This window comes from Streptomyces sp. NPDC046203 (assembly GCF_040646255.1).
GTDB lineage: Bacteria > Actinomycetota > Actinomycetes > Streptomycetales > Streptomycetaceae > Streptomyces.
Genome location: NZ_JBEYZX010000029.1, coordinates 1 through 57,671, shown reverse-complemented (window position 1 = coordinate 57,671; position 57,671 = coordinate 1). Strand labels below are relative to the sequence as shown.

Below are 57,671 nucleotides of genomic sequence, written 5' to 3'. Positions count from 1 at the left end.
CGGGTCCTGGAAGACCATCTGGATGTTGCGGCGTACGGCCTTCAGGGCGCGCGGCGAGAGGCGGGTGATGTCGTCGCCCTTGTAGGTGATGGAGCCGGCGGTCGGGCGTTCCAGGTTGACGAGCATCTTCGCGACGGTCGACTTGCCGCAGCCGGACTCGCCGACGATGCCGAGGGTCTCACCGGCGGCGAGGTCGAAGTCGACGCCGTCGACCGCGCGGACGGCGCCGATCTGCTTCTTGATGAGGATGCCCCGGGTCAGCGGGTAGTGCTTGACGAGGCCGCGCACCTGGAGAAGGGGCTCCTGAAGGGGTTCCTGGGCGAGGGGCACCCGGGGAGCGGGGTGACGCGGCGGGGGCTCAGCGCTGGCCTCGGCCATGGAGGCACTCCTTCCAGAAGTGGCAGGCGCTGGCGCGCGGCACGGGCGATTCGGTGACGGGGTGGAGCGGCGGTTCGTCGGTCCGGCACACGTCCTGGGCGAGCGGGCAGCGCGGGTTGAAGGCGCAGCCGGGCGGGATGTGGAGCAGGTTGGGTGGCAGGCCCTTGATGGCGTAGAGCTCCTGGCCCTTCTGGTCGAGGCGCGGGATCGAGTCGAGCAGACCCCGGGTGTACGGGTGGGCCGGACGCTTGTACAGCTCGTGCACCGGCGCCTGTTCGACGATCCGGCCCGCGTACATCACCGCGATCTTGTCGGCGACGTCGGCGACGACCCCGAGGTCGTGGGTGATGAGGATGAGGCCCATGTTGTATTCGCGCTGGAGCTCCGCGAGCAGGTTCATGATCTGGGCCTGGACGGTGACGTCGAGGGCGGTGGTGGGCTCGTCGGCGATGATCAGGTCGGGCTCCAGGGCCAGCGCCATGGCGATCATGATGCGCTGGCGCATCCCGCCGGAGAACTGGTGCGGGTACTGGCCGACGCGCTCCTTGGCGGCCGGGATGCGGACCCGGTCCATCAGCTCGACGGCCTTGGCGCGGGCGTCTTTTCGGGACAGTCCGCGGTGGACGCGGAACATCTCGCCGAGCTGTTCGCCGACGGTGAGCACCGGATTCAGGGAGGACAGGGCGTCCTGGAAGATCATGGCCATCTTCGCGCCGCGGATCTTGCGCCGTTCGTCCTCCTTCAGTTTCAGCAGGTCCTGGCCCTGGAAGCGGATCTCGCCGCCGGTGATGCGGCCGGGCGGCATGTCGAGGATGCCCATGATCGCCTGGGCGGTCACGGACTTTCCGGAGCCGGACTCGCCGAGCACGGCGAGGGTCTCGCCCGCGTCGACCGAGTAGTTCACGCCGTTGACGGCCTTGGCCACCCCGTCGCGGGTGTGGAACTCCACGTGCAGGTCGCGTACTTCGAGCAGCATGGCGTGCCTCACCTCAGCTTGGGGTCGAGGGCGTCGCGCACGGCGTCGCCGAGCATGATGAAGGCGAGCACCGTGACGGCGAGCGCGCCGGCCGGCCAGAGCATCATGTGCGGGGCGTTGCGGATGTAGGCGGAGGCCGAGGAGATGTCGATGCCCCAGGAGACGGTGGGCGGCTTCAGACCGACACCGAGAAACGACAGGGTGGCTTCCAGGGCGATGTAGGTGCCGAGCGCGATGGTGGCGACGACGATCACGGGGGCGACGGCGTTGGGCGCGATGTGGCGCAGCAGTATGCGGGAGTTGGAGGCGCCCAGCGAGCGGGCGGCCTGGACGTAGTCGTTCTGTTTGGCGGTGATGACGGAACTGCGGGCGATCCGGGAGATCTGCGGCCAGCCGAGCAGCACCATGAAGCCGATCACCGGCCAGACGGTGTCGCCGGTGACGACGGACAGCAGCACCAGGCCGCCGAGAACGACGGGGATGGCGAAGAAGACGTCGGTGATCCGGGACAGCAGTCCGTCCCAGGTGCCGCCGAAGAAGCCGGCGAGACCGCCGAGGACGCTGCCGAGGAGCGCGACGCCGAGGGTGGCGAGGACGCCGACGGTGACGGAGGTGCGGGCGCCGTAGACCGTCCGCGTGTAGACGTCGCAGCCCTGGCCGTCGAAGCCGAAGGGGTGGCCGGGCTGGGAGCTCTGCTGTGCCTTGGCGAGGTCGCAGCTCAGCGGGTCGCCGGAGGCGATGAGCGAGGGCCACAGGGAGATGGCGATCAGAAAGACGATGACCAGGCCGGAGACGATGAAGACCGGGTTGCGGATCAGGTCGTGCCAGGCGTCCGACCACAGGGAACGGGGCTTCTTGTCGGCGCCGGTGCCGCCCGGGCCGCCCGGGGCGCCCTCCACGGGCTCGGCCTCGGCCATCGCCAGGTCGGCCGCGCCGCCGGTGCCGGTGGCGGCGATGGACCGGCCTTCCTCGAACGGTTCCAGCTCAGGCATAGCGGATCCTCGGGTCAAGGACGGCGTAGAGGAGGTCGACCACCAGATTGGCCACCAGGAAGACCAGCACGAGCACGGTGACGAAGCCGACGACGGTCTGGGTGTTCTGACGGACGATGCCCTGGTAGAGCTGGTAGCCGACGCCGTGGATGTTGAAGATCCGTTCGGTGACGATGGCGCCGCCCATGAGGGCGCCGATGTCGGAGCCGATGTGGGTGACCACCGGGATGAGGCTGTTGCGCAGCAGGTGGCGGGTGACGACCCGGTGGCGCGGCAGACCCTTGGCGGTGGCGGTACGGACGTAGTCGGCGCGTTTGTTCTCGGCGATGGAGGTACGGGTGAGCCGGGTGACGTAGGCGAGCGAGACGGAGGCGAGGACCAGGCCGGGGACGATCAGTTCGTAGACGGGCGCCTCGGGTGAGACGGCCGGTTTGATCAAGCCCCACTTCACCCCGAGCAGCAGCTGGAGCAGCAGGCCGGTGACGAAGGTGGGGACGGAGAGCACGACGAGGGTGAGGAGCAGGACGGCGGTGTCGACGGGCCGGCCGCGGCGCAGGCCGGTGATCACGCCGAGGGTGATGCCGATGACGATCTCGAAGACGATCGCGACGACGGTGAGCCGGATGGTGACCGGGAAGGCACTGGCCATCAGCTCGGTGACGGGCTGGCCGTTGAAGGCGGTGCCGAAGTCGCCGGTGAAGACGTTGCCCATGTAGGTCAGGTATTGCTCCCAGACCGGCTTGTCGAGGCCGAACTCCGACTTGAGCTGGGCGACGGTGGCCGGGTCGCAGGTACGCTCGCCGCACAGTCCGGCGATCGGGTCGCCCATCACGTTCACCATCAGGAAGATCAGCAGGGTGGCGCCGAAGAAGACCGGGATCATCTGCAGCAGCCGCCGGATCACGTAACGACCCATGGGCAGGCTCCAAGGGTTGGTTCCGGGTTGGCGGGCGTACGGGGCGCCCTGCTCGGGCGCCCCGATGCGTCACTTGACCTTGATCTGGTCGTAGACCGGGACGCTGAAAGGGTTCAGGGAGACGTTCCCGATCCGGTCCGAGTAGCCGGCGCTGCCGTTCTGGTACCAGAGCGGGATCGCGCCCATGTCATCCCGGAGCACCTTCTCGGCCTCGATGAAGGTGTCGACGGCCTTGGTCCGGTCGGTCTGCGCGTTGGCCTCGTCGACGAGCTTGTCGAACTTCGGGTTCGAGTAAGTGCCGTCGTTGGAGGAGGCGTTGGTGTAGTACAGCGGCTGGAGGAAGTTCTGGATGAGCGGGTAGTCCATCTGCCAGCCCGCCCGGAAGGGGCCGCTGAGCTTGTGCTGGGTGACCTGGTTGCGGAAGTCGGCGAAGGTGCCGACCGGGTTGCCGACACAGGCCCGGTTGTTGCCCAGCGCGCGGTTGATGGAGTTGCAGACGGCGTCCACCCAGACCTTGTGGGAGCCGGTGTCGGCGTTGTACGTGATCTTCATGGTGCCGCCGGGGATGCCGCCCGCCTCGGCGACCAGCTTCTTGGCCTCGGTGGGGTTGTACGTACAGGCGGCGCCGCACAGATCGCCGCGGAAGCCGCCCTGCGCGCCGAGCACCGGCGAGGTCCAGTCCTGGGCGGGCGTCCGGGTGTTCTGGAAGATCGTCTCGGTGATCTGCTTGCGGTCGATGGCCATGGACAGGCCGGTGCGCAGCTTCTCCTGACCGGGCTTGCGCCAGGCGGGGTCGTAGAAGGGGAAGGAGAGGGTCTGGAGGATGCCGGCCGGGGTGTTGATGTAGCGGCCGGAGAGGTCGGACGAGACGTTCTTGAGCTGGGCGGCGGGGATGTCGTCGACGAGGTCGAGGTTGCCCGCGGTCAGGTCGGTGTAGGCGGTGTTGTTGTCGGTGTAGACCTTGAGCGTGATGCCGCCGTTCTGCGCCTTGTCCGGCCCGGGGTAGGCGTCCCACCTCTTGAGGGCCATCTGCGAGCCCTTGGTGTACGAGTCCACGGTGTACGGACCGTTGCCGACGGGCTTGGAGAGCCAGGCCGCGTGGCTGTCGTAGAAGGCGCGGGGCAGCGGGACGAAGGCCACGTAGCCGAGAGTGTCGGGGAAGGTGGAGAACTTCTGCGACAGCTTGACGGTGAAGGTCCGGTCATTGACGACCTTGAGGCCGGACAGGGTGGTGGCGGTCGGTTGGCCGGTGTCCGGGTGCACCTTGTCGTAGCCGTCGATGTAGCCGAAGAAGTAGGCGTTCTTCTGGTTGTTCTTGAGGTCGGCGCCGTAGTTCCAGGCGTCGACGAAGGACTTGGCGGTGATCTTCTCGCCGTTGGAGAAGGTCCAGCCGGCCTTGACGGTGATGGTGAAGTTCTGCGAGTCCGTCGTCTCGATCTTCTCGGCGAGCATGTTCTTGGCCTCGCCGGTCTTCGGGTCGTACCGCTTCAGACCCCGGAAGATCATGTCGAGGACCTTGCCGCCCTGGACCTCGTTGGTGTTCCCGGGCTCCAGCGGGTTCTGCGGATCCCCCCAGGAGGAGGAGACGATGCCGTTCGCTCCGTTGCCGTCACTGCTTCCGCCGCCGCCGCCACCGCAGGCGGTCGCGGCGAGGGCGACGACGGTGGCCAGAGCGGCCCACCGGACATGCATGGTTCCGCGCATGGAGTGCCTCCGTTCATCACGAATCCTCCGAATGAACCGAATGAATCGAATGTACGAACTCCCGTACAGGACGACCAGGCCGCAATATCACCCGTTATCAGATTGAGTGTGCTTCCGTGACGTCCTGATGAACGGAGCCCGGCCCTCCCCAGGGGAACCGGTGCAGACGGTCGGCACGGGACTGCGAGCGCAAGACCGCGCACGCCGAAGCGATGACCAAGGTCGCCACGACACTTTCCGAGCCGATGGACGAGAAGCGGCGCCGCTTCTTGTCAGAGCTCGGTTCGGGACCCCCGCCGTGCCACGACCGGGCCCAGGAGGAGGGTCACCGCAAGCAGGGCCGGGACGCCGATCACCAGGGCGGTGCTGCCGCCGACGAGTGTCGTGAGGTTCTCCAGGATGAGCACGAAGAAGGCCGCCAGTCCGGCCAGTCCCAGCGCCGGTGCGACGGTGTTCGGCCAGACGGCCGTGCGGTGTTCGGGGTGCCGGGCGAAGAAGACCACCACCGCCGTGCTGGTGATCGCGTACAGCAGCACCACGCCGACCGAGGCGAAGCTCGTCAGCCAGGCGTAGACCTGGGTGATCGGGTCGAGGCCGATGACCACCGAGAGCGTCAGCAGGGCCGCGACGACGGCGGCGGTGGCGATCGAGGCGCGGTGCGGGGAACGGAAGCGCGGGTGCGCGACACCGAGCCATGCGGGCAGGGCGCCCTGGCCCGCCAGCGCGAAGACGTACCGGGCGACGATGTTGTGGAACGACAGGATGGCGGCGAACAGGCTGGTCACGAAGAGGACTTCGACGAGGTGCCCGCCGACCGCGCCGAGGTAGCGGCGGGTGGCGTCGGCGAGCATCGTGCCGCTGTGGCCGGTGGCGGTCCCGACCGCGTGCGCGTCGCCGACGGCGGTGATCAGCGCCCAGCTGGAGACGGCGTAGAAGACGCAGACCAGAGCCAGTGACAGATAGGTCGCCCGGCGGACGGTGCGCTCGGGGTCGCGTGCCTCGTCGCGGAAGACGGCCGCCGCCTCGAACCCGATGAAGCTGAGGATGGCGAAGAGGATGCCGATCCCGGGCGCGCCGGACACGATGTGCCGGGGGCTGACGATGCCGGAGGACAGACCACTGTCGCCGCCCTTGAAGGTGACGACGGCGTCGAACGCGACGACGACGAGCACCTCGGAGAGCAGCCCGACGGCGAGCACTTTGCCGGACAGGTCGACCTGGCGGTAGCCGAGGAAGGTCACCAGAGCGAACGTCGCGGCGGCGTACACCCACCAGGGCGCGCCGGGCAGGTACGGGCCGGGCAGCAGGGCGCCGATGCCCGGCCCGATCAGTCCGTAGATGCCGGCTTCCAGGGTGAGGTACGCGAGCAGTGCCGCGAAGCCCGTGCCGAGTCCGGTGCCGCGCCCGAGACCTCGCTCGACATAGGAGGCGAAGGTCCCGGTGGTCCGCACATGGGGCGTCATGGCGAGGAATCCGATGGCGAAGAGCAGCAGGACGACGCCGGCGACGACGTAGGTCGCCGGGAAGCCCGTCCCGTTGCCGTCGGCGATGCCCAGCGGGACGGGGCCGCCGATGACACCGAGCGGGGAGGCGGCGGCGGTGACCATGAAGACGATGCTCGCGACGCCGAGGTCGCCGCGCAGCCGCTCTCCCGGTGCGGGGCCCGTGCCGTTGCCTAACGGTGCCGCCGTGGCGACGGAGGAGCTCGGCCGTTGGATGTCCGTGGGCATGCTGTCTTCTCCTGGGGTGATGAAGTGCGTGCGTGTCCTTGGGCGGTGAGAGGCGCGAATCCTTGTGATGGGGCAGGGGCAGGGCGTGGGCAGGGCGTGGGCGTTGGCCGGGGGCGATGGTGCGGGAGGTGCGGAGCCCCCTGCGGAGTGCGGGGCAGGGGGCGGCAGTACGCGAAGTGCCGTTCCGGCGGGGCCCTTTCGGGTACGCGCGACGGTGCGGCCGGGTGCGCCGCGCACCGCGTGTCCCCGCCCCCGCCGGGACCCGCCGGACAGAACCTAGGCGAGCGCGGCGGCCAGGTCCATGGCGCCCAGATGGCGGGGCGCCACCACGCGCGAGCCGGGCCCGGCCGCCGCCGTCAGTTCCCGTACGGCCGAGTCGGCGCTGGAGGCGGCCAGAAGACCCGGCGACGCGGTCAACGGCGTGACCATGTCGTCATGGTGACAGGGAATCAGCAACGGCGGATGTCCCGTGATGTCGAGGAGTCGTTCGGGGTAGCGGTGGACCGCCGAGGTCGTGGTCATCGGCACGGCGGCCACGTCCGGGCGGATCCCGGTCATCGCCCGCTCGGCGACATCGCTCGCCCCCATGAGCAGGACCGACGGCCCCCCCTCCACGGACACTTGGTAGGCGAGGGTGTCCCCTTCGACGAAGTCGCCGAGGGTCGAGGGCCGGGGTGGCGGGGCCAGCCGGTGGCCGGGGGCGAAGTAGCCGTGGTCGGGGCGCCTGCTGTGCAGGCTGCGGAAGACCTCGATCGTGTACCCGTCGAACTGGAGGTACTCCCCACCCTTGACCAGGACGGCGTCCGCGAGCCGCCGATCCGGGGTGCCCATGGCCGCGAGCAGATGGGACACCGTCTCGTGGCAGAGCACTTTGATCCGCGACCGCCGCCAGGCAGGCCGCGCGAGGAGCTGCGGGACGTCCGCCATGTGGTCGAAGTGCCCATGGCTCACCAGGATCAGCTCGGGAGCGCCGATCAGATGCCGTGCCGCGACCGTCTCGACGGCCTCGTGATCGAGACGCAGCGGGATGCCGGGCTCCGTGACGCCCTCGGCGTTCGTGAAGGGCATCCGGCTCAGATAGGGGTCGAACAGGATGCTCCGCCTGCGGTGCCCCCGGCCGAACGCGATCTCCCACCCGCTGACGCCGAGCCAGCGCAGCCGCACGTCGACGGAGAAGGGGCCTCGCCGTCGGCCCGCCGGTGCGAACGCGACTGTGCCCGCTCCGGTGGCGGCGGCCCGCGCCGCCACTCGTGGGTCCTTGAGGGCCGTACGCCGTTCCGTCATCTTCTCCCCAGAAATGTCGTACACCAGGAGTCGTGGGAACGTTACCGTCCGCGACGGCGCGGGGTCGATTCGTGCTTGCCCCGGGCATATCCGTCGCAGGCTGTGAGGGCTGGGCGGGAGCGAAGGGGACGAAGGGGTCCGAAAGGCGCGGAAGGCGGAGCGCGCGCTGCCGAACTGCCTTCGGCCACAGCCGAGTTGCCGATATGCCGGGAAGAGTGGGGGAAGAGCCGCCGCGGGAACAGTGCCCGGAAACCGCCCGGCCGCCGGGAGGCGGCCCGCCCGCCGACGACGTGCCGAAGCCTGGAGGAGACGTCCCGTCGTGGAGCGCATCGCCCTGCCCGCGCGCTCCCCCGCGCGGCCCCCCACCTTCATGCGGCTGCCGCTCGACCGGGAACCGGCCGCCCGGGACCTCGTGGTGCTCGGCGTGCCCTACGAGGAATCGGTGCGAAGTCCCGGAACACGCCTGGGCCCAGGGGCTGTTCGGGACGTCTCCGTGCTCGCGTGCGCGCCCGGCGCGGATCGCGGCCCGGGCACCTTCGACCTGGTCGACTGTGTCGACGGCGGGGACGTCGAGCTGCCGCCGGGGGAGCGCGACGCGGCGCCCGGGCTGCTGCGTGAGCGGCTGGCCCGGCTGCTCGCCGGCAACGCCGCCGTACTGCTGCTCGGCGGTGGCCGCCCGCTGACCGTGGCGGCGCTGCGCGCGGTGGCCGAGCGGCACGGCCCGGTCGCCCTTCTCCGCCTGGCCGCCGACCCGTTGGGCTCGGACCCCCGGGGCGACATCGTGGGCCAGGCGGTCGAGGAGCGGCTCGTCGACCCGTCGGCGGTGGTCCGGATCGGACTGCGGGGGCCCGGTGTCCGAGGCCGTCCCCAGGGAGGGGTGATGCTGGACGCCGGCGGGTTCGGCCGGCTGGGCGTCCGGGGTGCCTCGGGGGTCGTCCGGCAGCGGATCGGCCGCCGGCCGGTCTACGTCTCCGTCTGCGTCGACGTCGCCGACCCCGCCTTCGCCCCGGGGGTCGGCACCCGGGTCCCGGGCGGGCTCACCTCGCGGGAAATCCTCGGACTGCTCCGCTGCGTCGGGGACTTGAGCCCGGTCGGCTTCGAGGTGACGGGTGTGTCCCCGCCCCACGACCGGTCCGGCATCACCGCCGGACTGGCCGCGGAGATCGGCGGCGAACTGATCCACCAGTACGCCAGGGCCCAGCGCATCCCGATGTGACCACCGCCGCGTAGGCCCCGGCGCGGGCCGCCCTCGTCAGCGGGCGGCGGCGATCGTCTCGCCCAGCGCCACGAGAGAGTCGGCGAGTTGGTCCATCCAGTCCGAGACGGGCCTGTCGCCGTCGGACTGCAGCGCGACGAACGCGCCGTCGTAGCCGGCCATCCCGAAGGGGGCCAGGACCGTCGCGATCCGGTCGGCGGTCTCCGGTCCGGCCGTGTCGGCGAAGGACGAGCGGATCATGTGCGCCATGTAGGCGCGCCCCTTGTCGCGGACGGTGGTCACGGTGTCGAGGGCCTCGGGGGCCTCCGCCGCCTCACGGCTCATCACCAGGACGAGCAGCAGACGCAGGAACTCCTCCCCGTTCTCCATGACGTCACCGGTCCGGCGCAGGTACCAGCGGAGCCGCTCGTGCGGGGTGCCCCCTTGCGGCGGGTTCCGGTGGGCTTCGCGCATGGCCTCGAAGAAGGCCTGCGCGCCCTGTTCCATGACGGCCGAAAGCAGTCCCGCCTTGGACTCGAAGTGATGGTAGAAGGCGCTCTTCGGCAGGCCGGTCTCCTTGGCGAGGGCCGACATCGACGTCCCCGCGTATCCGCGTACGGACATCACGCGGGCGGCCGCGTCCAGGATGTCCTGCCGGGACCGGCGGCCGCGTCGGTTGGTGCGTGTCTCCTGCGCGGGCGACTCGATCGTATCCACCGTCCGATTTTAGGGCCTGCGCGACGGGGCCGAGTCCCCGGCTCCGGTCCGCCGCCGGGGCACTTCGGGGCGGCGTACGGCCCTCGGTCCCGGTTCGCCGCCGGGGCTCTTCGAGGTGCCCCGGTGGCACCGGAACAGGCCGCTCCGGGGGCCCCGCAGCGTGACTCGTACACGCCAACAGCCCTGTGGATACGGAAAGTCCGCGTCCGCGAGCCCTTGACGAGTCGTGAAGAGGCGACGCTTAATGTACCGACCGATCGGTCCAAAACTTCCCCTTCCTTGCGTGCGAGCCTGATCAACGGAGCCAGCGCATGAAACAGCGATTTGACGCGGATGTCGCGATTGTCGGCTACGGTCCGACGGGTGTGATCGCCGCCCTCACCCTCGCCCGGTACGGCGTCTCCGCCGTCGCCTTCGAACGCGACCGGGACATCCACCCCCGGGCGCGCGCCGTGACGGTGAACGACTGGACGATGCGGATCTTCCAGGATCTCGGCGTCGACGAGCGGGTCGAGAAGGTGATCGACCCTCAGCGGGCCCTCCGCTGGATGACCTACGACCGCACCGAGATCATGCGGATCGAGCATCCGCCGTCCACCCTGGGCCGGGTCCCGCGGTTCTACAACATCTACCAGCCGACGATGGAGGCCGAACTGCGCGCCGCCGTCCGGGAGCGGTACGACGACCTGGTCACCGTCCACTACGGCGACGAGGTCACCGGAGTCGAGCAGGACGCGGACGGGGTCACCCTCACCTCGACCGCGGACGGCGCGACCCGTACCACCCGGGCCCGGTACGCGATCTGCGCCGACGGCGGCAGCAGCGCCAGCCGGGGCCGGGTCGGCTGCACCCTGAGCGGCGACACCGACGACGTCACCTGGGTGGTCGTCGACTGCCACGTCAAACGCTGGTGGCCGGACCGCGACTTCCTCACCTTCTGGTCCGACCGGGAGCGTCCGGTCGTCGACATCGCCCTGTCCGCGGGCAACCACCGCTGGGAGATCCCGCTCAAGCCCGACGAGACCCCGGCGGACTACCCGACCAGCGCCGAGATCTGGCCGCTGCTCAAGGCGCTCGGCGTGTCCGAGGACGACGTCGACATCCACCAGCACGCCTTCTACCGCCACCACGTCCGGATGGCCGACACCTTCCGCAAGGGCCGGGTGTTCCTCGCCGGGGACGCGGCCCACCTGATGCCGCCCTGGGCCGGCGCCGGCATGCAGACCGGCATGCGCGACGCCCACGACCTGGGCTGGAAGCTCGCCGGTGTGCTGAAGGGGTCGCTTCCGGAGAACTGGCTGGACACCTACGAGGCCGAACGCCGCCCGAACGCCGTCTTCTACACCGACCTCGCGGTCGGCCTCGGCCGGGTGATCAAGCAGGAGGCATCCGAGGCGGAGCGGGCCGCGATGAACGCGGCGCCCGCGCACTCGGTCACCCCCTACGAGCCGCCGCTCACGCGTCCTCCCGTGCTGGCGGCCGGCTGGCTCCGGGGCGAGAGGGCGGACGCCAGCGTCATCGGCCGCATGATCCCGCAGCCGGTCACCGGCGACACCGCCGGCCGGATGGCCCGCCTCGACGACCACCTCGGCCACCACTTCGTCCTGCTCGGCGACGACGTCGACCCGGCGTCCCTCCTCTCGGCCGAGGAGAAGGCCGGCTGGGACGCGCTCGGGGCCCACTACCGCGTGGTGCGCCCGAAGACCGCGCACACCGAGGGCCAGGACGAACTGGTCGACCTGGACGAGGTGATCCTGCCCTGGATGCGCCGGTACGGGGCCCGGGTCGTCGCGGTCCGCCCCGACCGCTTCGTCGCCGCCGCCGACACCCACGGCCTCGCCGTCCCCACCGTCCTCGCCGTCCCCACCGTCCCCGCCATCTGAAACCGGATCGGAACCCCCCACCGCCGGGCCGCGAGGCCCGCGAAGAAGGAGAAGAGACTTGTCTGGTGTCAAGGAACTCGGTTACGTCGTCTACGAGGTGAGCGACCTCGCCGGCTGGGAACGCTTCGGCGTGGACCTGCTCGGCATGCGGCTCGGCGAGCGGACCGGGAACGGCTTCACCCTGCGGACCGACGAGAAGGCCCACCGCTGGGTCGTCACCGAGGGCCCCGCCGACGACCTGGTGGCCGCCGGTTACGAAGTCGGGGACACGGCCGCGCTCGACGCGCTGGTCGAGCGGCTCCGGGCGGCCGGGATCGAGGTCGCCGAGGGCGACGCGGCGCTCGCCGCCGCCCGCCGGGTGGACCGGATCTTCGTCACCGCCGACCCGATGGGCAACCGGATCGAGCTGGTCGAGCAACTGGCCGACGCCCCCGCGCCGTTCTCGTCCCCGGCGCTGCTCGGCGGCTTCGTGACCGGCGCCGGCGGCGCGGGCCACCAGGTCCTGCTGGCCCATGGTGTCTCCCGCGAGGAGTACCTGGCCTTCTACACCGGCCTGCTCGGCTTCAAGGTCAGCGACGTCATCGTCGAGGAACTCGCCCCGGGCGTCGTCGCCGACCTGATCTTCCTGCACTGCAACGGCCGCCACCACACCGTCGCCTTCGGCGATCTGCCCTCGCCGAAGAGGACCCACCACTTCATGGTCGAGGTCACCGACATCCGCGACGTCGGGCTCGCCTACGACCGGTGCATGGACGCCGGTCAGCCGTTCGAGATGACGCTCGGCATGCACCCGAACGACCGGATGTTCAGCTTCTACGTCCGCACCCCGTCCGGCTTCAGCGTCGAGTACGGCTGGGGCGGACTGATCATCGACGACGCGACCTGGGAGGTGAAGACGCTCGACCGGCTGCACAGCTGGGGCCACCGTCCGCCGGGCGTCGTCGCCGAGCTGCTCGCCGCCGCCAACCCCCTGGAGGAGAACCACTGATGAGCCTCGACCCGCGAGACCTCGCCCGTACCGCCGAAACCGCCGACTGGAAGCTCCGTTACTACGAGGCGGGTTCCGGCCACCCGGTCGTCCTGCTGCACGGCAGTGGCCCCGGCGCCACCGGCTGGAGCAACTTCGCCGGCAACATCGAGGCCCTGGCCGAGCACTTCCACGTGTACGCGGTCGACATGCCCGGCTGGGGCGAGTCGGACGCCGCGACCGTCGACCGGCTGGACCACGTCGAGGCCGTGATTCAGTTCATGGACACCCTCGGCATCGACAAGGCCGCCTTCGTCGGCAACTCGATGGGCGGCCAGACCTCGCTCCGGCTCGCCACCGAGCACCCCGAACGGATCTCCCACCTGGTCACCATGGGCCCGCCGGTCGGCCGGATACCCACCCTCTTCGGCGCCGGCGACGGCCCGTCCGAGGGCCTCAAGGTCCTCATCGAGGCCTACCGGGACGCCAGTCCGGAGAACATGCGCCGGCTCGTCGAGATCATGGTCTACGACAAGGCCCGGTTCGCCACCCCCGAGCTGTGCCAGGCCCGTTCGGACGCCGCGCTCGCCCGCCCGGAGCACCTGCGCAACTACGTGGACGGGCTGCCCCAGGGCGCCCCGCTGCCCAAGTGGGTCAAGCCGGAGCTGCTGCCCGCGATCCAGGTGCCGACCCTGCTGATCCACGGCCGCGACGACCGCGTGGTCTCCTACGAGACCTCGCTGTTCCTGCTGGCGAACATCCCCGACAGCCGCCTGGTGGTGCTCAACCACTGCGGCCACTGGGCGATGATCGAGCACGCCGACGAGTTCAACCGGCTGGTCACCGACTTCATCACGCACAACTGACCTACGGGGCAACGGGATTAAGGGGCCCGCCCCGGACCGGCTCGCCGGATCCGCCGGACCTACGGGATCCGCCGAGCCCACGGGTCCCGCGGGACCCACGGGATCCGCAAGTCCGGCCACCCGGCCGTCCTTTCGCAGGGCCGTCCCTACGCAGGGCCCGTACGGCGCCGCCACGAAGGCGGCGCCGTACGGGCCCTGTCCGCCGTCACGGGTCCTGCCGCGCGAGGTCCTGCTCCACGCGCCGGGCCGCCGCCTCCAGGGTGGCGACCAGGGACCGCAGCCGATGCGGGTCGTACCGCGTGCTGGGCAGCGACACCGAGAGGCCGGCCAGCGCGCTGCCGTCCCGGTCGCGCACCGCCACCCCGACGGCGGCGAGCCCGCGTTCGGACCGCCCCCGGTTGACGGCGAACCCGTTGCGCCGCAGCCGCCGCAGCTCGGTCCGCAGCCGGTCGGGATCCGGCCGGTCGGCCGGGCGTTCCCGGTACCGCTCGGCGGCGTACACCTCGTCCAGCTCCTCGTCGGACAGCTCGGCGAGCAACAGCAGTCCCGCCGTGGTGCGGTGGGCCGGGAACACCATGCCCTCCCGGGAGCCGACCCGCAGGGCCTGCCCGCATTCGACGCTGGCGATGAACCGCACCGTGTCCCCGGTGCGCACGATCAGATTCGCGGTCTCGTCCAGCAGCTCCACGACCCGGTGCAGATGGGGGAGGGCCGTGGCACGCAGCCGGGAGACCAGGGACTGGGAGTGCGAGGCGAGTTCGAGCACCGGGCCCGCGCGGTAGACGCGGTCGTCGTCGCGTACGGCGAAGTCCCGGTAGACCAGCATCGCCAGGATCCGGTGCGCGGTCGACCGCGCGACCCCCAGCCGCTCGGCGATCCGCGACACGCTCGCCCCGCCCTCCAGCTGGAGAATGGCCGCCGCCCGCAGCGCGTGGTCCACGCTCGCGATGGGGTAGGGCGGCGGGTTCTTGAGCGGCTTGTCCATCGCGTACGCACTCCCGGGAACGGATGCCTGGCTGTTCTGCTGTGCAGAATCTATCCGTTCCTCAGGACGGAACAGAAGAGTCTGTGGCCTGTGACTCACTCTTCCCTCGCCCATGACATCGCCTCGGACTTCCCGGTGCGGCTGACGGCCGTCGCCGCGGAGGGACAGCCCGAGGTCACCCCGGCGCTCGAAGAGCTGTACCGGGGTTTCGAGAACGAGCTGCTCGTCCCGCTGTGGACCGAGATCGGCGATCTGATGCCGGCCCACCCGCGCTCGCGGGCCGCCGCGCACCTGTGGCGCTGGGACCGGCTGCGGGAGCTGGCCGCCCGGGCCGGCGACCTCGTCCCGGTCGGACGCGGCGGCGAACGCCGCGCCATCGCGCTGGCCAACCCCTCCCTCGGCGGGCGGCCGTTCGCCACCCCGACGCTGTGGGCGGCCATCCAGTACCTGATGCCCGGCGAGGACGCCCCCGAGCACCGTCACACCCAGCACGCCTTCCGCTTCGTCGTCGAGGGCTCGGGCGTCTGGACGGTGGTCGGCGGCGACCCCGTACCGATGAACCGAGGCGACTTCCTCCCGCAGGCCGGCTGGAACTGGCACGCCCACCACAACGCCACCTCCGAGCCGATGGCCTGGATCGACGGCCTGGACATCCCCTTCCAGTACGTCGCCGAGACCCAGTTCTTCGAGTTCGGCCGCGACGAGATCACCGACGCCGAACGCGCCACCCCGCGCCGCTCGCGCTCCGAGCGGCTGTGGGCCCACCCGGGCCTGCGCCCGCTCGCGGCCACCCCCGCCACCCCGGGCAGCCCGCTGCTCTCCTACAAGTGGGAGTACACCGACGCCGCCCTGCGCGACCAGCTGCTCCTGGAGCAGGAGGGGTACGGCGGCACGGTCGAGCCCGGCCACGCGGCGGTGCGCTACAGCAACCCGCACGACGGATCCGACGTCCTGCCCACCCTGCGCGCCGAGTTCCACCGGGTCGCCCGAGGCGCCGAGACCGCGCCCGTACGCGAGACCGGCTCCTCCGTCTACCAGGTCTTCGACGGCTCCGGAGTGGTGACCGTCGGCCAGACCTCCTGGACGGTCGGCCGGGGCGATCTGTTCGTCGTGCCGTCCTGGGAGCCGTTCTCCGCCCGGTCCGAGGCCGGCCGGACCGACTCGGACTCCGGCGCCCTCGACCTCTTCCGCTTCTCCGACGCGCCCGTCTTCGAGGCGCTCAAGCTCGACCGCACCCGGCACGACGACCCCCGGCATGACGACCTCCGGTCCGGCGCCGCCCGGCTCGACACCGCCCGGTCCCGCGGCACCCTGCTCGACCCCACCCAGAAGGACGTCTGATCATGAAGCTCGCCACCCTCCGCACCGCCACCGGAACCCGGGCGGTCCGCCTCGACGGCGACGTCCACGTCGACCTCGGCTGCGCCGACCTGGGCGAGCTGTTCGCCCAGACCGACTGGCAGGACCGGGCGGCCACCGCGACGGGCACCACGTACCCCGTCGAGGGCGCCGACTTCGCACCCGTCGTCCCCCACCCCTCCAAGGTCGTCTGCGTCGGCCACAACTACACCAACCACATCAAGGAGATGGGCCGGGACCTCCCCGACTACCCCACCCTCTTCCCGAAGTTCGCCGACACCCTGCTGGGCGCGCACGACGACATCGTCAAGCCGGCCGAGACCGACGCCCTCGACTGGGAGGTCGAACTGGCCGTCGTCATCGGCAGGCACGTGCGCCGCGCCGACGAGCGACAGGCCGCCGACGCCATCGCCGGCTTCACCGTCATGAACGACATCTCGCTGCGCGACTGGCAGTTCCGCACCATCGAATGGACCCAGGGCAAGATCTGGGAGTCCACCACTCCCGTCGGCCCGTACGTCGTCACCCCCGACGAGGTCGGCGGCGTCCGCCCCGCCCTCGCGGTCACGACCGTCGTCGACGGCGAGGTCCGGCAGCAGGACGACACCGGCACACTCCTCTTCGACCCGGTCTTCCTGGTGGAGTACATCTCCACGATCACCACCCTGCACCCGGGCGACATCATCGCCACCGGCACCCCGGCCGGCGTCGGCAACGCCCGCGACCCCAAGGTCTTCCTGCGCCCCGGACAGACCGTGGTCACCGGGATCGAGGGCCTCGGCACCTGCGTCAACCAGGTGATCGAGGGATGACGGAGCCCCGCCGCACCCTCACCGACGCCCGCCGCTGGACCGCGATCGGCACCGATCTGGTCCTGGAGGCCGTGGCCTCGCTGGGCCGCACCGGCTACCTCGTGCCCAGTACCCTGCCGGGCTGGACCCGCGCCCATGTCACCGCGCACCTCGCCGCCAACGCCGAGGCCCTCGGCAACCTCGTCCACTGGGCCGCCACCGGCGAACCCACCCCGATGTACGCCTCGCCCGAGGAGCGCACCGCCGGCATCGAACGCGGCTGTGCCCTCCCCGCCGCGCGGCTGACCAGCCGGCTGCGCCACTCCTGCGACGCCCTGGAAGAGAGGATGGACCGGCTCACCGAAGCCCAGTGGCGGCGCGAGGTCGTCACCGCCCAGGGCCGGACCGTCCCCGCCACCGAACTGCCCTGGATGCGCGCGCGGGAGGTGTGCGTCCACGCCGTCGACCTGGCGACCGGCCTCTCCTTCGCCGACCTGCCGGCCGACTTCCTCGCCGCCCTGTGCGACGACGTCGCCGCCAAACGCGCCGCCGCCGACGGTCCGGCCGTGCTCCTGCGGGCCTCGGACACCGGCGCCGAATGGCGGCTGCCGGGCACCGGAGAGCCGACCCTGCTCACCGCGCCTCTGCCCGAACTCGCGGCCTACCTCACCGGACGGGACCCCGGCCCGCGTACCGCGGACGGCTCGCCCGCCCCCGCCCTCGCCGCCTGGCTCTGACCCGACCGGGCGCCGCCCGCCCCGCCCTACGCAAGGAACCGCACATGAACCCTGAACCCACCCCTGCCGGGCAGCCCGACGTCCTGGTCGTCGGCGGCGGCATCGGCGGCCTCGGCGCCGCCTTCGCGCTGTCCCGCCAGGGACTGCGGGTACGCGTCCTGGAACAGGCACCGGAGTACGGCGAGGTCGGCGCCGGCCTGCAGATCGCCCCCAACTGCACCCGCATCCTGGCCGAGTACGGTCTGCTCGACGAGGCCAGGTCGCTGGGCGTGGTCCCGGAGAACATGGTGATGCGGGACGCGCTCGACTCCCGCGTGCTGACCCGGCTCGACCTCGGCGACCTCGAACGCCGTTACGGATTCCCGTACATGGTCATCCACCGCAGCGATCTGCACGGCATCTTTCTGCGGGCCTGCGAGCGCGCCGGGGTCGAACTCCTCAACGACCAGGTCGTGGTGGACTACGAGAACACCGAAGACGGCGCCCGGGTCCTGCTCGCCGACGGCCGGACCGAAACCGCGCCCCTGGTCGTCGCGGCCGACGGACTGCACTCCGCGGCCCGCCGCCGGCTGATCGGCGACGACGTGGTCAGCTCCTCCTACGTCGCCTACCGCGCCGCCGTCCCCATCGACGAGGTCCGGGACAACGGCGTCGCGGAGAAGGACGTCACCGTCTACGTCGGCCCCGGCCGTCACTTCGTCCAGTACGCCCTGCGCGGCGGCGACATGTTCAACCAGGTCGCCGTCTTCGAGTCGCCCAAGGCTCTGGCCGGCCAGGACGACTGGGGCACCCCCGACGAGCTGGACGCCGCCTTCGAGGGCAGCTGCGACACCGTCCGCAAGGGCATTCCGCTGATGTGGCGGGACCGTTGGTGGCGGATGTTCGACCGGGACCCGATCGAGACCTGGGTGCACGGCCGGATCGCGCTGCTCGGCGACGCCGCGCACCCGCCGCTCCAGTACATGGCCCAGGGCGCGATCATGGCGATCGAGGACGGCTGGGTGCTGGCCCGCCACTACGCCCGGCTGGCCGAGGCCGCCCCGGCGGGCGCCGCGCCGGACTGGGACGGGGCGCTGGCCGCGTACGAGGCGGTCCGGGTGGAGCACTGCCGCCGGATCCAGACGACGGCCCGCGCCTGGGGCGAACTGTGGCATCTCGACGGGGAGTCGCGGCTCCGGCGCAACGCGATCATGCGGGCGCGGGACACCTACGACTACTCCTTCACCGAGTGGGTCTACGGTCCGACGGCGCTGACGCCGGACGAGGAGCCCGAGATGTTCACCCCGATCCCGCTGTCCTCGGCGCTCGTCGGGGCCGAGGAGCGGGCGGCCTGACCGCCGGAGTGAACCCGGACCCCTACGCAAGATTGGACGACATGCCCCAGAACCATGCCACTGCCACTGCCACTGCCACTGCCACCGCCACCGCCGGCCGCAGCGTCGCCGACCGCATCGCCGCCGCGGCGGGCCGGCTTCGTACCGCCGCCGCCACCGGCGTCCCCGCCGCCCCGGTGCGCGACCTGATCGGCCGCGAGGACGTCCTCGCCGCGTACGCCGTACAGCAGCGGCTCACCGCCGAACGGATCGCCGCCGGTGCCACCGTCACCGGCCGGAAGGTCGGCCTGACCTCCGAGGCCGTCCAGCGTCAACTCGGCGTAGAACAGCCCGACTTCGGTGTCCTCTTCGACGACATGGAGTACGCCGAAGGCTCGGTCGTCCCGGCGGACGCGATCCTCCAGCCGCGTATCGAAGCCGAGATCGCCTTCGTCCTGGGCGCCGACCTCGCCGAGGGGCCGCTCGACGACGCCCAGGTGCGCGCGGCCGTCGACCACGCGGTCGCCGCCATCGAGATCTGCGGCAGCCGGGTGGCGGACTGGGACATCAGCTTCGGCGACACCGTCGCCGACAACGCCTCGGCCGGCGGCTACGTCCTCGGCACGCACCGCGTCCCGCTCGACGGCTTCGACCCCGTCGCGGCCGAGATGACCCTGACCGTCGACGGCGAGACCGTCTCCACCGGCAGCGGCGCCGCCTGCCTCGGCGACCCGGTGAACGCCCTCGTCTGGCTCGCCCGCCAGGCCCGCGAGCTGGGCGAACCGCTCCGCGCCGGGCAAATCGTCCTCTCCGGGGCGCTCGGCCCGATGCGTCCCGTCACCCCGGGCACCGCCGTCCACGCCACCGTCACCGGCCTCGGCACGGTGTCGGTCGCCTTCTCCGCGTAAGGAACGACGATGAGCAAGACCAAGGTCGCCGTCATCGGCTCGGGCAATATCGGCACCGACCTGATGATCAAGATCATGCGCACCGCGCACCACCTCGACATGGGGATCATGGTCGGCATCGACCCGGCGTCCGACGGGCTGGCCCGCGCCGCCCGCCTCGGATTCGAGACCACCGCCGACGGCGTGGACGGACTCCTGAAGTCGCCGCTGATCGACGAGATCGGCATCGTCTTCGACGCGACCTCGGCCGGCGCGCACCACGAGAACGACGCGAAGCTGCGCCCGCTCGGCATCCGCGTCATCGATCTGACCCCCGCCGCGATCGGCCCGTACGTCGTGCCGGCGGTCAACCTCGACGAGCATCTCGACGCGCCGAACGTCAACATGGTCACCTGCGGCGGCCAGGCCACGATCCCGATCGTGGCGGCGATCAGCCGGGTCGTCCCGGTGGCGTACGCCGAGATCGTCGCCTCGATCGCCTCGAAGTCGGCCGGCCCCGGCACCCGCGCCAACATCGACGAGTTCACCGAGACGACCTCCTCGGCCATCGTGGAGGTCGGCGGCGCCCGGCGCGGCAAGGCCGTCATCATCCTCAACCCGGCCGAGCCGCCGCTGATGATGCGCGACACAGTCTTCGCCCTGGTCGCTCTGGGCGAGGGCGCGGAAGGGGAGGCCGCTAAGGCCGAACTCGTCGCATCGGTACGGAAGATGGCCGACGAGGTCGCGGCGTACGTCCCCGGCTACCGGATGGTCCAGGACGTCCAGATCACCCGGATCCCGGCGGACCAGCCCGTCGGGACGCTGCTCGCCCCCGGCGACGGCCAGCGGCCGACCCATCAGGTGTCGGTCTTCCTCGAGGTCGAGGGTGCGGGCATGTACCTCCCGGCGTACGCCGGGAACCTCGACATCATGACCTCGGCCGCCGTACGCGTGGCCGAGCGTATCGCCGCCGCGAAGGAGGCCGGGCAGTGAGCACCCCCAGCAGCACCCCGAACACCCGCGGCACCCGCGACGCTACCGGTGTTTCGAGCGCGCAGGGCATACAGGGCACGCGGGGCCCGTCGGTCTTCGTCCAGGACGTCACCCTTCGCGACGGGATGCACGCCGTCCGGCACCGCGTCACGCCCGAGGACGTCCGGCGGATCGTCACGGCCCTGGACGAGGCGGGCGTCGACGCCATCGAGGTCGCCCACGGGGACGGCCTCGCCGGCGGCTCGGTCATCTACGGCCCCGGCTCGCACACCGACTGGGAGTGGATCGAGGCCGCCGCCTCGGCCTTGAAGCGGGCCCGCCTCACCACCCTGCTGCTGCCGGGCGTGGGCACCCTCCACGAGCTGAAGCGCGCCCACGACCTCGGTGTCCGCTCGGTGCGGGTGGCCACCCACTGCACCGAGGCCGACATCTCGGCACAGCACATCGCCGCCGCCCGGGAGTTGGGCATGGACGTCTCCGGCTTCCTGATGCTCTCCCACATGGCCGAGCCGGAACAGCTGGCGCGGCAGGCGAAGCTGATGGAGTCGTACGGCGCCCAGTGCGTGTACGTCACGGACTCCGGCGGCCGGCTGACGATGAACGACGTCGCCGCCCGGGTGCGCGCCTACCGCGACGTCCTCGACCCGGCGACCGAGATCGGCATCCACGCCCACGAGAACCTCTCGCTGTCCGTGGCCAATTCGGTGGTCGCCGTCGAGAACGGCGCGTACCGCGTCGACGCCTCGCTCGCCGGACACGGGGCCGGAGCGGGCAACTGCCCGCTGGAGGCATTCGTCGCCGTCGCCGACCTGTCCGGCTTCCGGCACGGCTGCGACCTCTTCCGGATCCAGGACGCCGCCGACGACATCGTCCGCCCCTTGCAGGACCGACCGGTCCGGGTCGACCGCGAGACCCTCACCCTGGGCTACGCGGGTGTCTACTCCAGCTTCCTGCGGCACGCGGAGACCGCCGCGCGGCGGTACGGGGTCGACGTGCGCGACATCCTGATGGAGTGCGGCCGGCGGCGACTGGTCGGCGGACAGGAGGACATGATCGTGGACATCGCGCTCGGCCTGGCCGCCGCGAGCTGACCCACGACGCCCCCGGTACCGGGCATCGACACTGACACGGACACGACGGCGCCGCCGACCCCCTTCCCCAGGGGCCGGCGGCGCCGTCGTGCCGCTCCCGGGGGCTCCACGCGCGACCTTCGAACGACCGCGCGCATCGACCTCGGCCGGTCATCTGAAAGTGCGTCAACTGCACGTAACGGAACGGCACTCGGACTCGTTTATCTCCCCGTGACATGGGTCGGGACCGGGGCATGAGGGTGCGACGGAGGAGGACTTCGTCATTCCGCCACGATCTTGGTCAAAGCAGCTCTAAGATCCCCAGTGAGGCGGTTCTCCGCATCTCTGTGTACTCCCTTACGAGCAGGGCCATGGGCCCTTCGAACGCTGAGAGCAGGGGATGACATTCACGAATGAACGAACCAAGGGAGCCGCGCCCGAGCCGCGCCGGCGACGATCGACTGTGATCGGTCGCCGTACCGTCGGCTCCGCCGCGGTGCTCGCCCTGGGAATCGGCGGCGGAGCCCTGGCGACGGCGCCGATGGCGCACTCGCAGGGCGAGGAAGGGTCGGTGACGGTCCGGGTGATCCGGGCCGTGGACGACAGCGGAGTGTGGACGCCCGCGCTGGAGCCGGGCATGGCGGGGGTCAAGGTGACCCTCACCGACTTCGACGGGAAGGGCATCGAGGGGGTCACGGCCGCCGACGGCACCGTGACGCTGACCCCGACGGCGGGCGAGGGCGGCAGCACCAAGTTCCGGGTCCAGGTGGAGAATCCGAAACCGGGCGTGCTGTTCCCGGCCTTCGCCTCGCGCCAGGGACTGGGCGGCGCGCCCGACCAGCTGAGCAGCAACGAGGAGTTCGTCGACCTCTCCGCAGGCAAGAAGGTGGAGTTCACCACCGGACTGTGGAGCCCGGGCGAGTACTGCCAGAAGAACGCACCCCTGGTGACGACTTGCCAGCCCGCCACGCGCGAGGGCGAGACACAGCGCACGCTGGTCTCCTTCCCGTACAGCGCGCGCGGCCAGGACGGTGTCGACGTCAACGTCACCACTATCGCCACCCATGCCGAGACCGGCACCCTGTACGGCATCGCGTGGAACAAGGCCGACAAGCGGGTGTTCTCCTCGGCGGTGGCCAAGCGCACCACGGACTACGGTCCGGGCGGCGCCGGCGGCATCTACGTGACCGACCGCGATCAGAAGAAGACCACCCTGTTCACCGTCGTCCCCGACGCGGGGACGACCAAGCACGGTGCGGGCACCGATGACGCCTTCCTCGCCGCCCCCGGCAGGGAGAGCCTCGGCGGCATCAAGATCACCGACGACGGACGGGATCTGTTCGTCGTCAACCTCAACAACCGCAAGCTGTACCGGTACGACGCCACGGCGCCGACCGCGACGGCACCGAAGTCCGCCGTGGCCATCCCCGATCCGGGCTGCCCCGCGGCGGGCGACTGGCGTCCGTTCGGCCTCGGTCTGCACGACGGCTCCGGCTACGTCGGCGGAGTCTGCTCCGGTGAGTCCACCGGGAAGGCGTCCGACCTGCGGGCCGTGGTCATGCCCTTCGACCTAGGCAGCGGAGAGTTCGGCAAGCCGGTCCTCGACCAGCCGCTGGACTACCCTCGCGAGTCGACGATCGGCGCACCTCCGTGCGACGGGCCGGGCTGGTTCCCCTGGACCGACACCTTCCCGACCTCCCAGAACGGGCAGGCGTGCGGCAACTATCTGGCCCAGCCGGAACCGGAGTTGGGCGAGGTCGACTTCGAGACCGACGGCTCCATGCTGCTGGCCTTCCGCGACCGCTTCGGCGACCGCGCGCCGGCCGGTCCGACCCCGGGCTCGGTCGGCCGGGTCCTGTCCGGCGGCGACCTGGACAAGGCATGTCTCGCCGACGGCACGTACGTGATGGACACCAACAACGGCTGTGGGCTGTCCCCCCGGGGCACCCGCTTCTTCGACACCAGCCGGATGGGCTCCCACCACAACGCGTCCTTCGCGGGCATGGCGTTCTCGAAGGTCGAGGACACCATCGCGACCTCAGGGTTCGACCCCAACAGCACGGCCTTCGGGTACGGAACCACCTTCAACAAGCGGGACGGCAAGCAGGACCCGAAGTCCGGTCTGCGGCTCAACCCGGCCGGTACGGCGGCCCCGTTCGGCAAGGGTGCCTCCATGGGCGACCTGGAAGTGCTCTGCGACCAGGCCCCGCTCCAGATCGGCAACCGGGTCTGGTACGACCCCGAGCGCAAGGGCGTCCAGAGCCCGGAACAGCGTCCCGTCCCGGGCGCGACCGTCGATCTGTACGACGAGTCGGGCAAGCTCGTGGGGACGACGAAGACGACGGAACGCGGCGAGTACTACTTCGACGACTCCAATGTCTCCGGCGGCCTGAAGCCGAGGACCAAGTACACGATCCGGCTCGACAACCCGGCCGACTACGCCAAGGACGGACCGCTCTACCAATGGGTCCCGACGGACGCGGACGTGGGCGACAACCACTTCGTCGACTCCAAGGGCGTCGTTCCCGAAGGCGGGAAGTTCCCCGAGCGGGCACTGACCACCGGCGGGCCGGGCGAGAACGACCACACGTACGACTTCGGCTTCCGGCAGCAGGAAGGCGAGCTGCACCTGATCAAGCACGACCAGGACGGCAAACCGCTGGCCGGAGCCACATTCCAGCTGTGGAAGGAGACCAACGGCACCGACGACCTGCAAATCTCCGGCGACACGCCGGACACCCGGGTCGGCGAGCCCTGCGAGACCAAGGCCGACGGCCTCTGCGGGGGCAACGGCACCCTGGGCACGTACTACTGGCAGGAGGTCAGCCCGCCGGAGGGCTACGCCGTACCCGACAAGACGGTGTTCGGACCGCTGGTGCTCACCTCCGACAACCTCGACGAAGGGGTCTCGGTGACCGCCGTCAACCAGCGGCTGCCCGACCCCACGCCGACGCCCACCCCGTCACCGGAGCCGACGTCCCCGGAGCCGACGGCACCGCCGGCGCCGGGTGAGCCCGGGACTCCGGGAGCGCCCGGAGCGCCTGGAGCACCGGGGCACGACGGTTCCTCCGGCTCCGGCTCCAGCTCCGGCCTGGGGGGCCTCGCGTCCACCGGCTTGGGCCGGATGGGTCCGCTGGCGGCGGGCTGCGCCGCGCTCACCGTCCTCGGCGGGGCGCTGGTCGTCCTGATGCGCCGCAGGCGAAGGGCGCAGCATCACTAGGGCCTGATCCGTAAGACAGGCTTTGCTCCTCAGTGGAGCGACCGGACCCGGTGATCCGCCGGGCCGGCTCGGGCGGGTTCGTGGACCGGTGGTCCGCGAACCCGCCCTCCTGTGCGACCGACCGACGAGAGAAGGCGAGTGCATGGCCCGGATGGCGCGAACGCCCCGGAAGGCCCCGAAGAGCCGCACGGACGCGACGACTCCGACGACGCCAAAGGCTCCGACGACGACTCCCCAGGGGAAGACCGGCGACCGGACACGGCGCCGGACCCTCTGGACGCGGACCCTGGCCGCGCTCGCGGTGTGCGGAGCGGCGGGCGGCGGCCTGGTGGCCTGGCGGGTGCTCTCGGACGACACCCCCGCCGAGCGGCCGGTCACCACGGAAGAGGCGTCCCGGCTGGCGCTGTCCCGGCTGAACCTGTTCGAGGCCAGCCCGGTGGCGGTCACCCTCACCGCGACCGAGGGCGGCGGAGTGGTGGTACGGGTCGAGGGGGTCGTGGACTACCGGACCCACCGGGGCGTGGGGAGCTACGAGGTCACCGGCGCCTCAGGGGCCACGGGAGCCACAGAAGCCACGGGAGCCGCGGGGGCATCCGGGAAGAGCGCCCGGACCCCCGGGCCCGGCGCGGCGGAGCGGTTCGACCGAGGTCTGATCGTCTGGGACACCGGCGGTCTCGGCCTCGCACCCGCGCCGAAGACCGGAGGCATCGGCGGCAGCGGTGGCACCGGTGGCACCGGTGGCACCGGTGGCAGCGGTGGCGGCCCGCCCTGGCAGCAGGCCGAGCACATCCCGCGCTCCGGTTGGTCCGCCCGCGCCTACACCGCCGATCCGCTGGACTCGGGACTCCAGCTGCTGATCGGGCTGGGCGCGGACCGCCCCGACAACCCGCTGCTGCTCGCCCAGTCCGGCGCCCGCCGGCTGGCGCGCGAGGACATCGACGGCCGCCCCTACGACCGCTTCTCGGGACCGCGCGCCCAGGGCACCACCCCTGGCGCGGGGGCCGGCGCGGGCCGGTCGCCGCTGACCTACTGGGTCGACGAGGACGGCGGCCTGCGCCGGGTGTCGATGCAGATGCCGGGCCTCGGCACCCCCACCACCCTGTACTTCTCCGGGCACGACGGCCACGCGAAACTCCCCGAGGCGCCGTGGGTCACCCGCTGACCCCGCCGTGCCCGGTTCCCGTACGCCTCCCGCTTCCGTACGCCTCCCGCCCCCGTGTACCCGACGCGCCCTGGGGACCGGCGTCCTCAGTGCGCCCGCGGTACGGCGTTCGCGTCCTTCGGCAGCGGATAGGCGTTCGGATCGACGGCGCCCGGCAGCCCGGTCGCGGGCTTGCCCGGGGCCGTCGGGTCGGGCAGGGACGGCTGGGCGGGCGGGGCCGGCACCTTGCTGAACGGGATGCCGGGCGGTGCCTGCACCGGAGTGGTCCGCCCGTCGGGCAGGGCCTTCCCGCGGCGGGTGGCGCAGCCCGCGCGGGTCTCCAGACGGTCCGGGCTCTGGGTGCCGGGCCGGTTGCCCGTGAAGCAGTTCGCCGGGTCGGCGGAGGCGAGGACGAGGTCGGTGCCGTTGCCGGTGACCCGGTTGTCCTCGACGCGGTTGCCGCTCGCGGGATGCCCCGCCGGGTCGGTGACGATCACCCCGGCCGCGCGGTTGCCCCGGACCAGGTTGCGCTGGACGCGGTTGTCGGTGCCGCCGCCGATGCCGATCCCGATGCCGAAGCCCCCGTCCGCCTGCTCGGGGGTGTCGGCCGCGTTGTTGTCGACGACCGCGTTGCCCGCGATCACCGCGCCCCGCTGCGGGGCGAGGGCCTCCAGATCATTGGAATTGACCGTGATCCCGACCCGGTTGCGGGCGACTCGGTTGCCGAGGATGGACAAGTGGTCCGAGGCGTTGGTGAGTTCGATGCCGACCGCGTTGCGTTCCACGGTGTTCCCGCGGACGACGGTGGAACAGGGCTTGCACTGGCCGACGTAGATGCCGGAGTCGGCGTGCCCGGAGGCGTAGGACTCCTCGATCACACCGTCGCGCGCGTCGAACGCGTAGATGCCGTACAGGCCGTTGTCGTACGCCGTCACCCGGGTCGCGCGGAAGCCGCGGACGGCGGGGAAGCGGGTGGTGTCCAGCGGATCGTACGCGGAGCCGCCGGCGCCCCGCTGCTGGAGCTTCTCGTCCGTGACGCCGGTGAACAGCACGCCGTTGGCGAGATACCCGTGCACGGTGAGGTTCTCGACCACCGAGCCCGCGCCGGTCACCGTGATGCCGTTGGCCAGCCGGACCCCGCCGTCGAAGACCACCTTGTTCCGGTCCGTTCCCCGCAGGATCAGCCGGGGAGTGGTGACGTGCACACTCTCCTTGTACACACCCGGGCCGACCAGCACCGTCTCGCCCTCACGGGCGACGTCCACCGCCTGCTGCACCGTACGGAAGTCCTGCGGAACGCGCAGCACGCTCCCCGCCGGATGCCGGGCGTCGTCCGACGACGGTTCCTGGCCGGAACACCCGGTGGCCGCCAGTGCGACCGAGACGACGAGGGCCGACAGGACGAGCGCCTTTCGGACGCCCGTCGAGGGGCGGGGAGAATGGGTCAACAGGCCCTCTGTGGGCAGGATTTGCATGGATGTTGTTCTATCGTCTCCAATAGGCCCATGCCCACCGAACAGGGAAATGAGCGGGATTCACTCCCGGCCGAGGCCACCCGTTCCTTCGGGCGGCGCCGGGCTCTGCTCGCCGGCGGAGCGGTCCTCGCGGCCGGCGTCGGCGTGGCGGCCGACGAAGCGGCGCGGCGAGACCACGCGGACGGTGCCGCCGGGGCGCCTTCGGCCACGACCGCGCTCCCCTTCCACGGCGCCCGGCAGGCCGGCGTCACGGCACCCCAGCAGCCGGCCACACAGCTGCTCGCCTTCGACCTGCCCCGGTCTACGGCCGCCAGGGAGCGCACGACCCTGCGCGCCGTCCTCGGCGCGCTGACCGGCACACTCGCCGGCGCGGCCTCCGAACAGCCGAGGGACCCCCGCCTCCAGGGCGGTGGTACGACCCGGCTCACCTCTCTGGTCGGCATCGGCTCCGCGACCGCCGCCCGCCTCCGGCTCGACGTCCCCGCCTCTCTCGCCGCGCTGCCGGCCTTCCCCGGCGACCGGCTCGACCCGCGCCGCAGCGATGGCGACGTCCTGGTCCAGCTGTGCGCGGCCGACCGCTGGACGCTCACGGTCGTCGCGGAACTCGTCGCCACCGCCGTGCGCGCCGCCGGCGCCCAACCCCGCTGGCACCAGTCGGGATTCCTCGCCCCCACGCCACCGGGCACCACGCCGCGCAATCTGTTCGGCTCCCTGGACGGCACCGCCAACCCCGGTCGCGAGGCGGCCGAACAGTGGGTCTGGGGGGAGTCGGTAGCCCACCGGGACGGCACCGTTCTGGTCTACCGCAGGATCCGCATGGACGTCGAAGGCTTCGCGGCCCTGTCCGAGGAGCGGCGCGACCGGGCGGTGGGCCGCCGCACCCGCGACGGCGCCCCGCTCAGCGGGACCGCCGAGCACGACGAGCCGGACATCTACGCCAAGAACCCCGACGGGTCGTACGTCATCCCGGCCACCGCCCATGTACGCCTCGCCAGCCCGCGCTTCGACCGAGGCGCCCGGATGCTCCGCCGGAGCTACAGCTACGACGACGGTCCCGACGACCGAGGTCTGCTGTTCTGCGCCTTCATGCGCGACCCGGCGCAATTCGTCCGCGTCCAGGAGCGCCTCGCGGCCCGCGACGCGCTCAACCCCTTCGTCCAGCACCGGGCTTCGGCCGTGGCCTACGTACTGCCCGGTGCGACGGAGTCCGGGACCCTCGGGGACCGGCTCTGGGCCTGAGCCCCCGGGCGCCCTCGGCCGGCCGGGACGGCGCCGAGGGTGGTGTTGGTACCGAGGGTGGTGAATGCGGTGGCGGCAGCGGGAGTGGGGACGGTAGTGCCGGGCCCGACGGCCGTCAGAGCGGCAGCAGTTCGGGGCGCTTCGGTTCCTGCGTGGCGTGGGTGTCCTTGCCCATCAGATGCTGCCCGAGCCAGGGCAGGAAGTGCTCCTTGGCCCACTTCAGGTCCGCGAGCCGCTCCGCCTGCCGGTTGGCCGGCCCCCGCCGCGCGCCCGCCGCGGACGTGTCCCGTTCCGGCGCGAGCCCCAGGACCTCGGCGGCCCGCAGCGCCACCTGCCGGTGCCCCTCGGACGACAGATGCAGCCGGTCGTCGCTCCAGGCGAGCGGCTGCTGGATGGACGCCATGGACCACAGATCGACGACCGGACAGCCGTGCCGCTCCGCGATGGCGTGGATGTGCGCCGTGTACGTGGCGATCTTTCCCCGCAGATGACGCAGCACGGGGGTGCCGCGCGGGTCGAACCCGGTGAAGACCAGCACCGTCCCCGCCGCCGCGCTCAGCTCGGTGACGGCCTCCTCGAAGCGGTCGGTGATGCGGTCCACCGAACTCCCGAGCCGCAGGATGTCGTTGCCGCCGGCGCACAGGCTCACCAGATCCGGCGCCAACTCGACGGCGCGGGGTATCTGTTCGTCGATGATCTCGTCGATGAGCCGGCCGCGCACGGCGAGATTGGCGTAGTGCAGCGGTCCGGGGGAGTGGTGGGCGAGCCGGTCGGCGAGGCGGTCGGCCCAGCCGACGAGCTCGCCCTCGGAGGTTTCGTCGCCCAGCCCCTCCGTGAAGCTGTCCCCGAGTGCGACGAAGGAACCGATCGGGGCTCCGTCGAGCTGGTTCTGTGTGTCGGACATCCTGCGTGCCTCCCGTTCCGTCACCTCAGTGCCCCAGCACCCTGCCGTACTCTTTTGGATGAATCAAATAAATATTCGGGACAATGTCATCTCCGGCGTGGCGAGCCAGTGTCGGTGTGTGGCCGGGTGAACGACATTGCGCAGGTGGGGACTTGGGTGGGGGCGGGCCGGGCCGGACCGTGCGGGCGGTGTCAGGTCTCGGCTCGTGAGTCGGTGGGGAGGATCGGGAGCCGGTCCGGATGTATCGGTTCCTTGGAATGATCCGGACGAAGGGGATTGCCGCGCCGCTCTCGCTGAGCGGGGGCGCAGTTCTTCGGGGGCGAGTGTGTGTACGTCGAGCGCCAGGGGGCTGCCGACCCCCGGGTGGTGAGGTGTTCCCGCAGGGCAGCGGTCTCGGATGTCCGAGAGGCAATCGGCTGGGGCACACGGTGATCCGGCTCCGGCCTCTGTCGGGCGGGAGGCCGGCGTGGATCCGTCGGCCGTGGGACTGCCGGGGCCCGTCGCGCGCCGCGCCGAGCACCGCCGGCGGGCTGGGTGCGGCATGCAGAAAACCGCCGCCCGTGTGGGCGACGGCGCGGTGGTGTTCCTGGGTCTCGGTGCGGCCGTGCCGTGGCGGGGTGGACCGGCCACCGTGTCCGCGGCGCCGCCGATTCCATTCACCCGCTCGCCTCGGTCCAGTCGGGAGGCGTCAGCGGGACGAGCAACACCCCGCCGGTCGCGCGGCCCGCCTGCCGGCCTGGCGGTGGAAGGCGAGGACTGCATGTTCGTCGGCGGGCGCGTACCCGGACGGGCCGATACGAAGGCGTCCGTGCACGGTCCGTACCCAGGGACGGGACGGCACGGCACGGACGGGGGCGCCACCGGCAGCGGGACCGGCGTGCCGGGCCGGGGCAACCGCCTCCGTTCGGCCGGTCGATCATGCCGAACGGAGGCAAGTGTCCTGCTAGGACGCCGAGTTGCGGCGCTCGCCGCCGCCTCGGCCGGAACCCCGGGCGGGCTTGCCGGCGGCGGAGCCGGACGGGCGACCGCCCCTGGCCCGCTGATCGGCACCGCGTCCGCCCGAGCCGGCGGCACCGGCTCCGGTCTTCCTGGCGCCCGCGTTCCTGGCGCCGGGAACGGAGCCATTCCCGGCTCCGGACGCGGCCCCGGCTCGGCCGGCGCCACCGCGCCTGCCGCCGCCCGCAGTGGAGGGCTTGTCGGAGGCAGTCGTCCCGGTGGCCGCGGCACGCCGCTTCGGGCCCTGGTTCCGCGTACCCGCTTCGGAGGAGGTACCCGTCGCCGCGCCGCCACCGGCCCTGCGCGAGCGGCTGGGCCGCCGGCCGGGCTCGCCGTCGGACTTCCGGCCGCGGCGCGGGGCCGCCGGGGGAGTCGGCTGGGCCGTCTCGAGCACGACGGGAACGCCCGAGGGCTCGCGGGCACCGGTGAGGGTGGCCAGAGCCGGGTCGCTGGAGGTGATGCGCGCCGTGCGGGGGCGGATGGCGGCGTCCGACATCAGCCGGGTCATGTCCCGCTTCTGCTCCGGCAGCACCAGGGTGACCACACTGCCCGTGCTGCCGGCGCGCGCGGTACGGCCGCCCCGGTGGAGGTAGTCCTTGTGGTCGGTGGGCGGGTCGACGTTCACGACGAGGTCGAGGTCGTCGATGTGAATGCCCCGGGCCGCGACGTTCGTCGCCACCAGCGCCGTGACCTGGCCGTTCTTGAACTGCTCCAGGGTCCGGGTGCGCTGCGGCTGGCTGCGGCCGCCGTGCAGCGCGGCTGCCCGGACACCGACCGACAGCAGTCGCTTGGCGAGCCGGTCGGCGGACCGCTTGGTGTCGAGGAAGAGGATGACCCGGCCGTCACGGGCCGCGATCCGCGTGGTGACGGCCTTCTTGTCGGTCTCGTCCAGGACGTGGAGCACATGGTGCTCCATGGTGGTCACCGCACCGGCGGACGGGTCCACCGAATGCACGACGGGATCGGTCAGGAACCGCTGCACCAGACGGTCGATGTTGCCGTCGAGGGTGGCCGAGAAGAGCAGCCGCTGCCCGTCGGGCCGCACCTGCAGCATCAGCTTGGTGATCTGCGGCAGGAAGCCCAGATCGGTCATCTGGTCGGCCTCGTCGAGGACCGTGATCCGCACCTGGTCGAGCACGCACTCGCCGCGCTCCACCAGGTCGTTGAGCCGGCCGGGAGTCGCGACGAGGACCTCGGCGCCGCGGCGCAGCGCACCGGCCTGCTTGGTGATCGAAAGGCCGCCGACCACCGTGGTCAGCCGGAGGTTCACGGCCGTCGCGTACGGGGTCAGTGCGTCCGTCACCTGCTGGGCGAGCTCACGGGTGGGCACGAGCACGAGCGCGAGGGGCGCCTTGGACTCGGCGCGCAGTCCGGCCGTACGGCCGAGCAGCGCGAGCCCGAACGCCAGCGTCTTGCCGGAGCCGGTGCGTCCCCGGCCCAGGAGGTCACGGCCGGCGAGCGAGTTCGGCAGGGTGGCGGCCTGGATCGGGAAGGGGGTGGTCACGCCTTGTGCGACGAGGGTCTTCAGCAGCCCCGCGGGCATGTCCAGCTCGTCGAATTTCTCGACAGCGGGGAGTGCGGGCGTCGTGTTTTCCGGCAGCCGGAATTCCTTGGGAGACGACGCGGAGGACGCGGGGGAAGAGGCGCGCCGGCCTGACTTCTGGGGCCTGCGGGGCATGCGATGGTTTTCCTTCCTGGAAACAGCGCAAACCGGGGTTCGCACCCAGAAGGTGCGAACCCCGGTTTGCGGTGACGTCGCCGACGATCAGGCGGGGACGATGTTCTCCGCCTGCGGGCCCTTCTGGCCCTGCGTGACGTCGAAGGAAACCCGCTGGCCCTCGAGGAGCTCACGGAAGCCCTGGGTGGCGATGTTCGAGTAGTGGGCGAAGACGTCCGGGCCGCCGCCGTCCTGCTCGATGAAGCCGAAGCCCTTTTCCGAGTTGAACCACTTCACGGTTCCCTGTGCCATGATTTTCTCCTTCTGTAGGCAGAGGCCCCATCCGGAGATGCCGGAAAACAAGAAATGCGCCAGAAAGGAATATTCCCGCCGGGCGCACATAAGTTCATGGGTACCACAACTGCAACAGCGCCAGCGTAACACGTTTTGGCGGAGCGTGGGGGCGGGGGCCGGTGGCCCGCTTCCGGGTCCGGTGAATCCGCCGGCGTCTTTCGCCTGCGGGGGAGCGCCGGATTACGGCCGCCCGCACGCGGGTCGCACCCGTACGCTCCGGCCCCGGGACGGATATCCGAGGGCCTCGGCGGACCGGGCCGCCGGCCGGCGACGGCGGGACATGACGGCGATCCGCCTCCGCGGGGGCCGGTGCGTCGCTTGGTGACCAGTGGCTGCCTGGTCGCCCTCTGCCTTCTTCTGTGTGTCTCCTTCTGGGGCTGCCTGGGGTACGCGGACCGCCGAGCCGAGCGGGCGACGCGGGAGAGCTGGGATCGGGCGGTCGCGGCCCTAGCCGACAGGGCGACAGGGCGAACGGGTGCGGGGCGAGACGCTTCGCGCGACGCCTGCGGGAACGCCCGGACGTCGGCGACCAGGCGGAAATCTTCGCCGGCTCCTGCCTGCCTGGCCGGTCCGGACCCGCCACCGAACGGCGTGTGCCAGGCGTTGACCAGCGGGAATGCGAAGGCCGCGAGGGGAACAACCAGAGGCGTGACGGTCAGGAGCGTGACGGGCGAGCGCGGCAGCGTACGGGCGGCGGCGCCGGCCTGCGGTACGGGCGGGGGCGTCGGGCAGTGCTACCGCTTCACACGGCCTCTCGCCGGGGCGTCCTCCGCTGCGACGGAAGCCGCCACGAAGGCCGTAACCCTGCCGTCCTGCTGATGTGACCGCGTCCGGCCGGGCCGGCAGAAGCGCTGAGGGCCCGGGCGCGTGGCGCCGGACCCCCGGCTACAGCCCCTGCCGGATCACGGCATCGGTCCGCCGGGCCCCTCCGTCGCGGGGCCGAGAATCCGTACGGCCTCGGCCATCGGCACCAGCGCCTCCGGCGCCAGCAGGGGGAGTAGCGGGATCGCCCCTCCCCACCCCTCCTGGTCCGCCAGCAGCTCCAGGACGATCGCCCGGGCGGCCGCCATATCCGGGGCCGTGCCGTCCCCGGCGGCATGGGCGAGCGCCAGACAGAGCCGCGTGACCACGTCGGCGGAGCGGCGCTCCGGGGCGAGCGTCGTCGGTACCCCCGCCAGATACGCGGCGACGGCGGCCAGAGTCGAGGCACGCCCGTCGGGTGACGGCGCCGCCTCCGCCAGCTGCCGGGCCATGGCGAGGTCACTTTCCACGGTGCACAGGACGGCCAGCTCGGTGGTGGGGAAAAGAGATGTCGCCGCTGTCCGCAGCCGCAGGACGTCGGTGCCCGTGTCCAGGAGCGAGGGCGCCCCCGTCTCGATACCGAGCCGTTCGAGCAGGGCGAGAAGCACCACGGTCCGGTGCGGCACGCTCTGCCGCGCCAGACACACCTCCGTGGCGACCTCCCGGAGAGCCTCGTGGAGAAGGGGGTCGGGTCTGCGCACATCAGGGCCGGCGAGCAGCAGCTCGGCGACCCGCGTCAGCGGATCGGCCAGAGACCCCTCCCGCAGACGCGTCCCCAGCAAGCCGATCACTGGTGCGGCCAGCTCCGCCGCGGCCTTCGGGTGCGGGGAGACAAGCCCGGCGGCCACGGCCGGACGGGCCTCGGCGGGGGCCAGCCGGGCGGCGTCCGGCGCCTCCCCGGCGTACGCGAGAGCCTGGGCGACCACGGCCTGTGTGCCGCGATCACGACGGTCCGCCACCAACTGCGCTGCCTCCTGCGCCGCCCGACTCGCCGCCTCCGTGAATCCGCCCTGAGAACACCCCAGGGACAGGGCCGACAGGTACCGGGCCCGGTGTGTGGGGTCGGAATCGGTATCGAGCAGGGCGTATGCCTGATCGCTTTCCCCGATCACCCCGAGCGCGTGGACGAGGGGGTGCACCCAGGGCAGGGGGGTCCCGGGCGTGGCGGACGGGCGTGTCCGTACGACGGGGGCGAGGGCGGAGAGCATCCGCTCGCGTGCGAGGAAGGGGTTGCCAGTGTCGAGGGCGGCAGTGGCACGGTCGAGCAGGGCCAGGTGCGGCAGCCGGTCGGAGCTGTCGTCGTGGGGCTCGGGCGCGGTGACCGACGGAATACGTCCTCGGGGAGCTTGCTGGCGACTCTGCTTGCCCTGGGGCGAGCGGGACGACCGCCCCGGCTCCTCCCCTTCTCTCCTTCTTTCTCTCTGCTCTCGCTTTCGGCTCCGTACCTCCCGATCGCGCGCGACACTCCTTGCCTGGCGGATGCCCATCGCCACGTCGAGGTTTGCCGACCCTCTTTCTGCGAGATTGTCGCCCAATGCTCCTTCGGCCAGAGCTTGCTCGGCCAGTAGCTCCTGGAACGGCCCGTGGGCAAGCCACCCGATTTCGGCATCTTTCATGGCGTGGCCGAGGCGGTTCAGGGTGGGTGCGACATCCCTGCGCAGATACGCGCGATCGGCCTCGGACAGTTTGCCGGGATCGCGCAGCGCGGCCAGCAGCCTTTCCACGGCCGTCTTCACAAGCCGGGGGGCCACCGACGTGCGGCGAATGAGTGCCAAGGCACCGACGGCGAGAACCTCCATGAACGCCAACTCGTCTTCGGCTTCCGCCTCTTGGCAGAGTTCGATGATGCAGTTCTGGGCCTCGCCCCTGTGCTCTTCGTGCTCTTCGTCGACCTCGGCGATGGCTGCCCAGATACCGACCGCTGCGGCCCGGGCCCGGGGGCCGCCCATGCTCAGGTCGCGCGCCCGATCCTTAAGGGCTTCGAGCCGGCTCTTTCGGTCCTCTTCGGGCAGCAGACTCGTCCCCGCGACCGTGGTCTCGATGCCGCCCGCGCCGCCCGCGTTCGCTGCTTGGAACAGGATGTGCGCGGCCTCGGTCTGCTCGGCGTCGCGGAGTTCGTGTGCTGCGGCGGAGAGTGCGGCGGACGTGTCCCAGCCCGGGCCGGGGCCATGAGCGGCCCGAGTGGCGCGCCCTGCCCAGAGCGCCGCCTCCGTCGCGACCTGAACCGCTTCTCCTCCTCCCGCGCGTCCGATCTCCATGGAGAGCGCTGCCAGGCGGCTTGCTCTCGCCGAGGGGTCGGGGCCCGAACGCGCGAGGGTGAGGGCACGTTCCGTGTCTCCGAGGCGGACACAGAGGGCGATGGCCTCCGGTGGCACGTGGTGGGTCCAGCCCGTCAACAGCGCGGCGGTGGCGGCCTGACGCGCGGCTGTCGCGACTTGTGGTTCGGCGAGATCGGCATGTGCCGCCGCGTCCACCTGGGCGAGCGCGACATCCGCCCCGGTGTCGGAGGCGAGCCGCAACAGTCGGTGTGCATCCAGCACGTACTCCGCACGCGCGGCCGGATCCTCCAGCAGCCGCGCGTGGCCGGTCAGCAGATAGGGCGAGGTGCCCTCGGGCCAGGCGGCGCGGCGCAGCCGGTCGTCAGCCCAGGTGCGAAGCGTCGTGGTGTGGTGCGCCGACTCCTCTGGGGTGAACTGCCGGCGGAGTGAGGCGAGGAGCCTGGGATGGCTCAGGGAGTACGTGGCGGCCGATGGACCGTCCAGGACGACGCACTGCCCGTCCGGGCCATGGACGATCCCACCCACCTGCTCGGGAGACGACTCGGTCAACTCCGCCAGGTCGGCCATCCGCAGCCCTCCACCCGATACCGCGAGCAGACCGAGGACCCGGCGGCCCAAAGGGTGCGCGAGCAGCCTCTCGGCCGCTTCCGACGCGGCTTGCTCGATGTCGGCGGCCCGTGCACCGGGACCGAGTGGTCGGAAGCAGTCTTGCTGCCGAAGGGGATGCTCGGCAGGCACATCGGCGGGCATCCCCACCGGGCGCCGGACCGAGACGATGATCCTCAGATTGGGGCCGGGGTCGATGGGGAGCAGTGCCGCGATGCTGCCGGGCTCACCCCGCCCTTGTCTCTTGACGCTTTCCTCCGCTCCATCGGTGACATCCCAGGCCGTGTCTTCGTCGAGCCCATCGATGACAAGTAGGAACCTGCGTTTCTTCCCTTCACTCCTCTCTGCGGCCAGATTGAGGTATTCACCCCATTTCCCCCAGTCGTCTACCTCCTTGCCCGTGGGTTCCTTGAGGGCTTGGGCGACTTCTCTTGAGCCTGGATTGGCATTTTTCGGAGTGAACAAATCATCGATCTGCCCGGTGAGTTGATCCAGGAAGGCCGCGCGCGTGTGCGTGCCGTGAGCCTCCGAGACGAAGATGTGCACCAGGTCGACCTTGCGTCGCCGCTTCGCGGCGTACGCGGCGATGAGGGATGTCTTCCCCATCGCGAGCTTCGAGTGCCAGCACAAATAGGCCGATTCGGACTCGGAAGGGGCGACGAAGGCGTCCATCGTGTCCATCTCGCTCATGCGGCCGTCCAGTCCGCCGGACGGTGCCAGGGCGCGCAACGTCTCGGCCCACGGTCGTCGGCCCCGTGCGGAGAGCTTCTGGGCCGATTGTCCTTGCGCCGCACTGAGAAGGGCCTCCCACTTCTGGTCCTGCGGCCCATGGCCGGCCTTCACCTCGGCTCCGTGCACCAGTGCCCAGAACACCGCCTCGTTCCGCGCGGTCGGCGCGGTTCGGCCGGACAGCCAGGACTGGAGGGTGCCGTGGTGGAGTGAGCCGCCGGCCAAGGCGCGGGCGCCGCTCGGGCCGTAGGGCTTTCCCAGAGCTGCTTCGAGCAGCTCGTCCAAGGCCCTGCCCAGGATCTCCCGGGGCTGCTCCCGCTCATGGATTGGTCCTGGCATTGCCTCTCCTTCCGTCGTGGATCGAGCGTTGCCGCGCCGATTGAGATTGCTTTTATGTGCTCTGACCTGCGCAAACCGTGGCAAGGGGGGTGTGCACGTCATAGGAGCGAAGCCCGCTCCTGTTCCAAGCTGAGGTCACTCGACCACAGGCCGCACCGGCCTCGAACCGAAGGAGCCTCATGTCCACCCTGCTCGCCCTCTTCGACAACTCGCTCCCCGTCCGCGTCGCGGCCGCCGGGCTGCTGTACGTGGTCCTTGTCGGCACCGTGGCCCTCGTCTCGGTCCTCGCCCCGACCCCGGAGCGCCGCCGCGACGCGCGCTCCACGCTCTCCATCCTCATCCGGTGGCGCCGCTCGAAGTGACCTGGCCGACCGGGGTCGCGTGAGCGGGATCCTGACCCGAGAGACATTTCACCGCCCCGCCTCGCAGGGGCACCGGTTCTGAGACAACTGCCCGCATGGAAGGCGCCTCCATGCGGGAAGGCGTGGCGGTACGGCCGCTGCCCGTGCACCAAGCCGTGGCCGGTTCACCTTCGGGTATTCCCTTGGCCGAATCGGCATCCTGCACGATGGTCGGCTGTTAGCGTCTGGCTGTTCCGGAGAGTCACCGTCATGCCTCCATGGCCAGACCTCGAAAGCGGTAGCCACGTAGTGCCCGAAGAACACGCCGTCGGCACCGACGAACCGCGGCTGAGCTGGGATCCCCGGTATCAACCCTGTATCCCGACGGTGGCCTCTGATGGATCCCTTGCCCACCGTTCTCTGTGTGCGCTGTTCCGTGACGCCGAGAAGTTGAGCGATCTCGATTGCGTCACCCCCGGCGAGATGGTCGTCCTCACTGAGCATCTGCTGGCGATCTGCTTCGCCTCGCGCAACTGCCCCTTCTCCCCTGAGGAGTGGCTGTCGTGGATCACTGAGAAGCGTGACCTCGCCCCCGTGGCCGACTGGCTGACGGACCAACCGGCCGATGCCTGGGACCTCTTCCACCCGAAGACGCCGTTCGGTCAGAACGTCGGCCTCAAGTCTCAACTCCAGGAAAACGGAACCGGGCCCGCACAGCTGGTCATCGAGCGAGCCGGCGACTACAACCAGCATCTCGATCACCACCATCTGGAGCACGGAGAGCCTCTTCCTGCCGCCGAGGCGTTTCGCGCCTTGCTCACCCAGCACGTCTATGCTCCTTACGGACGTGGCCGTCTCTCCGGCGATGAAGAGCTGGGTAAGTGGATCACCTACATGGCCTCCGGGCGCCTGCTGGGACGGATCCGTGTCGTCGCCATCGGCCGCACACTCGGCGAGACCCTACGGCTCAATCTCTATCCGCCCGAGGGACCGGGAGGGCCGCTCAACACCTCGTGGACAACCGAGGGGATCGAGCGACGGAGCTTTGAGAAGAAGGCCAAGCCCCGGGCTCCCCGCAGTTCCGCCGATCTCCACAGCGCGCTCTACCGGTCCATCCTCATGCGACCCAGCCGTGACGAGCGCGGACAGATCGTCGTCGACCGTGTTCTGATCGGTGCGGGCGAGGAACTCGACCTGGACCCGGAACGGCACCTCCAAGACGCAGTGTTCACCCAGACTCTCGGGGGGCAGAGCAAACCCCTGTGGCCGTCCCCTACCCGTGCCCTCTGGCGCGATGCCCACGCCCTCTACAGCGCTGTCGACAACGTGACGCACGGGCTCTACGCGCGCCTCTACTCCCTCCGCACGGCCATGGCCCGGCGCGAAGGGGCTCCGTACCGGCTCCGCGCCGTCGGTCTGATCACCAAGCAGTCACTGCCGGCCGACTGGCTTCAAGGCAGCTATCCCTTTGGCCCGTTCATGGTCGGGCACTTGCACCGTGCGTCGTACCGGGGTTCTGTGATTGCCGAGTATGTGGCGCGGATGCTGAAGAGCGCGGCCGTCGTGGCCTTCGAGAATGTCTACTCCGCTGCTCGCGCTGCCGACGAGCCTGGCGGGCTCGAACGGTTCGACGCGCGTGAGAAATTCTGGCCCGATGCCGCGCCGTCCTTCGACCTGTTGCTCGACAGAGTCGTCGAGGAGCACGCGATCGACGACGACGATCCGGTCTCGGAACCGCTGCTCGACTACGCCGAGACCCTGCGGACCATGGCCCGCGCTCATCTCGTACGCCGCCTGGACTCGCTCCCGCCCAACAACCGCAGTTACCAGGCCCGGGCTCGCGCCGAGGAGTGCTTCGACAGAGGCATGCGAAGCGCCAAGGCTCCCGCTGAACTCCGAGGGGAGATCGCGCATGACTGACAACTACGCCCATCTCATGGACGAAGTCGCCCCGGTGGTCCCGTTCCCTCACGACAGCGAGGGCCTTGTCAATTGGCTTGCCGCCCTCGTCCATAACCGCGACTACGGCACCCTCGCTCAACTGCGGCGCGCCGGCGAGCCGAACAACGCCCATATCCGGGCTGGTTGGCACGGCGGAGACACGCACCGCGAGCTGTTCGAGCAGGTCGCCTTTCTCTTCGCCGTCTACCACCAGGGCCGTTCCAAACCCTGCCGAGGGAATGGCAGTCTGGGCGAAGCGGCCCGCAGGATCGGTGACGGCACCGGGCGCGGGCCCGACAATCCTGGCGCCCAGCGGCTGATCGACCGGGTGGTGGCGAGTCGGAGGATTCCCTGGCGGCATCTTCAGCACGCGGTCACCCGGCTAAGGACCTGCGAGCAGGCCCCGCCGTCCTGGACCGAACTCGCCGAGGACCTGATCCGATGGCACGACCGCACGGCGCGGGTCGCCTACCGGTGGTCGGTCGAGTTCCACAGCACGGCGAAGCGGCGCTGAACCGTGAGGAGAAGGTGCAGCAACGTGTACAGCAAGCGGACGACACAGAAGGAAGCGACCACGTGACCGAGGCCCCACGCCAGTTTCTCTCCCTGCATGTGATCGAGACGCTCGCCGCGGTCCTGCCCGTCCGCGATGAGAACGGGCAACCGAAAAGTATGGTCTTCGGCGGGGTCGAGCGTCACATGATCACCAGCCAGGCCCGACGGCGTGCCGAGCGTGTGCACGCCCGCGACCGTGCCAACGCCGGGGTCGGCGCCCTCAAGGGTCACAGCATGGGAGTGCGTACGCGCGAGTGGGCCCTGCTCGCCGCCCGCGAGCTGGAGTCGGCGCACGGCTGGGAGTGGGACGAGGCCATGACCACGGCTCGCGCCGTCATCGAGGCGAGCGGGCTGAAGTTCGGCGACCCGGCGAAGAAGACCGTGGCCAACCTGACCAAGGTGCTGGTCTTCGCCCCGGCCGACGCCGGCGTACGGATCGCCGCCCACCTCGCCGAGCAGGCCGAGTCGCTGCGCCCGTGGCGCGACGAGTATCTGGCGGCCCAGGCGAAAGCCGCCGCGAAGAAGCCCCGTAAGGGAGCGGCGAAGAAGACCGAGCCGCCGGCGGAGGAGGAATCCGGTGCGGAGCCGGGCGCGGAATCCGGCACGGCCAAGCTGCCGGCGCTGCCCAAGTCCACGCGTGACGCCGTGCTGCTCGCCCTCGCGCCCCGGGACGCCGTGGACATCGCGCTCTATGGTCGCTTCCTCGCCGAGATCGCGGACTCGCCGAACGTCGACGGGGCGGTGCAGACCGGCCATGCCTTCACCGTGCAGGAAGCGGAACAGATCGACGACTTCTACGCGGCAGCCGACGACGCCAAGCAGGACCGCAAGCGGAACGCCCTCAGCTTCCTGGACGCGGCGGACGACGCGGGCGCGGGCATGACCGGCTACCAGTCGCTCATCTCCGGCACCTTCTACCGCCACGCCGTCCTCGACCGCACCCAGTTGCGCACCAACCTGCGCGTGGCCGGCATGAGCGCCGAAGAGGCGGAGGAGACCGCGATCGCCGCCGAGCAGGAGTTCGTGAACTCCTTCGTCGAGGCGTTCCCCGAGGCGAAGAAGAACTCCACGGCCTCCACCGGCTCCCTCCCCGGGCTCGTCCTCTCCTTCGAGGGCGAACGCCCCTACAACTACGCCGCGGCCTTCCAACTCGCCGTCGACGAGCGGCCCGTGAGCGAAGGAGGCGAGGGCCCGGCCGGCCCCGCCGCCGTCCGCCGGCTGCTGCGGCACCACGCCTTCGTCAGCAAGCGGCGGCCCGATCTGCGTACCGCCCGGGTCCTCACCTACGACCCGGGAATCGACGACATCCTGCGGACACCCGACCTGACCGTGTCCGTGGCCGTGGTCGAGAGCGCCGAGGGCCTCACCGGATGACCGCGTCGCATGTGCTGCTCGTCCGGCTGGCCGGGCCCCTGCAATCCTGGGGTGTGGCCGGCCGGTTCGCGCGCCGTGACACCCACACCCGGCCCACCAAGTCCGGGGTGATCGGGCTGTGTGCGGCCGCTCTCGGCCTCGACCGTGACGAACCCCTCGGCGAACTCGCCGATGTGCGCTTCGGAGTCCGTGCCGACCGGCCGGGCACACCGCTGCGCGACTACCACACGGTCGGCGGCGGACGGTACCCGCTGCGCCCCCGGGACCTCGTCACCGACCACCGCCGGGCCGCCGCGGCGGCCAAGACGGCCTCCGCCCTGGCCCCCGTCCCGACCCCCGGCCCGGACGGGGAGCCTCAAGAGCCGTACGGGCGCCACACCCTCGACCACTGGTACGGCTCGCCCAAGCTGATCGAGGCGGACCCGGAATCCGGCGCCCTGGTCTCCCAGCAGATCCGCCGGCACGCCCTGCTCACCGAGCGCTGGTACCTCGCCGACGCCGCCTTCCTCGTCGGCCTCCAGTACGAGGACCACGCCCTGCTCGACCGGATCGCCCACGCGCTGGAACACCCGAAGCGCCTGCTCTGGCTCGGCCGTAAGGCGTGCCCGCCGTCCGGCGACCTCACCCTGGGCGTCGAACCCGGCACGCTGGAGGACGTGTTCCCCCGCAAGAGCCTTCTCCCGTCCGTGGGGGCCGGCGCTCCCGAGGCGCACGGCGGCAGTCCCTGGGCCTGGTTCGAGAGCCCGGTCCCGCTGCCCGAGCACGCTCCGGTCCAGGACCAGCCGGTACGGTTCGACGCGGCCGGGCCCGTGCACGGACCCCGCTGGGAGACCCGGCACCGCATCACCATCGCCCCGCACGCCAGCGAATGGGACATCATCCCGTGAAGACCACGCCCACCGGCCCGTCGCCCGCCGCCGCCCGGTTCGTCACCACGCACACCCTGCTCTCCCTGGACGCCCGGCACCCCTACACGGCCAAATCCCTCATCGACGCCCAGGACATGCACCGGACCGTGATGAGCGGATTCGCGGGCTGGGTCGACAACGGAAGCCGGGACGCCCGCGCGCAGATGGGCATCCTGTCCACCTGGACCATCGATCTGAGGGAGGCGCGGCTCTCCCTCGTGGTGCAGTCCGCCGTGCCCGGCGACTGGGACCGCGTGCCGCGGGCGGCGCTCGCCGAGAAGCCGCACACGCTGACCGTCGACCGCACGTTCCGGGCCGGCGACCAGGTCGACTTCCGTACGGTCGTCAACCCCGTCCGGAGCGTGTCGCCCCCGCCCGACGCGCCCCACAAGACGCGGGGCACCCGCGTCGCCCACACCCGGCCCGAGCATGTGAAGGGCTGGTTCGCCCGGCGCCTCCAGCCGGCCGGCGAACCGGCGGTCGCACCCGACGGGGTGACCCGGATCGGGGCGGACGCCGACACCGAGCGGCTGGCCCTGCGCATGCTGCCCAAGATGTCGTCTCCCGCGCCCCACAAGGGACTTCGGATCGCCCGCGCCGAGGTCAAGGGGACATTCACGGTCACCGACCCGCAGGTTTTCGTGGCCGCGCTCACCCAGGGCATCGGGCACGCCCGCGCCTACAGTTGCGGACTGATCCTGGTGCGCTGAGACGGGCCATCCGGCCGGCGGCCCGCATACCTTGCCGTCAGCCGCCTCACCGCCCGGGCGGCGCCGCCGCGTCCTCCAGCAGGACGCGCGGGGTCCCCGTGCCGTCGGCCGGGACGGTCCACACGTCCTCGGCGCCTGGCCGGTCGTCGTCGGCGGAGGGCAGGGCGTAGGCGACGGTCCGGTCGTCGAGCCAGACCGCCTGGTCGTCCACGCTGTGCCGTTCCGCGAGCGGCGTCGACTTCAACGTCCGCAGATCCAGGATGTGTTCGCGCCACAGCGCGGTCTTCCCGAGGACGCGCTTCTTGTACGCGACACGGGTGCCGTCGGGGGAGAGGGACGGGCACTCCACGTTCTCGGCGAGGGTGGTGACCGTGCGGGCGGTGAGCGATCCGCGGACCAGATAGGTCTGGTCGCGGGTGCCGAGCGTGGCGTAGAAGGTGTCGTCGTCGGGGGCGAAGGTCACGCCCCAGAAGTTCACGTCGGCGTTCCGGTACGGATGGCCGTCCAGGGTGATCGCGAACTCTTCCAGGCTTGGGACGAGTCGCCAGGTCCGGGTGTCGAGGATCGACGTACGGGTGGAGAAGAAGGCCGTGCCGTACGACTCGCCCTTGACGAAGACGGTCCAGGCGGCGAGGTGTCCGCTGGGCGAGACCCGGGCGCGGCTCGGGACCCCGGCGAGCGCGATCGAGCGCCGGGTGCGCAGCCCGGCGTCGAGGACCAGGGCGCGGTAGGTGGGGCGGCCGAGGGTGCGGGTCGCCTGGAGGCAGACCCCGGTTCCGGCGGCGGCGTGGAAGCGCAGACAGGCGACCGGGGAGGCGGTGCGGGTGGCGCCGGCGGGCGCGGTCGCCGCAACGGAGACGAGACGGTCGTGCCGGGGCCCCGCCGCGGTGGTGCGGAAGACCATCCGCCCCGGTGTGTCCAGGCGGACTGTCCCGCTCGCGTACGCCGGGCCGCCCGGACGCGGCGCGTTCTCCCGCGCGGCCTCGTCCGCCGCCGAGACCACCGCCCAGGTGCCGAGTCCCGCGAGGAGCAGCACCCCCAGGGCGAGGATCAGCAGTCGGCGCTGCGGGGTGAGGGTCATCGTGGATCTCCCGAGGGACGCAGGGCCACGCCGGCGACCGCCGCGCAGCAGGCGAGGCCGGCGGTGGCCGTGGCGAGGGCGGGGCCGTCGCCCCAGGACGCCCACGCCGCGCCGAACGCCAGGGAACAGCAGAAACGCGCCAGTGCCTGACCGGTGCCGACCAGCGCGATGCCGCTGGCCCGCAGCCGGGCGGGCACCACGGCGGCGACAGCGGCGGGCAGCACCCCGTCGGTGGCGGCGTAGAAGACGCCGTGCAGGGCCAGGACCAGGAAGGGCAGGGCCGGGGTGGCGGGCGCCCAGAGCAGCAGGGTGTACGCGAGCAGCAGCCCGGCGTGTCCGGCGAGGAACACCGTCCGGCGGCCGATCCGGTCGGCGAGCCGCCCGGCGGGCAGCGCGAGCAGCAGGAACACGGCGGCGGTGCCGAGCGGCAGCAGGGGCAGCAGTTGTTCGCCGACCCCGGCGCGGCGCTGGAGGAGGATGTAGAGGAACGCGTCGCTGACCGTGGTGAGGCCGAGCAGCACCGCGCAGCCGGCCAGGGCCCGCAGCCGCCGGGTCCGCAGCAGCCCGAGCGCGGCCCGCAGATCCACCCGTGCCTCCCCGCCCTCCCCGCCCTCCCCGGCGTCCGCCGAAGTGCCGGCCGGCGTCTTGCGCCTCCCCTTCGCCCGGGTCCCGCCGCTCTCCCCACCCGTTTCCCCGCCCGTCTCCCCGGCCGGTTGCTTCGGGAGTTGCCCGGCCGGTGACTTGCGCGCCCTTCCGGCCGGTTCCTTTCCTCGCGCGCCGGCTTGGGCCGCCAGGTGCCGCCCGCCCGGTACGAACAGGACGAGGACCAGCACACCGAGCGCCGCCACACAGCCGCTGACCGCGAACACCGCGTCGTAACCCCCGGACGCCACACCGAGGATGAGGAAAGCGACGAGCGGGCCGAGAAGCGCACCCGTGGTGTCCATCGCGCGGTGCAGACCGAACGCCCGGCCCTGCCGCTCCGGCGGCGCGGACAGCGAGATCAGCGCGTCGCGCGGCGCGGTGCGCAGGCCCTTGCCCGTACGGTCCAGAGCCAAGGACACCCCCAGGGCGGCCACTTGGGGGACCAGGAGGAGCGGCTTCACCACCGCCGACAGGCCGTATCCGATGCCGGCCACCAGCTTGTGGCTGCGCACCCGGTCGGCGAGATGGCCGCCGGCGAGCTGGACCAGCGCGCTCACCCCGTTCTGCAGGCCGTCGAGCATGCCGAAGCCCAACGGCCCGAGTCCCAGCCCGAACACCAGATACAGCGGCAGCACGGCGGTGACCATCTCGGAGGAGACGTCCGTGATCAGACTGACGGTGCCGAGCGCCAGCACGGTCGGGGAGAGCGTACGGAGAGTGCCGCGGGCCCGGCGGCCGGACGGGGCGCGGGTCGCGTCGGGCGGTGCGGTGCGATCGGCCAGATACACGGGCGAGTCTCCAACTGCCGTGGGCGGGGCGCGCGATGGTCGAATCCAGAGGATGTCCGGCGGATCGCCGTCGGACCGACCCTAACCGCTGGACGCCGTGCGAAGGGCGCGATCGGGACGGCTTCGCGACCGCTTGCCACCAATTCCGCGAAAGGCGTCATCGTCACCGTGTTGTGCGCCTATCTTCCCGTTGTACGCTGCGAGTCGAGCACAACGTCCGCGCTGTGCGCAGGGGGTGTTCGTGGGGGGTTTCACCGGCGGAAGGCCGAAGCACCGACGCTTCCAGGCCGACTGTCCGTCTTTTCACGCACGTGGGATCCGGTCCGCCCGGGTGGGGGATACCCGGGGCCGGCCGCGGCCCGGGGAGCCAGGTCATCGGCTGCCCGGCGACCGCGCCGGATAGCCGCACCCGCGTACGCCCGCGCGACCGGCCGGACGGTGCCCCGACAGGCACCGCGACGGCCGCTTCGCGTGTGCGTGCCGGCGAGGAGTGAGGAACGGCGGACCGACCAGCCGCCGCCCCCGCCCCCGTCGCGCGCCGCCCGGCCCTTCGCTCATGCCCTTCGTTCCACTCGTCGTTCGTTCTCAGCACGCTGCTTCGCCCCGTTCCACGCCCGGCGCACCGCTCGTCGTCCAGCGCACCACGGCTCGTCGACCGGCCGGTTCGCCGACCGGCGGCGTGGAACAGCCAGCCATCCGGACCAGCCGCTCTGGTCCGGGACCGACCCGAGGGGGGTGGGTGTGTCCGATCGTGACGTCAACACACCCGGAATATCCGACAGTTCACGTCTCACCGCGCTCGCGGGAGCGGACCGACCGCTCCACGCGCTGACCCACCGGCTGCTCGATGTGGCCGAACGGGGACTCCCGCTGATGCTCCTCCCCGAAGGGGACGGCTTCGTCTTCACCCGCGCCGCGCGCCGCCCCGGCGACGGCACCCGGACGCTGGAGCGGCGCGGCACCAGCCTGCGCTACGCCGCCATCACCGCGCTCGGCGTCCGCTTCCTGCCCGCCGACCGCCAGCGCGCCGTCCTCGGCGGCCGCACCGCCGAGGAGTTCACCGGGCTGCTCGTCGAGCGGCTTCCCGGGGTGCGCAATCTCGGTGACGCCGCCCTGGTCGCCTGGGCCGCCGCCGAGACCGGCCACCCCAAGCTGTCCGACGCGCTCGACCGGGTCGCCGCCCTGGACCGGCCCGGAGCGCCCCAGTACACCGTGGAGGCCGCCTGGGTGCTCTCCGCGCTCGCCGCCGCCCGCGTCACCCGGGCCGTCGACGTCGAGGACCGGCTCACCGCCGCCCGCGACCGGCTGCTGCGTGCCCGGATCGGCCGCGGCCCGCTCTTCCCGCACGCCACCGGACCGGGCCTGACCCCCTGGTACCGCGCGCACATCGGCTGCTTCGCCGACCAGACCTACCCCCTCCAGGCCCTCGCCCGCGCCCACGCGAGCGGCGACGGCGACCCGGAGGCGCTCGCCGCCGCCGACGCCTGCGCCGCCCGGATCTGCGCCCTCCAGGGCGACGGCGGCCAGTGGTGGTGGCACTACGACGCCCGGCGCGGCACCGTCGTCGAGGGCTACCCCGTCTACAGCGTCCACCAGCACGCCATGGCCCCCACCGCGCTGCTCGACCTGGCCGAGGCCGGCGGCGGCGACTTCGGCGAAGCGGTCCGCCGCGGTCTGCGCTGGATGACCGAGGTCCCCGAACTCGCCGCCGCCGGGCGCCCCGAGCCGATGATCCGGGACGAACTCGGCGTCACCTGGCGCAAGGTGTACCGGGGCGATCCGAAGAAGGCCGTACGGGCCGCCCGGGGCCTGGGCACCCGGGTTTTGCCGGGGCTGCGACTGGGGCCGCTCGACCGCGTGTTCCGGCCCGCCGCCGTGGACCGCGAGTGCCGCCCGTACGAGTTCGGCTGGATGCTCTACGCCTGGCTCGGCGGCCTCCCCGGACAGCGGCCGGCGCACCCCGATGCGCGCCCCGACGCGTTCCCCAACTCCACCGGGGGCGAGGCGAGATGACGTTACGCAGGAACCTGTTCGGCGTCACACTCGACGCCCTCACCCTGGACCAGACCGTCGACCGCTGTCTGACCGCCGTCCGCGCCGGCGAACGTCTGGAGATCGGCGTCGTCAACGCCGCCAAGCTGGTCGCCATGCGCCGCGACCCCGCTCTCTTCCGCGCCGTGTCCGGCTGCGATCTGGTCCTCGCCGACGGCCAGTCGGTGGTGTGGGCCGGCCGGCTGCTCCGCCGCCCGCTGCCCGAACGCGTCGCGGGAATAGACCTGTTCGAGCGTTTGCTCGCCGAAGCCGAGAAGACCGGACTGTCGGTCTACTTCCTCGGCGCCACAAAGGACGCGCTCGACCGGATGCTCGCCCGGATCGCCGTCCGCCACCCGGGCCTGCGCGTTGCCGGCAGCCGGAACGGCTACTTCGACGACAGCGAACAGGGAGCCGTCGCCGACGCGATCGCCGCCAGCGGCGCCCAGCTGTTGTTCCTCGGCATGACATCGCCCAAGAAGGAGATCTTCACCGCCGGTTACGGTGCCCGCACCAAGGTCGGGCTCGTCCACGGCGTCGGCGGCTCCTTCGACGTCCTCGCCGGCGTCACCCGCCGGGCCCCCGTCCGCTGGCAGCGCCTCGGCCTCGAATGGCTCTACCGGGCCCTCCAGGAACCGCGCCGCCTCGGCCGCCGCTACCTCACCACCAACGTCTCCTTCGCCCTGATGACGGGACGGGAGCTGCTCCGCCGTACACCGGCACCGTCGATCAGCACCGCAAGCAGGGGAGAATCGTGATGCGCGTCGTCGTCGTGGGACAGGGATACGTCGGACTGCCGCTCGCCGTCCGGGCCGCCGAGACCGGCCACGAGGTGATCGGCTTCGACGTCGACACCGAACGCGTCAAGAGCCTGGCCGCCGGGGAGTCGTACGTCGAGGACGTCTCCTCCGAGCGGCTCCGCGCCGCCCTGGAGGCGGGCAGCTACCGGGCCACCGACGCCGTACGCGACTGCGGCGGCTTCGACGTGGCCGTCGTCACCGTACCGACCCCGCTGCACGAGGGCAGCCCGGACCTGCGCTACATCGAGGAGTCGGCCCGCGCCCTCGCCCGCTATCTGCGCCCCGGTGCCACCGTGATCCTGGAGTCGACCACCTATCCCGGCACCACCCAGGAACTCTTCGGCCCCCTCTTGGAGGAGGGTTCGGGGCTGGTCGCGGGGACCGACTTCCATCTCGGCTACAGCCCCGAGCGGATCGACCCCGGCAACCCCGTCTGGGGCTTCGAGCAGACCCCCAAGGTCGTCTCCGGGGTGAGCCCGGCCTCGCTGACGGCCGTACAGGAGTTCTACGACGGTCTCGTGGACACCACCGTCCCCGTCGCCTCGCCGAAGGAAGCCGAGCTGGCGAAGCTCCTGGAGAACACCTTCCGGCACGTCAACATCGCCCTCGTCAACGAGATCGCGATGTTCGCCCGCCACCTCGACATCGACGTCTGGCAGGCCATCGACGCCGCCTCCAGCAAGCCCTTCGGCTTCATGCGCTTCACCCCCGGACCCGGCGTCGGCGGGCACTGCCTGCCCATCGACCCGTCGTACCTGTCCTGGCGGGTCCAGCGCGAACTCGGCCAGAGCTTCCGCTTCGTGGAACTCGCCAACGACATCAACAGCCACATGCCCGACTTCGTCGCCCGCCGGCTGATCGACGCCTTCAACACCCGCAAACGGTCCGTGAACGGCTCGCGCGTGCTGCTCCTCGGTCTCGCCTACAAGAAGAACACCGGCGACGCCCGCGAGTCGCCCGCCCTGCGGATCTCGCGGCTGCTGCTCGACCTCGGCGCGGAGGTCCGCGCCGCCGACCCGCACGTCGTCGAGAACCACCGCGTCGACCCCCGGCTCGTCCGGGTCGAACTCACCGAGGAGGAACTGACCGCCGCCGACGCGGTGGTGCTCCTCACCGACCACGACGCCTTCGACTACGACCTCGTCGAGGCCCACGCCCCCTACGTCTTGGACTGCCGCCGCCGGCTGAGCGGTCCCCGGATCGAGGTGCTCTGACCCCATGAGCCCGACCCCCCAGCGCATCGTCTGCGTCGCGGGCGCCCGCCCCAACTACATGAAGATCAAACCGGTGTTGGACGCCCTGGAGGCCCAAGGCGCCGAGACCGTCCTCGTCCACACCGGACAGCACTACGATCCGGCCATGAACGAGGTCTTCTTCCAGGACCTCGGACTGCGCCCGCCCGACCACTTCCTCGGCGTCGGCTCCGGCAGCCATGCCACCCAGACCGCCCGCGTCATGACCGCCTTCGAGCCGCTCCTCGACACCCTCGCCCCCGACGCCGTCGTGGTGGTCGGCGACGTCAACTCCACCCTCGCCTGCGCCCTGGTCACCGCCAAGGCCGGGCCGCTGCTCGCCCATGTCGAGGCGGGGCTGCGCAGCCGCGACTGGTCGATGCCCGAGGAGGTCAACCGGGTCGCCACCGACCGGCTCAGCGACTATCTGCTCGCCCCGTCCCCCGACGCCGCCGACAACCTGCGCGCCGAGGGGTACCGGGACGACCAGATCCACGTCGTCGGCAACGTCATGATCGACACCCTGTTCGCCAACCGGGAGCGGGCCGCCGCCTCCGACGTCCTCGCCCGGCTCGGACACGAGCCGGGCACGTACGGGCTCGTCACGCTCCACCGCCCGGCGAACGTCGACGACCCCGCCGTCCTCACCGGCCTCCTCAAGGCCCTCGGCGAGATCGCCGCCGACTGCCCGCTCGTCCTGCCCGTCCACCCCCGGGCCGCCGGAAAGCTGACCGCGCTCGGCGTCCCCGGGGGTGTCCGGCTCGTACCGCCCGCCGGATACCTGGACTTCGTCGCCCTCCAGGCCGGCGCCCGGATCGTGCTCACCGACTCGGGCGGCGTCCAGGAAGAGACCACCGCGCTCGGCGTCCCCTGCGTCACGCTGCGGGACAACACCGAGCGCCCCATCACCGTGGACCAGGGCACCAACGTCCTCGCGGGCCGCGATCCGGAGCGCATCACCGCCACCGCGCTCCGGATCCTCGCCGACCCGCCACCGCCCCGCCGCCCCGGACTCTGGGACGGCCGGGCGGGGGAGCGGATCGCCCGGGTGATCCTGGAGGGCGGTACGGCGGCCGGCCGGCCCAGGCCCACCGACACCGGGCGGGATCAGCACGGCCGGTGAGCAAAGCGACACGATGGTCAAGACCGGCCGCGCCAACAGTCCCGCGATCGCCGAGGATCACCTTTATCCTCTTTGAGGACACGGTAGTTGAGGGCCGCCGCACCAGGCGCAGGGGGGAAACGCCATGGACCTCGCAGAGATCTTCCGGGTCATGCGACGACGCTGGTACGTCCTGCTGCCAGGGCTGCTGCTCACCGCCGGGCTCGTCGTGGGGGCCTGGCGGGTGCTGCCGGTCTCGTACAGCTCGCAGAGCACCGTCGCGCTGCTCAACTCCCGCAAGGGAGCGGCGGCCGACGGCAATCCGTTCCTGAGCATGGAACCGTCGCTGACCGGCATGGCCGACAGCCTTGCCCGCAACGTCAACTCCGATGCGGCGAAGGCGGATCTGAAGCGCGCGGGGCTCACCGAGAAGTACGAGGTGAAGATCGCGGACAACGCACAGGGGCCGTTGCTCTGGATCACCGTCACCGGTCACGACCCGGCGGCGGTCCTCGGGGGGAACCGGACGCTCATGGCGTTCACGGGCAAGCGGCTCCAGGAACTCCAGGCGGACCAGAAGGTGGCCCCGGACGCGATGATCCGGATCACCACCATCGTCCCGCCGCAGAAACCCGAGGCCCAGCTCAAGTCCACCATCCAGTACCTGGTGATGGGCGGGGGGCTCGGCATCGTCCTCAGCCTGGTGGCGACCTTCTTCGCGGAGGCCCGCCGCCGGGGCCGGGGCACCGCCACGCCCCCCCGGCACCGCCAGGGTCCGGGCGGCGGCGACGGGCCCGCCCCGCGCGCCGCCCGGCCCGAACGGCCGGGGGAGCGCCACGCGTTGCCGGACCAGCGTCCCCCGTACGAACAGCGCGACCAGCCCACCGTCCAGCTGCCCGTGCGACCGGCCCCCGGGACCGGCCCCGCCCGGCGCCCGCCGTCCTGGGTCAAGTGACCGGCCCGGGCGGACCCCGGCCAAGAGGAGCCCCCGATGCGGAACGACGCCCCCGACCAGGCGTCCCCGGCACCCCAGGCGTCCCCGTCATCCCATGCGTCTCCAGTACCTCAAGGGTCCCCGGCACTCCAGGAATCGCGGGACCCTCAGGGGTTACGGGAGCTGCTGGAGCCCCAGGGAACCCAGGACTCTCGGGGCTCCCAGGAGTCGCAAGGCGCCCTGGAATCCCGGGAATTCCCGGTGGCCGAGGAGTCCTGGGGGCCCGAGGCGCCCGACGGGCCGGGCGTGGAGACGCTGGGCAGCAAGGTCCGCTCCGCCACCCGCTGGAGCCTGATCAACACCATGGTGATGCGGCTCGGCAACTTCGCCACCGGCATCATCCTGGTCCGCTACGTCCTCGATCCGGCGGCCTGGGGCGTCTACGGCGTCGCCCAGACGGTCCTCATGGTGCTGCTGTCCGCCAACGAACTCGGCGTCACCCTCGCCGTGGTGCGCTGGAACGGTGACGTACGCCGCTTTGCCCCCACCGTCCTCAGCCTCAGCGCCCTGTCCAGCGGCCTCCTCTACCTGGCCCTGTTCGCCGCCGCACCGGCCGTCGCCGGGCTGCTCGGCGCCCCCGAGGCCACCGTCGTCCTGCGGGTGATGTGCCTGTGCCTGGTGCTCGACGGCCTGTCGCAGGTGCCCGCCGGCGTCCTCACCCGGGAGTTCCGCCAGGGCCGCCGGATGGTGATCGACGCCCTCAACTTCGTCGTCAGCACGGGGGTGACGCTGCTGCTCGCCCTCCAGGGCCAGGGCGCGCTGAGCTTCGCGTGCGGCGCCGTCGCCGGGAACGTGGTGGCCCTGGCCGGCTGCGCGTTCGCCGCGCCCGGCATGCTCCGCTTCGGCTGGGATCCAGCCCAGGCCCGGGAACTGCTGCGGTTCGGGCTGCCGCTCGCCGGGGCCAGCCTTCTCTCGCTCGCCGTCGTCAACGCCGACGCCATGATCGTCGGCGCTGTCCTCGGGAATGTCGCCCTCGGCTACTACATGCTCGCCTTCAACATGGCGGGCTGGCCGGTGCGCGTCATCTCCGAGACCGCGCGCCGGGTCTCCTTCGCCGGATTCTCACGGCTCGCCGACTCCCCGAAGGCCCTGTCCGACGGCTTCGCCCGCGCCCTCGGCCTCCTGATGACCGCGACCGTGCCCGCCTGCGTACTGCTCGCCGCGCTCGCCGGGCCGCTGGTCGAGCTGGTGTACGGGGCGAAGTGGCGGCCCGCCGCCGCGGCGCTGCCCTGGCTGATGGCCCTCGGACTCGCCCGGATCGCCGCCGAGCTGACGTACGACTGTCTCGTCGCCGTCGGCCGACGCCGCTCGCTCCTGCTGATCCAGGGGATCTGGCTGGTCACCCTGGTCCCGGCGCTGACGCTCGCCGCCCGGGCGGGTGGGATCGGGACCGTCGCCGTCGGCCATGTCGTGGTCGCCGGACTGATCGTCCTGCCCGCCTTCCTCGCCGCCCTGCGGCGCGGCGGCATCGCCACCCGCGCGCTGCTGCGGGTGTGCGCCCGGCCCGTGCTGGGCGGGGTGGTGATGGCGGTCCTGCTGGTGCTGGGCCGCGGCCGGCTGGGGGAGGGGCCCCTCGCGCTGTGCGCCACGAGCGTCGTCGGGCTCGTGGGATACGGGCTGTGCGCCCTGCCCGGCCGCACACTGGTGCGCGGCGCGCTCGACCGGCGCCGCCGGACCCGTGCCGCCGTCCCGGCCGCCGTCCCGGACCTGCCCCCGGCCGACTCCGTACCGACACCCGCCACCGCGACCTCCGGTGCGGCCACCGCCACTGCCGGCGCTGCCACTGCCACGGCGCCGGCTCCCGCTCCCGACTCCGCACCTGCGCCACCGCACCAGCCGGCCGGTCCGGCACGAGAACGATGAGGTGAGTCCCCTGGCCCGACCCGGCCGCCGCCGCACCCTGCTCACAGCGACCCTGCTCGCCGCCGTCCTGCTGTTCTCCCTCTTCACCTTCACGGGCCTCGGCCAGCAGGTGCTCTGCCTCGGCGGTGCCGCGCTGTGCGACGCGCGCGCCCTCACCGAACCCCATGCCTCGGGCACTCCTCAGGGCGGTGGCGCCGACGGCAAACCGGCCGCGCGGAAGGGCTGTGCGAGCCCCCGTGCCTGCGGCTACCCCGACGCCACCACCACCGGCCCGCGGACCACCACCCTGACCCCGCAGTCCACCGGAAACGCCGCCATCCGCACCGACGGCACGGTGATCAAGGGCTGGGACATCACCGGCTCCCTGGACATCTACGCCAACGACGTCACCGTCGTCGACAGCAGGATCACCTCCACCAACTGGTGGGGCATCAATCTGCGGCCCGGCTACACCGGACTGCGCGTCCTGCACACCACCATCACCGCCGTCCCCGGCAAGGGACCGGACAACGGCGGATCCGACTACGCCGTCTCCAACATGAGCACCAGCCCGGTCGAGGTCGGCTTCTGCGACGTCTCCGTCTTCGGCGACGCCCTGTCCATGGGGCAGGGCGACATCCACGACAACTACGTCCACGATATCGCCCCGTTCCACAACCTGGGCGGGGAGTGGCAGCACACCAACGCCGTCATCAGCAACGGCGGCGGCAAGGGCAAGCTGACCATCCGGCACAACACGCTGCTCAACCCGACCCCGGTCGACCAGGGTGCCTCCGCCGCCGTCGGGCTCTTCGCGGACAGTGCGCCCGTCACCCACACCGTCGTCGACGACAACTGGCTCGCGGGCGGCGCGTACAGCCTGTACGCGGGTGGCAAGGACGCGACCGGCATCGAGGTCACCGACAACGTCTTCTCGTCGCAGTACTACCCGAACGGCGGCAAGTACGGGCCGGTCGCCTACTGGAATCCGACGGGCGAGGGAAACGTCTGGCGGGGCAACCGGATGGCGGACGGAACCCCGGTGGCCGCGCCGAAGCAGTGACGGCCGGAGCCGTGCTTCCCGGAGGGGAAACAGGCGCGAGTGGATCACGCGATCACCTGATAAATCCCCTTGCCACGACTACGGTTGAGCCGATCCACTCTCCCCTCGCACCACCTCTCCTCTCGCACCGCCTTTCCACTTTCGATCCGCCTCTTTCGACCCCAGGTGGTTGATGCGATGTCCGGCATCCGTGCCCTCCGCGCCCGTTTCGTCGACGCCCCCGATTCGCTCGGCGAACGGTTCCGCGCCGCCCGCTGGGAGCGGTTCCGCGCCTGTTTCCCCGGCATCGAGGAGATGCGGGTGGTGGACCTCGGCGGCACCGCCGAGAACTGGCTGCGCTCCCCGCTCCGGCCGCTGCGGGTGCACCTGGTCAACCTGGAACCGCACCCCGACGTGCTGCCCGGCTGGATGAGCGCGGAGATCGCCGACGTGACCGACCCCGACGTCCCCGCCAAACTCGGTGAGTTCGACCTGGTGGTGTCCAACTCCACGATCGAGCACGTCGGCGGCCCGAGCCAGCGTCGCCGGTTCGTCGCCGCGATCGAGCAACTCGCGCCGATGCACTGGGTGCAGACTCCGTACCGCTACTTTCCGGTCGAGCCGCACTTCCTGGCCCCCGGCTTCCAGTTCCTGCCGCTGGCCGCGCAGGCGAAGCTCGTCCGGCACTGGCCGCTCACCCACAGCCGGCCCGCCACGCCCGAGGAGGGCATGGACGCGGTCATCAACATCGATCTGCTCACCCGTGCCGAGATGCGCCACCTCTTCCCGCGCTCCGTGATCCTCGCCGAGCGGGTCGGCGGCCTGACGAAGTCCCTCACGGCCGTCCGCAACCGCCTGTGATGCGACGGGTGTTACGGGCCCCCTGGGAACTGCTCAAGCGGCGCTTCGGCTGGCTCGTCCTCTACGAGCTGCGCAACAAGGTACTGCTGGCGCCCACCGCCTGGCGGCTGCGCCGGTTCGAGGACGCGGAGACGGCCCGGCTCGCCCGGGCCCTCGGGCGCCGCCCGGCCGCGCGGGTCGTCACCGTCGTCGCCACCCACCGCCGCCCCGAGGCCCTGCGGCGGGCGGTGCGTTCGGCCCTCGGCCAGACCGTGCGCGACCATGTCGTCCTCGTCGTCGACGACGGTGCCGGCCTGGCTGAACTACCTTCCGATGAGCGGCTGTTCGCCGTCTCGCTGTGCCGCAACACCGGTGTCGCCGGAGTGGTGCGCAACATCGGCATCCGGCTCACCGACTCGGCGTACGTGGCCTTCCTGGACGACGACAACGAGTGGGAACCCGATCACCTCGAACACGCCCTGGCCGCCCTCGACGCCCCCGGCGGACCGGACGGCGTCTACACCGCGCTGCGCCGGATCCACCCGGACGGCACCGAACGGGACGTCCTGTCCGTGCCGTTCGACCGGCGCCGGGCCGCTCACGTGGCCTTCCTCGACACCAACGCGTTCGTCGCCCGGCGCACCCCCGCCCTCCACTTCAGCAGACTCCGCCGCACTCCCCGGGTGCTGCCCCGCGAGGACTGGGAACTGATCCGCCGCTACGCCCGCACCCACCGCGTGGCGCATCTCGCCCGGCCCACGGTGCGCTATCTGGTGAATCCGGCCAGCCACTACACCGCGTGGGAGGATTAGGGATTCTCTTCGAACTGCCTCCCCCGGAGTCGAGCGCTGGGGCGATGAATATCCACGAGTTTCGACGGCGCTTTGTGTCAGCGGCCTCGACCTGAAGTCCGTGCAGAGCAGTCGTGTCCGTCGCCGGGCAGGCCCATGACGTTCAGCACCGGTTCCTCGCCTTCGGGGATCTCGAAGGTGAAGTTCGCGCCTGACGGGATCGCCGTGAGCGAGCACTGGTCGCCGAAGGTCAGCGGCGGGTAGGGCTCCCAGGAACAGCCGGCCTTGTCCAAGGCGGCAACGACGTCCGTGTGTCCGATCCCGCCCGGGAAGGTGCCCGTCCCTCCGGTAATCGACGGGGGGAGTTCGACGACGTCACGCCAGGTCTGGACGCAGATGAGGGAGACCTTGCGGCAGCGGCAGACACTCAGTTCCAGGTCTCCGTAGGCGAAGAGCCTCGGCCACTCCGTGTCCCGGCTCATTGTTCCGATGTCCCACGGCTCGCCGAGTACCGCGGTCACATCGCTCCAGTCGGCTCCGCTGAACACCGGGCCCAGCCGGCCCGTCTTCGCCATGCTGGTCAGGACATCGAGTATCTCCATGAGGCGGAGCCTGACAGGAGCCCTGACCGGCGGTCCAGCGGAAGGCGCGCGAGTCGCCACTCGTGTGGGGGACGTCACCGCCGCCGTCGTCTTCACCCGGTCCGCTAGTCGATCCGAACGCGGCCATCCGGACGCCTCGGTTCATCGGGCCTCCGGTGCGACCGCCCGGGCAAAGGCTTGTTGTATACCTGCCCATCGCGTCGACTCGCTGGCACGCTCTCAGCCACGCCCCCCACGCCCTGCCCCTCGCAGCGAAGGAGCCCGCGTGAACCGCCTGCAGTCCTCGCCCCGCCGTACCACCGTCCGCGCCGCCGCCCTGCTCGCCTCGGCGGCCATGGTCGTCATCGGCGTCCAGACCGGCTCCGCCAGCGCCGGCGCCCCGCGCGAGGCCGGCGCGACCTCGGTCGCCCTCAGCGCCTCGCAGCGTGCCACCGCCCTCCAGGACGCCCAGTCCGGCGCCGACGCCACCGCCCAGGCCATCGGCCTCGGCGGCCAGGAGAAGCTGGTCGTCCGTGACGTCGTCAAGGACGCCGACGGCACGGTCCACACCCGCTACGAGCGCACCTACG

Annotated in this window: 45 protein-coding genes and 2 pseudogenes (1 of these 47 running past the window's edge); 30 read left to right on the top strand and 17 right to left on the bottom strand. The window is 71.7% G+C overall.

Translation table 11 applies throughout. From position 1 onward, the window contains the following. The 7 genes from ABZ990_RS20790 to ABZ990_RS20760 all read right to left on the bottom strand — a co-directional run. Positions 1-378, bottom strand: partial view of a dipeptide ABC transporter ATP-binding protein gene (locus ABZ990_RS20790; protein WP_361233364.1) — the 5' portion only. It extends 750 nt beyond the left edge of the window; 378 of the gene's 1,128 nt are visible here — the first part of the coding sequence; the start codon lies at positions 376-378; its stop codon lies off the left edge, out of view. After that, a complete protein-coding gene (locus tag ABZ990_RS20785; protein ID WP_361233361.1) occupies positions 359-1,354 on the bottom strand; it encodes an ABC transporter ATP-binding protein in 996 nt (331 codons plus the stop codon). Before ABZ990_RS20785 ends, ABZ990_RS20790 begins: the two co-directional genes overlap by 20 nt. A gap of 8 nt (positions 1,355-1,362) precedes the next feature. Beyond that, positions 1,363-2,346 (bottom strand): ABC transporter permease, encoded by a 984-nt coding sequence (locus ABZ990_RS20780; protein ID WP_361233358.1) that lies wholly within the window; start codon positions 2,344-2,346, stop codon positions 1,363-1,365. Further along, a complete protein-coding gene (locus ABZ990_RS20775) occupies positions 2,339-3,262 on the bottom strand; it encodes an ABC transporter permease (protein WP_361233355.1) in 924 nt (307 codons plus the stop codon). Before ABZ990_RS20775 ends, ABZ990_RS20780 begins: the two co-directional genes overlap by 8 nt. A 69-nt stretch (positions 3,263-3,331) precedes the next feature. Beyond that, complete coding sequence (locus ABZ990_RS20770; protein WP_361233353.1) at positions 3,332-4,966, bottom strand: ABC transporter substrate-binding protein; 1,635 nt, start codon at positions 4,964-4,966, stop codon at positions 3,332-3,334. A 272-nt stretch (positions 4,967-5,238) separates the two neighbouring features. Further along, the gene (locus ABZ990_RS20765) at positions 5,239-6,696 is read right to left on the bottom strand and encodes an APC family permease (RefSeq protein WP_361233350.1); all 1,458 of its coding nucleotides are present in this window, start codon (positions 6,694-6,696) and stop codon (positions 5,239-5,241) included. A 276-nt stretch (positions 6,697-6,972) separates the two neighbouring features. Continuing rightward, positions 6,973-7,980: an MBL fold metallo-hydrolase gene (locus ABZ990_RS20760; RefSeq protein ID WP_361233347.1), complete on the bottom strand. Its 1,008-nt coding sequence runs from the start codon at positions 7,978-7,980 to the stop codon at positions 6,973-6,975. 370 nt (positions 7,981-8,350) lie between these two features. On the opposite strand from ABZ990_RS20760, the gene ABZ990_RS20755 reads away from it, so the two are divergent. Then, positions 8,351-9,196 carry an arginase family protein gene (locus tag ABZ990_RS20755; protein ID WP_361233435.1) on the top strand — a complete coding sequence of 282 codons (846 nt, stop codon included), beginning with the start codon at positions 8,351-8,353 and terminating at the stop codon, positions 9,194-9,196. Positions 9,197-9,232: 36 nt separating this feature from the next. Here ABZ990_RS20755 and ABZ990_RS20750 read toward each other — a convergent pair whose 3' ends face one another. After that, complete coding sequence (locus ABZ990_RS20750) at positions 9,233-9,892, bottom strand: helix-turn-helix domain-containing protein (protein ID WP_361233344.1); 660 nt, start codon at positions 9,890-9,892, stop codon at positions 9,233-9,235. 311 nt (positions 9,893-10,203) lie between these two features. Between ABZ990_RS20750 and ABZ990_RS20745 the strand changes: the two genes are divergently transcribed. From ABZ990_RS20745 to ABZ990_RS20735, 3 genes are read left to right on the top strand one after another with little or no spacing between them, the layout of a single operon-like run. Continuing rightward, entirely contained in the window at positions 10,204-11,775 is a 1,572-nt protein-coding gene (locus ABZ990_RS20745) for an FAD-dependent monooxygenase (RefSeq protein ID WP_361233341.1), read from the top strand. 58 nt (positions 11,776-11,833) lie between these two features. Continuing rightward, positions 11,834-12,763, top strand: coding sequence for a VOC family protein (locus ABZ990_RS20740; RefSeq protein ID WP_361233339.1), 930 nt, complete (start codon positions 11,834-11,836; stop codon positions 12,761-12,763). Continuing rightward, positions 12,763-13,608 carry an alpha/beta hydrolase gene (locus ABZ990_RS20735; protein ID WP_361233336.1) on the top strand — a complete coding sequence of 282 codons (846 nt, stop codon included), beginning with the start codon at positions 12,763-12,765 and terminating at the stop codon, positions 13,606-13,608. The genes ABZ990_RS20740 and ABZ990_RS20735 overlap by 1 nt, the downstream gene beginning before the upstream one ends. Before the next feature lie 205 nt (positions 13,609-13,813). Here the strand turns inward: ABZ990_RS20735 and ABZ990_RS20730 are convergent, their stop codons facing one another. Beyond that, on the bottom strand, positions 13,814-14,593 hold the full coding sequence (locus ABZ990_RS20730) for an IclR family transcriptional regulator (RefSeq protein ID WP_361233333.1): 780 nt from the start codon (positions 14,591-14,593) through the stop codon (positions 13,814-13,816). A gap of 90 nt (positions 14,594-14,683) precedes the next feature. Between ABZ990_RS20730 and ABZ990_RS20725 the strand changes: the two are divergent. The 9 genes and pseudogenes from ABZ990_RS20725 to ABZ990_RS20685 all read left to right on the top strand — a co-directional run. Continuing rightward, a pseudogene (locus tag ABZ990_RS20725) lies at positions 14,684-15,832 on the top strand (cupin domain-containing protein); the annotation flags it as partial. A 104-nt stretch (positions 15,833-15,936) separates the two neighbouring features. Next, positions 15,937-16,764 carry a fumarylacetoacetate hydrolase family protein gene (locus tag ABZ990_RS20720; RefSeq protein ID WP_361233330.1) on the top strand — a complete coding sequence of 276 codons (828 nt, stop codon included), beginning with the start codon at positions 15,937-15,939 and terminating at the stop codon, positions 16,762-16,764. Next, positions 16,761-17,480 (top strand): maleylpyruvate isomerase family mycothiol-dependent enzyme, encoded by a 720-nt coding sequence (locus ABZ990_RS20715; RefSeq protein WP_361233327.1) that lies wholly within the window; start codon positions 16,761-16,763, stop codon positions 17,478-17,480. Before ABZ990_RS20720 ends, ABZ990_RS20715 begins: the two co-directional genes overlap by 4 nt. Positions 17,481-17,524: 44 nt before the next feature. Then, positions 17,525-18,814: an FAD-dependent oxidoreductase gene (locus tag ABZ990_RS20710; protein ID WP_361233324.1), complete on the top strand. Its 1,290-nt coding sequence runs from the start codon at positions 17,525-17,527 to the stop codon at positions 18,812-18,814. A gap of 41 nt (positions 18,815-18,855) precedes the next feature. Continuing rightward, the gene (locus ABZ990_RS20705; RefSeq protein WP_361233321.1) at positions 18,856-19,701 is read left to right on the top strand and encodes a fumarylacetoacetate hydrolase family protein; all 846 of its coding nucleotides are present in this window, start codon (positions 18,856-18,858) and stop codon (positions 19,699-19,701) included. Between the two features lie 9 nt (positions 19,702-19,710). Beyond that, positions 19,711-20,673 carry an acetaldehyde dehydrogenase (acetylating) gene (locus ABZ990_RS20700; protein ID WP_361233319.1) on the top strand — a complete coding sequence of 321 codons (963 nt, stop codon included), beginning with the start codon at positions 19,711-19,713 and terminating at the stop codon, positions 20,671-20,673. A gap of 68 nt (positions 20,674-20,741) precedes the next feature. Beyond that, a complete protein-coding gene (gene dmpG / locus ABZ990_RS20695; RefSeq protein ID WP_361233432.1) occupies positions 20,742-21,764 on the top strand; it encodes a 4-hydroxy-2-oxovalerate aldolase in 1,023 nt (340 codons plus the stop codon). Positions 21,765-22,206: 442 nt separating this feature from the next. Then, positions 22,207-24,963, top strand: coding sequence for an SdrD B-like domain-containing protein (locus ABZ990_RS20690; protein WP_361233316.1), 2,757 nt, complete (start codon positions 22,207-22,209; stop codon positions 24,961-24,963). Positions 24,964-25,114: 151 nt separating this feature from the next. Continuing rightward, positions 25,115-26,125, top strand: coding sequence for a hypothetical protein (locus ABZ990_RS20685; protein ID WP_361233313.1), 1,011 nt, complete (start codon positions 25,115-25,117; stop codon positions 26,123-26,125). A gap of 86 nt (positions 26,126-26,211) precedes the next feature. Here the strand turns inward: ABZ990_RS20685 and ABZ990_RS20680 are convergent, their stop codons facing one another. Next, positions 26,212-27,552 carry a right-handed parallel beta-helix repeat-containing protein gene (locus ABZ990_RS20680; RefSeq protein ID WP_361233310.1) on the bottom strand — a complete coding sequence of 447 codons (1,341 nt, stop codon included), beginning with the start codon at positions 27,550-27,552 and terminating at the stop codon, positions 26,212-26,214. 57 nt (positions 27,553-27,609) lie between these two features. Between ABZ990_RS20680 and ABZ990_RS20675 the strand changes: the two genes are divergently transcribed. Further along, entirely contained in the window at positions 27,610-28,818 is a 1,209-nt protein-coding gene (locus tag ABZ990_RS20675) for a Dyp-type peroxidase (RefSeq protein ID WP_361233307.1), read from the top strand. Between the two features lie 115 nt (positions 28,819-28,933). Here the strand turns inward: ABZ990_RS20675 and ABZ990_RS20670 are convergent, their stop codons facing one another. From ABZ990_RS20670 to ABZ990_RS20655, 4 genes are all read right to left on the bottom strand, one after another. After that, positions 28,934-29,722 (bottom strand): SGNH/GDSL hydrolase family protein, encoded by a 789-nt coding sequence (locus ABZ990_RS20670; RefSeq protein ID WP_361233304.1) that lies wholly within the window; start codon positions 29,720-29,722, stop codon positions 28,934-28,936. A gap of 943 nt (positions 29,723-30,665) precedes the next feature. Beyond that, positions 30,666-32,396, bottom strand: coding sequence for a DEAD/DEAH box helicase (locus tag ABZ990_RS20665; protein WP_361233302.1), 1,731 nt, complete (start codon positions 32,394-32,396; stop codon positions 30,666-30,668). A gap of 87 nt (positions 32,397-32,483) precedes the next feature. Further along, a complete protein-coding gene (locus tag ABZ990_RS20660; protein WP_360247276.1) occupies positions 32,484-32,687 on the bottom strand; it encodes a cold-shock protein in 204 nt (67 codons plus the stop codon). Positions 32,688-33,631: 944 nt separating this feature from the next. Next, a complete protein-coding gene (locus ABZ990_RS20655; RefSeq protein ID WP_361233299.1) occupies positions 33,632-37,429 on the bottom strand; it encodes a hypothetical protein in 3,798 nt (1,265 codons plus the stop codon). Between the two features lie 233 nt (positions 37,430-37,662). Between ABZ990_RS20655 and ABZ990_RS20650 the strand changes: the two genes are divergently transcribed. From ABZ990_RS20650 to cas6e, 6 genes are all read left to right on the top strand, one after another. Next, complete coding sequence (locus ABZ990_RS20650; RefSeq protein ID WP_361233297.1) at positions 37,663-37,845, top strand: hypothetical protein; 183 nt, start codon at positions 37,663-37,665, stop codon at positions 37,843-37,845. 288 nt (positions 37,846-38,133) lie between these two features. Continuing rightward, the gene (locus ABZ990_RS20645; RefSeq protein ID WP_361233294.1) at positions 38,134-39,744 is read left to right on the top strand and encodes a type I-E CRISPR-associated protein Cse1/CasA; all 1,611 of its coding nucleotides are present in this window, start codon (positions 38,134-38,136) and stop codon (positions 39,742-39,744) included. Next, a complete protein-coding gene (gene casB / locus ABZ990_RS20640; protein ID WP_361233291.1) occupies positions 39,737-40,279 on the top strand; it encodes a type I-E CRISPR-associated protein Cse2/CasB in 543 nt (180 codons plus the stop codon). Before ABZ990_RS20645 ends, casB begins: the two co-directional genes overlap by 8 nt. Before the next feature lie 62 nt (positions 40,280-40,341). Then, entirely contained in the window at positions 40,342-41,694 is a 1,353-nt protein-coding gene (locus ABZ990_RS20635; protein WP_361233288.1) for a type I-E CRISPR-associated protein Cas7/Cse4/CasC, read from the top strand. Next, positions 41,691-42,581: a type I-E CRISPR-associated protein Cas5/CasD gene (gene cas5e / locus ABZ990_RS20630; protein ID WP_361233286.1), complete on the top strand. Its 891-nt coding sequence runs from the start codon at positions 41,691-41,693 to the stop codon at positions 42,579-42,581. The genes ABZ990_RS20635 and cas5e overlap by 4 nt, the downstream gene beginning before the upstream one ends. After that, complete coding sequence (cas6e, locus tag ABZ990_RS20625; RefSeq protein ID WP_361233283.1) at positions 42,578-43,312, top strand: type I-E CRISPR-associated protein Cas6/Cse3/CasE; 735 nt, start codon at positions 42,578-42,580, stop codon at positions 43,310-43,312. The genes cas5e and cas6e overlap by 4 nt, the downstream gene beginning before the upstream one ends. A 46-nt stretch (positions 43,313-43,358) precedes the next feature. Here the strand turns inward: cas6e and ABZ990_RS20620 are convergent, their stop codons facing one another. Both ABZ990_RS20620 and ABZ990_RS20615 read right to left on the bottom strand, forming a co-directional pair. Next, positions 43,359-44,393 carry a TolB-like translocation protein gene (locus tag ABZ990_RS20620; protein WP_361233280.1) on the bottom strand — a complete coding sequence of 345 codons (1,035 nt, stop codon included), beginning with the start codon at positions 44,391-44,393 and terminating at the stop codon, positions 43,359-43,361. Next, a complete protein-coding gene (locus tag ABZ990_RS20615) occupies positions 44,390-45,826 on the bottom strand; it encodes an MFS transporter (protein WP_361233277.1) in 1,437 nt (478 codons plus the stop codon). Before ABZ990_RS20615 ends, ABZ990_RS20620 begins: the two co-directional genes overlap by 4 nt. Before the next feature lie 741 nt (positions 45,827-46,567). Here ABZ990_RS20615 and ABZ990_RS20610 point away from each other — a divergent pair. From ABZ990_RS20610 to ABZ990_RS20570, 9 genes are all read left to right on the top strand, one after another. Then, a complete protein-coding gene (locus tag ABZ990_RS20610; RefSeq protein WP_361233274.1) occupies positions 46,568-47,839 on the top strand; it encodes a hypothetical protein in 1,272 nt (423 codons plus the stop codon). Then, entirely contained in the window at positions 47,836-48,615 is a 780-nt protein-coding gene (locus tag ABZ990_RS20605; RefSeq protein ID WP_361233271.1) for a WecB/TagA/CpsF family glycosyltransferase, read from the top strand. Before ABZ990_RS20610 ends, ABZ990_RS20605 begins: the two co-directional genes overlap by 4 nt. Further along, positions 48,615-49,871 (top strand): nucleotide sugar dehydrogenase, encoded by a 1,257-nt coding sequence (locus ABZ990_RS20600; protein ID WP_361233268.1) that lies wholly within the window; start codon positions 48,615-48,617, stop codon positions 49,869-49,871. Before ABZ990_RS20605 ends, ABZ990_RS20600 begins: the two co-directional genes overlap by 1 nt. Before the next feature lie 4 nt (positions 49,872-49,875). Continuing rightward, a complete protein-coding gene (gene wecB / locus ABZ990_RS20595) occupies positions 49,876-51,012 on the top strand; it encodes a UDP-N-acetylglucosamine 2-epimerase (non-hydrolyzing) (RefSeq protein ID WP_361233265.1) in 1,137 nt (378 codons plus the stop codon). Between the two features lie 124 nt (positions 51,013-51,136). Further along, a complete protein-coding gene (locus tag ABZ990_RS20590) occupies positions 51,137-51,946 on the top strand; it encodes a chain length determinant protein (RefSeq protein WP_361233262.1) in 810 nt (269 codons plus the stop codon). 240 nt (positions 51,947-52,186) lie between these two features. Next, entirely contained in the window at positions 52,187-53,848 is a 1,662-nt protein-coding gene (locus ABZ990_RS20585) for an oligosaccharide flippase family protein (protein ID WP_361233259.1), read from the top strand. A 1-nt stretch (position 53,849) separates the two neighbouring features. Then, entirely contained in the window at positions 53,850-54,890 is a 1,041-nt protein-coding gene (locus ABZ990_RS20580) for a hypothetical protein (protein WP_361233256.1), read from the top strand. Between the two features lie 177 nt (positions 54,891-55,067). After that, positions 55,068-55,730, top strand: coding sequence for a class I SAM-dependent methyltransferase (locus ABZ990_RS20575; RefSeq protein WP_361233253.1), 663 nt, complete (start codon positions 55,068-55,070; stop codon positions 55,728-55,730). Then, positions 55,730-56,521 (top strand): glycosyltransferase family A protein, encoded by a 792-nt coding sequence (locus ABZ990_RS20570; RefSeq protein ID WP_361233250.1) that lies wholly within the window; start codon positions 55,730-55,732, stop codon positions 56,519-56,521. The genes ABZ990_RS20575 and ABZ990_RS20570 overlap by 1 nt, the downstream gene beginning before the upstream one ends. 77 nt (positions 56,522-56,598) lie before the next feature. Here ABZ990_RS20570 and ABZ990_RS20565 read toward each other — a convergent pair whose 3' ends face one another. Beyond that, positions 56,599-57,102: a hypothetical protein gene (locus ABZ990_RS20565; RefSeq protein ID WP_361233247.1), complete on the bottom strand. Its 504-nt coding sequence runs from the start codon at positions 57,100-57,102 to the stop codon at positions 56,599-56,601. A gap of 334 nt (positions 57,103-57,436) precedes the next feature. On the opposite strand from ABZ990_RS20565, the pseudogene ABZ990_RS20560 reads away from it, so the two are divergent. Continuing rightward, positions 57,437-57,671: pseudogene (locus tag ABZ990_RS20560) on the top strand (peptidase M4 family protein); the annotation flags it as partial.

Coding starts and splice junctions, on each gene's coding strand:
- ABZ990_RS20665 (WP_361233302.1), bottom strand. CDS start 32,396: ATGCCCCGCAGGCCCCAGAAGTCAGGCCGGCGCGCCTCTTCCCCCGCG.
- ABZ990_RS20785 (WP_361233361.1), bottom strand. CDS start 1,354: ATGCTGCTCGAAGTACGCGACCTGCACGTGGAGTTCCACACCCGCGAC.
- ABZ990_RS20705 (WP_361233321.1), top strand. CDS start 18,856: ATGCCCCAGAACCATGCCACTGCCACTGCCACTGCCACTGCCACCGCC.
- ABZ990_RS20570 (WP_361233250.1), top strand. CDS start 55,730: ATGCGACGGGTGTTACGGGCCCCCTGGGAACTGCTCAAGCGGCGCTTC.
- ABZ990_RS20590 (WP_361233262.1), top strand. CDS start 51,137: ATGGACCTCGCAGAGATCTTCCGGGTCATGCGACGACGCTGGTACGTC.
- cas5e (WP_361233286.1), top strand. CDS start 41,691: ATGACCGCGTCGCATGTGCTGCTCGTCCGGCTGGCCGGGCCCCTGCAA.
- ABZ990_RS20765 (WP_361233350.1), bottom strand. CDS start 6,696: ATGCCCACGGACATCCAACGGCCGAGCTCCTCCGTCGCCACGGCGGCA.
- ABZ990_RS20775 (WP_361233355.1), bottom strand. CDS start 3,262: ATGGGTCGTTACGTGATCCGGCGGCTGCTGCAGATGATCCCGGTCTTC.
- casB (WP_361233291.1), top strand. CDS start 39,737: ATGACTGACAACTACGCCCATCTCATGGACGAAGTCGCCCCGGTGGTC.
- ABZ990_RS20715 (WP_361233327.1), top strand. CDS start 16,761: ATGACGGAGCCCCGCCGCACCCTCACCGACGCCCGCCGCTGGACCGCG.
- ABZ990_RS20760 (WP_361233347.1), bottom strand. CDS start 7,980: ATGACGGAACGGCGTACGGCCCTCAAGGACCCACGAGTGGCGGCGCGG.
- ABZ990_RS20710 (WP_361233324.1), top strand. CDS start 17,525: ATGAACCCTGAACCCACCCCTGCCGGGCAGCCCGACGTCCTGGTCGTC.
- ABZ990_RS20770 (WP_361233353.1), bottom strand. CDS start 4,966: ATGCGCGGAACCATGCATGTCCGGTGGGCCGCTCTGGCCACCGTCGTC.
- ABZ990_RS20735 (WP_361233336.1), top strand. CDS start 12,763: ATGAGCCTCGACCCGCGAGACCTCGCCCGTACCGCCGAAACCGCCGAC.
- ABZ990_RS20755 (WP_361233435.1), top strand. CDS start 8,351: ATGCGGCTGCCGCTCGACCGGGAACCGGCCGCCCGGGACCTCGTGGTG.
- ABZ990_RS20700 (WP_361233319.1), top strand. CDS start 19,711: ATGAGCAAGACCAAGGTCGCCGTCATCGGCTCGGGCAATATCGGCACC.
- ABZ990_RS20600 (WP_361233268.1), top strand. CDS start 48,615: ATGCGCGTCGTCGTCGTGGGACAGGGATACGTCGGACTGCCGCTCGCC.
- ABZ990_RS20565 (WP_361233247.1), bottom strand. CDS start 57,102: ATGGAGATACTCGATGTCCTGACCAGCATGGCGAAGACGGGCCGGCTG.
- ABZ990_RS20660 (WP_360247276.1), bottom strand. CDS start 32,687: ATGGCACAGGGAACCGTGAAGTGGTTCAACTCGGAAAAGGGCTTCGGC.
- ABZ990_RS20745 (WP_361233341.1), top strand. CDS start 10,204: ATGAAACAGCGATTTGACGCGGATGTCGCGATTGTCGGCTACGGTCCG.
- ABZ990_RS20730 (WP_361233333.1), bottom strand. CDS start 14,593: ATGGACAAGCCGCTCAAGAACCCGCCGCCCTACCCCATCGCGAGCGTG.
- ABZ990_RS20670 (WP_361233304.1), bottom strand. CDS start 29,722: ATGTCCGACACACAGAACCAGCTCGACGGAGCCCCGATCGGTTCCTTC.
- ABZ990_RS20675 (WP_361233307.1), top strand. CDS start 27,610: ATGCCCACCGAACAGGGAAATGAGCGGGATTCACTCCCGGCCGAGGCC.
- ABZ990_RS20780 (WP_361233358.1), bottom strand. CDS start 2,346: ATGCCTGAGCTGGAACCGTTCGAGGAAGGCCGGTCCATCGCCGCCACC.
- ABZ990_RS20685 (WP_361233313.1), top strand. CDS start 25,115: ATGGCGCGAACGCCCCGGAAGGCCCCGAAGAGCCGCACGGACGCGACG.
- ABZ990_RS20605 (WP_361233271.1), top strand. CDS start 47,836: ATGACGTTACGCAGGAACCTGTTCGGCGTCACACTCGACGCCCTCACC.
- wecB (WP_361233265.1), top strand. CDS start 49,876: ATGAGCCCGACCCCCCAGCGCATCGTCTGCGTCGCGGGCGCCCGCCCC.
- ABZ990_RS20720 (WP_361233330.1), top strand. CDS start 15,937: ATGAAGCTCGCCACCCTCCGCACCGCCACCGGAACCCGGGCGGTCCGC.
- ABZ990_RS20620 (WP_361233280.1), bottom strand. CDS start 44,393: ATGACCCTCACCCCGCAGCGCCGACTGCTGATCCTCGCCCTGGGGGTG.
- ABZ990_RS20575 (WP_361233253.1), top strand. CDS start 55,068: ATGTCCGGCATCCGTGCCCTCCGCGCCCGTTTCGTCGACGCCCCCGAT.
- ABZ990_RS20650 (WP_361233297.1), top strand. CDS start 37,663: ATGTCCACCCTGCTCGCCCTCTTCGACAACTCGCTCCCCGTCCGCGTC.